This window comes from Hominilimicola fabiformis, assembly GCF_020687385.1.
In the GTDB taxonomy this organism is placed as follows: Bacteria; Bacillota; Clostridia; order UBA1381; family UBA1381; genus Hominilimicola; species Hominilimicola fabiformis.
Genome location: NZ_JAJEQM010000008.1, coordinates 1 through 57,671, shown reverse-complemented (window position 1 = coordinate 57,671; position 57,671 = coordinate 1). Strand labels below are relative to the sequence as shown.

General features: G+C 39.0%; 49 protein-coding genes and 1 pseudogene (1 of these 50 running past the window's edge). 13 read left to right on the top strand and 37 right to left on the bottom strand.

From position 1 onward, the window contains the following. Nucleotides 1–1,000, top strand: partial view of a helicase-exonuclease AddAB subunit AddA gene (addA, locus tag LKE05_RS07045; protein ID WP_308456369.1) — the final stretch only. Its footprint begins 2,702 nt before the window's first position; 1,000 of the gene's 3,702 nt are visible here — the last part of the coding sequence; its start codon lies off the left edge, out of view; its stop codon occupies nt 998–1,000. A gap of 22 nt (nt 1,001–1,022) precedes the next feature. Next, entirely contained in the window at nt 1,023–1,382 is a 360-nt protein-coding gene (locus LKE05_RS07040) for a PilN family protein (protein WP_308456368.1), read from the top strand. 55 nt (nt 1,383–1,437) lie between these two features. Here the strand turns inward: LKE05_RS07040 and LKE05_RS07035 are convergent, their stop codons facing one another. From LKE05_RS07035 to LKE05_RS07020, 4 genes are all read right to left on the bottom strand, one after another. Next, nucleotides 1,438–1,809, bottom strand: a complete 372-nt coding sequence (locus LKE05_RS07035; protein ID WP_022229952.1) for a RidA family protein — start codon at nt 1,807–1,809, stop codon at nt 1,438–1,440. A 28-nt stretch (nt 1,810–1,837) separates the two neighbouring features. Beyond that, nucleotides 1,838–2,758: a hypothetical protein gene (locus LKE05_RS07030; protein WP_308456367.1), complete on the bottom strand. Its 921-nt coding sequence runs from the start codon at nt 2,756–2,758 to the stop codon at nt 1,838–1,840. 119 nt (nt 2,759–2,877) lie between these two features. Further along, nucleotides 2,878–4,524 (bottom strand): glycosyltransferase family protein, encoded by a 1,647-nt coding sequence (locus LKE05_RS07025; RefSeq protein ID WP_308456366.1) that lies wholly within the window; start codon nt 4,522–4,524, stop codon nt 2,878–2,880. Nucleotides 4,525–4,542: 18 nt separating this feature from the next. Further along, entirely contained in the window at nt 4,543–7,650 is a 3,108-nt protein-coding gene (locus LKE05_RS07020) for an SNF2-related protein (protein ID WP_308456365.1), read from the bottom strand. Nucleotides 7,651–7,819: 169 nt separating this feature from the next. Between LKE05_RS07020 and LKE05_RS07015 the strand changes: the two genes are divergently transcribed. Continuing rightward, complete coding sequence (locus LKE05_RS07015) at nt 7,820–8,641, top strand: Cof-type HAD-IIB family hydrolase (RefSeq protein WP_308456364.1); 822 nt, start codon at nt 7,820–7,822, stop codon at nt 8,639–8,641. A gap of 85 nt (nt 8,642–8,726) precedes the next feature. Here the strand turns inward: LKE05_RS07015 and LKE05_RS07010 are convergent, their stop codons facing one another. The 4 genes from LKE05_RS07010 to LKE05_RS06995 all read right to left on the bottom strand — a co-directional run bounded on the left by LKE05_RS07010 (nt 8,727) and on the right by LKE05_RS06995 (nt 11,744). Beyond that, nucleotides 8,727–9,425, bottom strand: a complete 699-nt coding sequence (locus tag LKE05_RS07010) for a pseudouridine synthase (protein ID WP_147514214.1) — start codon at nt 9,423–9,425, stop codon at nt 8,727–8,729. A gap of 62 nt (nt 9,426–9,487) precedes the next feature. Continuing rightward, entirely contained in the window at nt 9,488–10,273 is a 786-nt protein-coding gene (locus LKE05_RS07005) for a basic amino acid ABC transporter substrate-binding protein (RefSeq protein WP_022229034.1), read from the bottom strand. Nucleotides 10,274–10,332: 59 nt separating this feature from the next. After that, on the bottom strand, nt 10,333–11,058 hold the full coding sequence (locus tag LKE05_RS07000) for an amino acid ABC transporter ATP-binding protein (protein WP_022229033.1): 726 nt from the start codon (nt 11,056–11,058) through the stop codon (nt 10,333–10,335). Beyond that, entirely contained in the window at nt 11,055–11,744 is a 690-nt protein-coding gene (locus LKE05_RS06995) for an amino acid ABC transporter permease (protein ID WP_022229032.1), read from the bottom strand. Before LKE05_RS06995 ends, LKE05_RS07000 begins: the two co-directional genes overlap by 4 nt. 177 nt (nt 11,745–11,921) lie before the next feature. Between LKE05_RS06995 and pduB the strand changes: the two genes are divergently transcribed. Next, on the top strand, nt 11,922–12,632 hold the full coding sequence (gene pduB, locus LKE05_RS06990; protein ID WP_308456363.1) for a microcompartment protein PduB: 711 nt from the start codon (nt 11,922–11,924) through the stop codon (nt 12,630–12,632). 50 nt (nt 12,633–12,682) lie between these two features. On the opposite strand, the gene LKE05_RS06985 is transcribed toward pduB, so the two are convergent. From LKE05_RS06985 to glgB, 8 genes and pseudogenes are all read right to left on the bottom strand, one after another. Further along, nucleotides 12,683–14,281, bottom strand: a complete 1,599-nt coding sequence (locus tag LKE05_RS06985) for a potassium/proton antiporter (protein WP_308456362.1) — start codon at nt 14,279–14,281, stop codon at nt 12,683–12,685. A 63-nt stretch (nt 14,282–14,344) separates the two neighbouring features. Next, a complete protein-coding gene (locus tag LKE05_RS06980; protein WP_022229029.1) occupies nt 14,345–15,163 on the bottom strand; it encodes a Cof-type HAD-IIB family hydrolase in 819 nt (272 codons plus the stop codon). Beyond that, nucleotides 15,163–17,097 carry a glycoside hydrolase family 13 protein gene (locus tag LKE05_RS06975; protein ID WP_147514218.1) on the bottom strand — a complete coding sequence of 645 codons (1,935 nt, stop codon included), beginning with the start codon at nt 17,095–17,097 and terminating at the stop codon, nt 15,163–15,165. Before LKE05_RS06975 ends, LKE05_RS06980 begins: the two co-directional genes overlap by 1 nt. A 51-nt stretch (nt 17,098–17,148) precedes the next feature. After that, nucleotides 17,149–19,638 (bottom strand): glycogen/starch/alpha-glucan phosphorylase, encoded by a 2,490-nt coding sequence (locus tag LKE05_RS06970; protein WP_373367874.1) that lies wholly within the window; start codon nt 19,636–19,638, stop codon nt 17,149–17,151. Nucleotides 19,639–20,262: 624 nt separating this feature from the next. Next, a pseudogene (glgA, locus tag LKE05_RS06965) lies at nt 20,263–21,696 on the bottom strand (glycogen synthase GlgA); the annotation flags it as partial. A gap of 145 nt (nt 21,697–21,841) precedes the next feature. Continuing rightward, a complete protein-coding gene (gene glgD / locus LKE05_RS06960; protein WP_308456359.1) occupies nt 21,842–22,960 on the bottom strand; it encodes a glucose-1-phosphate adenylyltransferase subunit GlgD in 1,119 nt (372 codons plus the stop codon). A gap of 17 nt (nt 22,961–22,977) precedes the next feature. Then, on the bottom strand, nt 22,978–24,183 hold the full coding sequence (locus LKE05_RS06955; protein WP_022229024.1) for a glucose-1-phosphate adenylyltransferase: 1,206 nt from the start codon (nt 24,181–24,183) through the stop codon (nt 22,978–22,980). A 48-nt stretch (nt 24,184–24,231) separates the two neighbouring features. Further along, entirely contained in the window at nt 24,232–26,307 is a 2,076-nt protein-coding gene (glgB, locus tag LKE05_RS06950; RefSeq protein ID WP_022229023.1) for a 1,4-alpha-glucan branching protein GlgB, read from the bottom strand. A 480-nt stretch (nt 26,308–26,787) separates the two neighbouring features. Between glgB and rny the strand changes: the two genes are divergently transcribed. From rny to LKE05_RS06935, 3 genes are all read left to right on the top strand, one after another. Beyond that, nucleotides 26,788–28,365, top strand: a complete 1,578-nt coding sequence (gene rny / locus LKE05_RS06945; protein ID WP_308456358.1) for a ribonuclease Y — start codon at nt 26,788–26,790, stop codon at nt 28,363–28,365. Between the two features lie 242 nt (nt 28,366–28,607). Further along, a complete protein-coding gene (locus LKE05_RS06940) occupies nt 28,608–29,402 on the top strand; it encodes a TIGR00282 family metallophosphoesterase (protein ID WP_308456357.1) in 795 nt (264 codons plus the stop codon). 148 nt (nt 29,403–29,550) lie between these two features. Then, nucleotides 29,551–30,909, top strand: coding sequence for a L,D-transpeptidase family protein (locus LKE05_RS06935; protein ID WP_308456356.1), 1,359 nt, complete (start codon nt 29,551–29,553; stop codon nt 30,907–30,909). Nucleotides 30,910–30,946: 37 nt separating this feature from the next. Here LKE05_RS06935 and LKE05_RS06930 read toward each other — a convergent pair whose 3' ends face one another. From LKE05_RS06930 to LKE05_RS06865, 14 genes are all read right to left on the bottom strand, one after another. Next, nucleotides 30,947–31,828, bottom strand: coding sequence for an alpha/beta hydrolase fold domain-containing protein (locus LKE05_RS06930; RefSeq protein WP_147514223.1), 882 nt, complete (start codon nt 31,826–31,828; stop codon nt 30,947–30,949). A 221-nt stretch (nt 31,829–32,049) separates the two neighbouring features. Next, the gene (locus tag LKE05_RS06925; protein ID WP_022229010.1) at nt 32,050–32,547 is read right to left on the bottom strand and encodes a GNAT family N-acetyltransferase; all 498 of its coding nucleotides are present in this window, start codon (nt 32,545–32,547) and stop codon (nt 32,050–32,052) included. A gap of 15 nt (nt 32,548–32,562) precedes the next feature. Continuing rightward, nucleotides 32,563–33,480, bottom strand: a complete 918-nt coding sequence (gene argF / locus LKE05_RS06920) for an ornithine carbamoyltransferase (RefSeq protein ID WP_117968608.1) — start codon at nt 33,478–33,480, stop codon at nt 32,563–32,565. Between the two features lies 1 nt (nt 33,481). Next, the gene (locus tag LKE05_RS06915) at nt 33,482–34,675 is read right to left on the bottom strand and encodes an aspartate aminotransferase family protein (protein ID WP_118446574.1); all 1,194 of its coding nucleotides are present in this window, start codon (nt 34,673–34,675) and stop codon (nt 33,482–33,484) included. A 162-nt stretch (nt 34,676–34,837) separates the two neighbouring features. Then, complete coding sequence (gene trxA, locus LKE05_RS06910; protein WP_117968610.1) at nt 34,838–35,155, bottom strand: thioredoxin; 318 nt, start codon at nt 35,153–35,155, stop codon at nt 34,838–34,840. Between the two features lie 26 nt (nt 35,156–35,181). Further along, a complete protein-coding gene (locus LKE05_RS06905; RefSeq protein WP_147514225.1) occupies nt 35,182–35,799 on the bottom strand; it encodes a hypothetical protein in 618 nt (205 codons plus the stop codon). After that, entirely contained in the window at nt 35,796–36,440 is a 645-nt protein-coding gene (locus tag LKE05_RS06900; protein WP_147514226.1) for a YigZ family protein, read from the bottom strand. Before LKE05_RS06900 ends, LKE05_RS06905 begins: the two co-directional genes overlap by 4 nt. A 1-nt stretch (nt 36,441) precedes the next feature. Continuing rightward, entirely contained in the window at nt 36,442–37,701 is a 1,260-nt protein-coding gene (gene hflX, locus LKE05_RS06895; RefSeq protein ID WP_308456355.1) for a GTPase HflX, read from the bottom strand. A 436-nt stretch (nt 37,702–38,137) separates the two neighbouring features. Further along, nucleotides 38,138–38,722: a TetR/AcrR family transcriptional regulator gene (locus tag LKE05_RS06890; protein WP_022229003.1), complete on the bottom strand. Its 585-nt coding sequence runs from the start codon at nt 38,720–38,722 to the stop codon at nt 38,138–38,140. Further along, nucleotides 38,691–42,104: a hypothetical protein gene (locus tag LKE05_RS06885; protein WP_308456354.1), complete on the bottom strand. Its 3,414-nt coding sequence runs from the start codon at nt 42,102–42,104 to the stop codon at nt 38,691–38,693. Before LKE05_RS06885 ends, LKE05_RS06890 begins: the two co-directional genes overlap by 32 nt. Then, the gene (locus LKE05_RS06880; RefSeq protein WP_308456353.1) at nt 42,079–44,607 is read right to left on the bottom strand and encodes an efflux RND transporter permease subunit; all 2,529 of its coding nucleotides are present in this window, start codon (nt 44,605–44,607) and stop codon (nt 42,079–42,081) included. Before LKE05_RS06880 ends, LKE05_RS06885 begins: the two co-directional genes overlap by 26 nt. A gap of 215 nt (nt 44,608–44,822) precedes the next feature. Beyond that, a complete protein-coding gene (locus LKE05_RS06875) occupies nt 44,823–45,986 on the bottom strand; it encodes an amidohydrolase (RefSeq protein ID WP_308456352.1) in 1,164 nt (387 codons plus the stop codon). 19 nt (nt 45,987–46,005) lie between these two features. Then, nucleotides 46,006–46,941, bottom strand: coding sequence for a thioredoxin-disulfide reductase (gene trxB / locus LKE05_RS06870; RefSeq protein WP_308456351.1), 936 nt, complete (start codon nt 46,939–46,941; stop codon nt 46,006–46,008). After that, nucleotides 46,941–47,915 carry a glycosyltransferase family 2 protein gene (locus LKE05_RS06865; RefSeq protein WP_308456350.1) on the bottom strand — a complete coding sequence of 325 codons (975 nt, stop codon included), beginning with the start codon at nt 47,913–47,915 and terminating at the stop codon, nt 46,941–46,943. The genes trxB and LKE05_RS06865 overlap by 1 nt, the downstream gene beginning before the upstream one ends. A gap of 183 nt (nt 47,916–48,098) precedes the next feature. On the opposite strand from LKE05_RS06865, the gene LKE05_RS06860 reads away from it, so the two are divergent. The 5 genes from LKE05_RS06860 to LKE05_RS06840 all read left to right on the top strand — a co-directional run bounded on the left by LKE05_RS06860 (nt 48,099) and on the right by LKE05_RS06840 (nt 51,460). Then, nucleotides 48,099–48,785: a DUF975 family protein gene (locus tag LKE05_RS06860; RefSeq protein WP_022228997.1), complete on the top strand. Its 687-nt coding sequence runs from the start codon at nt 48,099–48,101 to the stop codon at nt 48,783–48,785. An 11-nt stretch (nt 48,786–48,796) separates the two neighbouring features. Further along, complete coding sequence (locus LKE05_RS06855) at nt 48,797–49,231, top strand: GNAT family N-acetyltransferase (protein WP_022228996.1); 435 nt, start codon at nt 48,797–48,799, stop codon at nt 49,229–49,231. Between the two features lie 155 nt (nt 49,232–49,386). Continuing rightward, the gene (locus LKE05_RS06850) at nt 49,387–50,040 is read left to right on the top strand and encodes a bifunctional 4-hydroxy-2-oxoglutarate aldolase/2-dehydro-3-deoxy-phosphogluconate aldolase (RefSeq protein WP_022228995.1); all 654 of its coding nucleotides are present in this window, start codon (nt 49,387–49,389) and stop codon (nt 50,038–50,040) included. A 25-nt stretch (nt 50,041–50,065) separates the two neighbouring features. After that, nucleotides 50,066–51,097: a sugar kinase gene (locus LKE05_RS06845; protein ID WP_022228994.1), complete on the top strand. Its 1,032-nt coding sequence runs from the start codon at nt 50,066–50,068 to the stop codon at nt 51,095–51,097. Between the two features lie 231 nt (nt 51,098–51,328). Further along, a complete protein-coding gene (locus LKE05_RS06840) occupies nt 51,329–51,460 on the top strand; it encodes a hypothetical protein (RefSeq protein WP_308456349.1) in 132 nt (43 codons plus the stop codon). 94 nt (nt 51,461–51,554) lie between these two features. Here the strand turns inward: LKE05_RS06840 and LKE05_RS06835 are convergent, their stop codons facing one another. From LKE05_RS06835 to LKE05_RS06810, 6 genes are all read right to left on the bottom strand, one after another. Further along, entirely contained in the window at nt 51,555–52,424 is an 870-nt protein-coding gene (locus LKE05_RS06835) for an SPL family radical SAM protein (RefSeq protein ID WP_308456348.1), read from the bottom strand. Between the two features lie 126 nt (nt 52,425–52,550). Further along, complete coding sequence (gene phoU / locus LKE05_RS06830) at nt 52,551–53,189, bottom strand: phosphate signaling complex protein PhoU (RefSeq protein WP_022228992.1); 639 nt, start codon at nt 53,187–53,189, stop codon at nt 52,551–52,553. Beyond that, nucleotides 53,189–53,935 carry a phosphate ABC transporter ATP-binding protein PstB gene (pstB, locus tag LKE05_RS06825; RefSeq protein ID WP_022228991.1) on the bottom strand — a complete coding sequence of 249 codons (747 nt, stop codon included), beginning with the start codon at nt 53,933–53,935 and terminating at the stop codon, nt 53,189–53,191. The genes phoU and pstB overlap by 1 nt, the downstream gene beginning before the upstream one ends. A gap of 27 nt (nt 53,936–53,962) precedes the next feature. Continuing rightward, nucleotides 53,963–54,784 (bottom strand): phosphate ABC transporter permease PstA, encoded by an 822-nt coding sequence (gene pstA, locus LKE05_RS06820; RefSeq protein WP_147514235.1) that lies wholly within the window; start codon nt 54,782–54,784, stop codon nt 53,963–53,965. Then, the gene (gene pstC / locus LKE05_RS06815) at nt 54,781–55,638 is read right to left on the bottom strand and encodes a phosphate ABC transporter permease subunit PstC (RefSeq protein ID WP_308456347.1); all 858 of its coding nucleotides are present in this window, start codon (nt 55,636–55,638) and stop codon (nt 54,781–54,783) included. The genes pstA and pstC overlap by 4 nt, the downstream gene beginning before the upstream one ends. Next, a complete protein-coding gene (locus LKE05_RS06810) occupies nt 55,635–56,546 on the bottom strand; it encodes a substrate-binding domain-containing protein (RefSeq protein ID WP_308456346.1) in 912 nt (303 codons plus the stop codon). Before LKE05_RS06810 ends, pstC begins: the two co-directional genes overlap by 4 nt. A gap of 215 nt (nt 56,547–56,761) precedes the next feature. On the opposite strand from LKE05_RS06810, the gene LKE05_RS06805 reads away from it, so the two are divergent. Further along, nucleotides 56,762–57,169 carry a dipicolinate synthase subunit DpsA gene (locus tag LKE05_RS06805; RefSeq protein WP_308456345.1) on the top strand — a complete coding sequence of 136 codons (408 nt, stop codon included), beginning with the start codon at nt 56,762–56,764 and terminating at the stop codon, nt 57,167–57,169. Between the two features lie 217 nt (nt 57,170–57,386). Here LKE05_RS06805 and LKE05_RS06800 read toward each other — a convergent pair. After that, nucleotides 57,387–57,671 (bottom strand): transposase (locus LKE05_RS06800; RefSeq protein ID WP_308456344.1); only part of this gene is annotated, 285 nt, incomplete at its 5' end.

Genomic DNA, 57,671 nt, shown 5'->3' with positions numbered 1-57,671 from the left:
TATTGTTTCGTCCGACAAATACAAAGATGAAAATGAGTTTAATCAAAAAATCCAAGAAGCAGTATATAATGCAAAGACAATGCCAAAGTACATCATCGCATCAAATGCAAAAAAATATTCCGATTGGCTGATTCCGTCAATAGGCATATCGTTAAATCACTGGAATTTCATACCAAGATTTCTTGCCAAAACCACTGTATCGGACGTCATCAAAGAAAAACAAGAAACGATAAAGGTCAAAAACATTGATGAAATGCGTGAAAAAGTGCAAAAGCTCCTTGAATTTCATTATGAACGTCCGCAATCCGGCAACATTCCGACAAAAACATCCGTAACGGCAATAAAAGAAATGGCGGAAGAAGAACTTACACGAAAAAGCGACGTTGAATACGAGCCTATTTATATGATGCAAAAACCTGACTTTATGCGTACAGAAAAACTCGGTACACAAATCGGTACGGCGCACCATCAGCTTATGGCATTTTTCGATATTGAAAAGATTAAGACGCTTACCGAAAACAATTACGCCGACTTTGTCGCATCCGAGCTTGTCCGCGTCACAAATGACGGTCAGATTGACAGCAATGTTGTTTCGGATAAAAATATAGCCGATATGATATGCAAAAATGTCACAAGCTTTTGGAAAAGCGATATGGGTAAAGAAGTTTTAAGTGCCAAAAAAGTATATCGTGAAAGTCCTTTTGAAATATCAATTCCGGCATATGAATACGACAACACTTTACCGGACGAGTACAGAAACGAACAGATTATTTTACAAGGTATTATTGACTTATACTTTGAGGATAAAAACGGTGATATAATCCTTGTCGATTACAAAACCGACAAATGCACTTCTAAAGCAGAACAACTTGCAGTTGCAAAAAAATACGAAAAGCAATTAATTCTTTATGCACGTGCCATGGAAAAAATCTTAAAAAAATCTGTAAAAGATAAATATTTGTATTTATTTTCTCCGCAAAGTGTGGTAAAATTAGATTAGTAAATATTTTTGAGGTGATATAATGTCAAACTACGGCAATTTGAATATAAACAGAAATAAAAACAGAAAAGGCAAAAAAATTATTATCGCCTTGATTTGTATTGCGGTTTTAATGCTTGCATTTATATTTTATATAGGTATTACAGTTGGAAGTAACAGCGACAAATCCAACCAAATAGCCGACGCGATTCAAGAAAATACGGAATTAAAGTTAAAGGTAAACGAACTTAACGACCAGATTGCACAAATGCAGGAAGAAATAGATTCACTTCACGCAGAACTTGAGGCTATGCCGACGATTGAACCGACACTGCCGTCAGGCTCACCTGCTCCGTCAGTATCTCCTACTTCACCTATTTCACCGAGAATCGGTGTTCAATAAAAATTAATACAAAAGGTCTGTGGCTTTACCACAGACCTTTTAATTTGTTGTTTTATTATAATTCTACAATAGTTTCAACTTCAAGAAGTACGTCCTTCGGAAGTCTTGCGACTTCTACGCATGAACGAGCCGGATAAGGCTCTGTAAAATATTTAGCGTATACTTCGTTAATCTTTGCAAAGTCATTCATATCCTTAATAAATACTGTTGTCTTTACAACATTTTCAATACTTCCGCCGGCAGCTTCGATAAGGTTCTTTACGTTTGTAAGTGCCTGTTCTGCCTGTGCTTCAACACCTTCAGGAATATCGCCTGTTGCAGGGTTAATCGGAATTTGTCCCGATGTGAACAGCATATTTCCGACAGTTATTGCCTGTGAATAAGGTCCGATTGCAGCCGGAGCATTGTTTGTCTTTGTTTCTTTCATTTGTACCATTCCTCTCGTTTTATAAAATTTATATGGTAATTAAATAGCATACAACAGTGAAGAATACGAAATATCCAAGCATCATTGCATACAATACCTGACTTGGTGATTTAGAAATCCATTCTGTGCGCAGTGCCTCATAGGTAAGCACCGCCACGCTGACCGCGCCGCACAAAATCAATATCATAAGCGTTACAGGTGACAACATACTGAGAATTACGCCGATTGCACATATTGCCGTAAACGGTATCCACGTTGACGCAAGACGTATTGAAAATTCCCAATATGCCGTTTTAAGACGCATTACAAATCTATTGATAAGCCAAAATATTCCCGAATACAAGAAAAATAAAATCACTCCGCTTATCGCACCGGATACCATACAAAGTATGATTTGCAATACAAGACTGTAACCTGCACCGCCGTTAAAATTCATAAGTGACGTCAATATTTTAAGCGGTCCTACTCCGCCGCCTCTTAATATAAAGAACATACACAGCCACAATACAACGCCTTGAAGTGCCGCAATAGTCATTATTGCCGCTTTTCCGAGATGTGGCGGATTGGAAATTGTGTCAATCGGTGATTTTATAAATCTCACGATATATCTTCCCAACTCACCGAAAAATCCTTTCGGATTGATATTTGACGTTCTTGTTGCTTTAGCTTTCCTTGCCGCTTTTCTCGCCTTATGCTTTATCTTTGCTCTTTCAAACTTGCTTTCCGTTCCGGCATAGCCTGTTTTGTAAGAAGTTTCGGTTTTATACGGATTACTGTAATTAGCCTGTGTTTTCTCTTGTTTTTTATCCGATTTTTTGTCTTCTGTTTTTGTTTCGTTTTTTCTTTCGGCAGATGATTGCTGTTTCCCCGCTCTGTGTGCAACACTCTGCGGACAATCGCAAACTTCGCCTTTTTCAAGTTCTCTGCCGCAATATATACAGCTTCTCATATATACACCCTTTCATAATTTAAGTATATATAAATTATAAACCTGTAATAAATTGTTGTCAATGTGCCAAGTGTAAACAAAATGTTAATTATTTCAGAATACTTTTGACGGCGCCCGTCTTATTTATACAGTCGTGCCTCAAATGTTTTAATATCCGCCTGATGTTCGTCACGGACACGGTGGAATAATTTTATCGTTATACCGTCTATAACGGTTTCACATTCGGGAACTTCCTCATATGCCGTTGCAATATCCGCATAATTCATAAAACTGTTTACAGCCTCCTCAACAACCGTCTGACTGCCCTCTGCCAAGTGCGTCTGTGCAGGAGATGCGACAAGAACATAATTTACGGTATACAACGGTGTCAAATCCCTGTCACGCGAATCTACCTGCGGCAATGACACGATATAATTATCACGTATCGACTTTACTCCGAGTGACGGTTCTGCATTTATAAGTATATCCTCATTAAGCGTAAACGATGACGCAAGTACGCCGAGCGTATCACCGTCATAAACGGTTGTGTCGATTTTTTTCTTTAACGCAAGAATTTCGTCCGTATCGTCTCTTGATACAGGCAGCATCGAAAAATTCGGTATCAATGCCATATGCTTAATTTCCTGTATATTATGCGGTTGTGTGCGTGGAATATATACATTCACCGAATGTACCAACGCCAAAAGCGATATTCCGACCAAAGCCCATTCTTTTGTTATATGTCTTATTGATATAAGTGTAAGCATTATAAGTGACGGAATGTATAAAAGCAAATGTTGTTGTCCGTGTGTCTGAGTTGAAAGGAACATAAACAGGCACACTATCATCTGTACCCATATAAACAGCGTTCTTGTTTCTTTCTTTTTAACCGCCATAACCACTGACGAAACAGCAAGCACTCCAACAAATATTATACCGAAATATCTTGTTATAAGTTTCAAATCAGTTCCCACCGAAAACTTATATCCCGAATAAAGATTGCCGTAATCTTTCATCAATTTATACACAAGGAAATCTCTGAAAAATACAACGAGTATCAATCCGACAACTGCGATTGTTACAATCGGTTTGTACCATTTTTTCTTAAACAGTACGCAATCCGCAAGCATTGCGGTTATAAACGATACCGAGAAAAACGCGTACCATCTTCTCCAAAGCATAAGTGCGACAAGCAATACGCCGATTACCGCATACCGCCATATCGCGTCATCATCTTTATCTTTTACAAAATACAAATTAAAGCATACAAGGCACCCTAAAAGCCCTCCTATATCAACAAATCCGTTAAATGTCAAAAACACCATAGACGGACATATCATAAGCGAAATCACCGCTGCAATTTTAGGTGCTTTACTGACTTTTTTCGCCAACACATACACCAGTGCAAATGACGTCACTAAATATAAATTGACAAGTCCCAAAACATAAGCAAGCCGTGACTCACCGAAAATTTTTACAATCAACGCCGACGGAAGTCCAGCTATATAGTTATAGTCCTGTTCAGCAACGGAATTATAGACGTTATGCCAAAAACCGCCTTCACTAAACGCTCCCGACGCAATTTTTCTTGCAATATCCCAATACGTCGAATCGTCCCAAAAATATATATAATTATTTTTTGTAATATAAATAATCGCCAAAATATTAAGCACCGCCCATACAACCGCAAAATAAATCAAAGTTTTATGATGTGGTCTTGCCGATTGTTTGCGTTGTGCAATTTCTTCAAGGTCATACTTATCGTTTAAAATCGCCCTGAATTTCACCTGACTCAGCCCTCCTGTTTAGCTAAATAATGAAAGTATTTCTTCGTTAGAAAGACTTTTAAATGTGTCCGTATTAACACGGACTATATCGTCTGCAAGATTTTTCTTGTTTTCCTGCAATTTAAGTATTTTTTCTTCTATTGTACCCTTTGCGGCAAGACGTATAACCTGTACCGCTTTTGTTTGTCCTATTCTGTATGCACGGTCGGAAGCCTGTTCCATAACCGCAGGATTCCACCATGGGTCATAGTGAATTACGGTATCCGCACCCGTCAGGTTAAGACCTACACCGCCTGCTTTAAGCGATATAAGGAACACGTTGTTTTCACCGCCGTTAAATCTGTCGGAAAGCTCCGCTCTCTCGTAAGACGGAGTTTTTCCGTCAAGGTAGAACGAATCTATCCCCACATTTTTCAGACTCTCTCTTATAATTGAAAGCATTGACGTAAACTGTGAAAATACAAGTATTCTGTGTCCCGACTCAACCGCATTCGTGACAAGTTCCATAAGCAAATCAAGTTTACCGCTGTCCTTATCATAGTTTTCGTCAAACAATGTAGGGTGACAACAAATCTGTCTTAGTCGCATAAGCAGTGTCAAAATACGCATTTTACCTTGACCGCCCTCACCAAGCAACGCAAGCGTCTGATTTTTCGCAAGTGCAAGATACGATGTGTACATTTTCTTTTGTTCACCCGTAAGCTCCGCATACATTGTGTTCTCGATTTTTTCCGGTAACTCGTTTAAAACATCGTTTTTCATACGTCTTAGCATAAACGGCTTTATCCTCGCTCTGAAACTGTCCGCCGTCATTTTATCACCGTCTTTTACAAGCGGCATTTCATATCTGTTTCTGAATTCGTGTGCCGAATACAAATATCCCGGCATTACAAAATCAAATATTGACCACAATTCAAGCAACGAATTTTCTATCGGTGTACCGGTAAGGGCAAATTTATGCTCCGCATTTATTTTCTTGACGCTTCTTGCATTCATAGTTTTCGGATTTTTAATATGCTGTGCCTCGTCTATAAAGCAATACGAAAATTCAAATTCTTTATAATGTGCAATATCGCGTCTTAAAAGCGGATATGACGTGATTACAAATTCATACTCGCCGATAGTCTGTATAAGTTTTTCTCTGTCCTCTTTTGCACCGTCAACTATTATGGTTTTGGCATTCGGTGTAAATTTATTTATTTCGCTGAGCCAGTTATAAGTAAGTGCACTCGGTGCAACGATAAGCGTCGGTTTTTCGGGTTTTATTCCGTGAATATACGCAATAACCTGCAGCGTTTTACCAAGACCCATATCGTCCGCCAATATACCGCCGAAGCCAAGATAAGAAAGCTGGCTGAGCCATGCCATTCCATCTTTTTGATAGCCACGCAAAATGTCGCTGACTTCACTCGGAATTACAGGCTCTATATTTTTTATTTCCTCAATATATTTTTTAAATTCTTCATTCTTTTCAACAGATGAAAGAGAATTTAAGTAAAGTGCATGATACTTCGGAATTACTTTTTTACCGTTTTTAATATCCTCAAAAGAAAAATCAAGTTGATCAAGCAAATTGAAAATATCCTTTTGTTTACTGTTTTCAAGGTCGATAAAACTGCCGTTTGATAATCTGTAAAATCTTTTCTTCAGTTTAACCGCACTTAAAATTCCGCTGATCTGTTCATATGACAGATTACTTTCAAAGTCAGCCTCAAGCAAATCAACACCGCTGTTATATATTACAGATGCACTTATATCCACTCGGTCCATAATCTTCAAACCGGCAAATCTGTCGGAATAATAGAGCTTTGCTTTTTCTTTAAGTACAGGAATTTCGTCCGATAGGAATAAATATATTTCTCTGTCCGATTTCAACATGAATGTACCATCTTGTAAATTGAACATCTTAAATGACGAAAGCAAATCGTTTTCAATCTCATAGTCACGCACAACGATTTTGCCGTTACCGTTTACATCGTTCGGCAAACGTAATCCTATACTTCCGTAATTCGCCTTAACAACGGCAGTTATACCGCCTTGTGTCGCGTCAAAATACACTTCAAATGTCGGTTTCGCATCGACAATCATATCTTCGATACCGCGTGTTATAACGCCGTGCTTACTGCGTATATCAGGTAAAACGTGAGTGGCAAACAAAATTGTATTGTCACCTTTAAAACTGATTTGCGTTCTGCCCTCCGTCGCAAGTGCATGGTATATCGGCATAAAATACTCACGCCATTCTTCGCTTGTGTGGTATATCGTGTTCTCGTAAAAGAACCACTCACCGTCATGCGTCAGTGCAAAGCCTCTGTCACTGACAGACATATCAACTTCGCCGTCACCTGCGTCAACATCAATTATTATATCTGGATTGTCTTCTTCTATTCTTACATTGCCCAGAGAAAGCCCATCAAATACAACAGAAAAATCAACATACTGCAGCAGTGGAAATATTCTCTTTGCCGCAAGTGAGCCGAAAGCAGTTTGATATGCCGCTTTCATATACATCTGAACATCTGCCGCACGATTTTCGTATGTTTCCGCAAGTATTGCTATTATCTCGTCTTGATGTTTCGGAAATTCCGTTACTGCGGGATTATATGACGTGTATCTGTCAAATTTAAACTCCTTGCCTTTCAAATAACATTCCAAAAAATTTTCAATACCGTGTACTTTATTACCGCCGATTTCAACAGACATTGCATACGATACACCGTTTGTATTGTGCTTATTTATGTGCAGTGTAAACTTTGCATATAGTGGCTGTTTTTCGTATTTTCTTGATGCAAATTCACCGCATAGCGTTTTTGCAATCTTATCGTTTTCATCAACATAATCCGCGCCCTCGTCAAGTTCCTTTTGACGTTGCTTTAATGTTGAAACAATATGTTTGCAAACAGAATTCATCGTTTCAAAATAAGGACAGGTACAAAAACAATCCTCTACACCTTTTTCAGACAGTCTTACCTGCACATTGTAGAGTTCTTCCCCGTCAACTACGGCTGTTATTAAATTATCCTCACGTTTTCTTAAATGAACTCTGCCCTCTTTAAAGTATTCCAAGCCACGCTTGTAAATAGTCGCCGAGCAGGATTTTTTTATCATTGAATCTGTTATTTTCATACCTTACAGCCTTCCCGTTTTGAATATTGTACACCCATTCTGTATCTTATAATTATAGCACATTTTAACTTATGATACAATATTATTTTTATATAAAATACAAATGGATTAAATTCATATAATATGCTAAAATTATGCGTGTAGAAAAAAACACGAAAGGACGAACAGTATGGGAAAATTTGACGGAATACTTTTATGCACCGACCTTGACGATACACTTCTTACAACCGATAAACGTGTATCGGACGAAAACAGTAAAGCTATTGAATATTTCAAGTCAGAGGGCGGACTTTTCACATTTGCAACGGGACGTGTGCCGCAAGGTGCAAAGTTGATGCTAAACTACGTTCACCCAAATGCACCTATGGTTTGCTTTAACGGTGCGGCAATATATGATTTTAACGATGAAAAACTTTTATGGGCAAGCACACTTGATAAAGGTGCTTTGAAATGCGTTGAATATATGGATAAAATGTTTGACTTTGCGGGAATTGAAGTTTGTACTTCGGATAAAATTTATTTCTGTAAAGTTAATCAAAAAGTAAGAGAACATCAGGTTCTTGAAGATTTACCCGATAATTTTCTTGATTATCACGATATAAAGGAAGATTGGGTAAAAGTATTGTTTATGGTTGAAGAAAATGAAATTCAGCAGATAAGAGATGCGATTGCAAATTCACCGTTTGTTAATGATTATGAATTTGTGCAGTCCAGTCCTTGGTACTATGAACTTTTGCCTAAAAACGCAAGTAAGGGTGAGGGGCTTATGCACCTTGCCGATTTGATGAATGTTGACAGAAGTAATACAATCGGTATCGGCGATAACGAAAACGACCTTGCACTTGTTAAAATGGCAAATGTCGGTGTTGCGGTCAGTAACGCCGTTGATGAAGTAAAAGAAGTCGCTGATTTTATAACGGTTGATAATAATTCCAGTGCCGTTGCGGCTGTGATTTATGCACTTGATGACGAGGAAATTAAATTTGAATAACGTAATAAGGGCGACCAATGGTCGCCCCTACTATTATAGGCTCCCATCAAGGGGAGCTGGCGACATCGTCGCCTGAGGGGTGGCTTTATTTCTTATACAGCATATCAAGTTCATCTTTTGTCAATTCACGGACTTCGCCTTTTTCGAGTGATTTATCAAGTTTCAAATTACCGATTGCGACACGTTTCAGATACGTCACCGTTTTACCGACTCTTTCGCACATACGTTTCACCTGATGAAATTTACCCTCTGCAATTTCGATATAAACCTCGTTCGGATTTTCCGTTATTTCAAGCTTTGCGCTTTTTGCGGTAAACTCTTTAAATTCCATACCGCCTGCGAATATTTCAACATCTTTTTCTTCCATAGGTTTATCAAGCACCGCGAAATATCTTTTATACACATCTTTTTTCGGTGATGTCATTTCATGAGCGAATTGACCGTCATTTGTGAGGATCAAAAGGCCCTCCGTATCTATATCAAGTCTGCCTACGGGATATACCTCAAAATGTGCGTATTCCTCCGGAACAAATTCGGTTACAACGGGATACTTCTTATCATAAACAGCACTTACGCAACCTTGCGGTTTATTTAGCATTAAATACACAAATTCACGATAAATCAATCTTTCGCCGTCAACCTCAACAATACTGTTTTCATCAGTCTGTTCCTCCGGCTTTTTACACACTTCACCGTCTATAAACACAAGACCTTGTTTTATTAGTTTTTTCACATCTTTTCTGCTTGCATATCCGCAGCCGGAAATATATTTATCTATACGCATATATAACTCCTTAAGCAAAAAGGACGGCATAATAAAGCCGTCCTTTAATTTTCAATTATCAATTACTGATTGTTTTCAGCAAGCTTTTCGTCGTATTCCATTGCAAGCTGTTCAATTTCGCCTGAAGCTTTCATTTCTGAAAGTGTTTCGTTAATCTTGTCAAGAAGTTCTGTGTTACCCTTCTTAACTGCGATTGCATATTCTTCTGTTTCAAATGCCTGTGGGTCTTCAACAATCTTTAGACCGTTCTTTTCAGCAAGAGCCTTACCTGTTGCAGAGTCGATAACTACTGCGTCAAGCTTACCGTTCTTAACGTCTTGAACTATATCAATACCTCTGTTTGCTCTTGTAACCTTGTCTTCTGCAAGCTGTAAATCGTTTGTTACGATATTGTCGCCTGTGTAACCAAGAACAACTCCGACTGTCTTGTCATTCTTCAAATCTTCTGCACTTGTAATATCTGTGTTGTCAGGTGCAACAACGATAACCTGTGATGCAACATAGTATGGATCAGAGAAATCAACGCTTTGCTTTCTTTCGTCTGTAGCAGTCATACCTGCAACAACCATATCAACCTTACCTGTGCTTACAGATGCAACAAGTCCGTCAAATTCCATATCTTCAATTTGAAGTTCCTTACCTACATTTTCGGCAATCTTATTTGCAATAGCAACGTCAATACCGTCAAATTCGCCTACAAGACCTTGTGATGTTGTGTATTCAAACGGTGGGAATGCTGCGTTTGTACCCATAATCAACTTATCACTGCTTCCGCAACCTGCAAGTGCTGCCACTGCCATAACTGATGCAGCTGCCAAAGCTACTACTTTCATTAAACCCTTTTTCATTTTTTGTATCCTCCTAAAAAATCACTTATTTTATATTTAACACATTCTGTGTTAGATAACTACTTTAAAACTTTGCTCAAAAATTCTTTTGTTCTTTCGTTTTTCGGATTGCTGAACACTTCGTCAGGAGTGCCTTCTTCAAGCACATATCCGCCGTCCATAAACAAAACTCTTGATGCAACTTCGCGTGCAAATCCCATTTCGTGAGTTACAACAACCATTGTCATACCACCGTCCGCAAGGTCTTTCATAACAGAAAGAACTTCACCGACCATTTCAGGGTCAAGTGCCGATGTAGGTTCATCGAACAACATTATATCCGGCTGCATTGCAAGTGCACGTGCTATTGCAATTCTCTGCTGTTGACCGCCCGAAAGCTGTGCGGGATATGAGTCCTCTTTGTCCGCAAGACCTACTTTATTCAAAAGTTCACGTGCAAGCTTTTCAGCCTCTGCTTTCGGCATTTTCTTAACCTTAATCGGTGCAAGAGTTATATTGTCAAGCACTGTAAGGTGCGGGAACAAATTAAACTGCTGAAACACCATACCCATTTTTTCACGAATTTTATTTACATTTGTTTTTGGAGCGGTAATGCTTTCACCCTCAATGAGAATTTCACCCTCTGTCGGCACTTCAAGCAAATTAAGACATCTCAAAAATGTTGATTTACCCGAACCCGAAGGACCTATAACAACAACCTTTTCGCCTTGTTTTATGTGCTGGTCAATTCCCTTTAATACTTCTAAATCTCCAAAATGCTTTTTTAAACCGGTAACCTTTATCATCTCTTATCCGCCTTTCTCATACCTTTTTCAACTTTAGAAAGCAACGTACTTATAATCTTTATAACAACATAATATATAACTGCTATTGACAAAAGCGGTATAAGGTAATCATATGTAAGGCTCTGTACCTTTCTTGCCGCTCCGACAAGGTCGATATTCGCAATCATACCGATTACGGCTGTTTCTTTTATCAATACAACAAATTCATTACCAAGCGCCGGCAGAATATTTTTCATAGCCTGCGGCATAACAATGCTTGCCATAGTCTGTTTATGCGTCATACCAAGCGAACGTCCCGCCTCAGTCTGACCGATATTTACGGACAATATACCGCCTCTGACGATTTCCGCAATATATGCGCCGCTGTTTATACCGAATGCAATAAATCCGACTACCCACTTATCAATATGCACATTTGCAAAAATAACAAAATAAATTATAAGCAGCTGCACCATTGTCGGCGTACCGCGGATAATATCAATATAAATTCCCGAAACGGCTCTTAAAATCTTACTTTTTGACAGACGCATAAGTGCCATCAGAATACCGATTACCAAACCCAACAATACCGAGAATAGAGATATTAAAAGCGTATATCCCAATCCACTAACAAACCACTGCCAACGTCCGTCTACCACAAATGTAGAGTTCAAGCGGTTTAACAAATCAACAACCCAAGCAGGCATATCTTCAACTCCTAATGTATTTTTATTTCAATACTCTATATAATATCAAAAATTACCCTAAATATCAATACTTATTTGAAATTTTCTACATTTTGATGTATAACAATTCATTTTAGGATTGCAAAAAGGTTAAAATAATGATATAATATATATAAGATTGGTTTAGGGAGGGATATTATGAATAACGATATGTTCGGAAAATGCGGTATGACACAGTTTGTCGGTGTCGGCGTTTGCGATACAATCGGTCTTTATATCGCCAATATTGATGACGATTTAAGAAAACAAATGAATATCCCGAAAAAGTTCCACGCGGTCGGCCTTATCGGTTCCCGTACAGGTGCGGGAGCACAAATTCAAGCCGTTGACGACGCGGTTAAAGCTACTTCGACAGAGGTTATCTCTATTGAAATTCCGCGTGATACAAAAGGCTGGGGCGGTCACGGAAACTTTATCATAATCGGCGGTGAAACACCTGCCGACGTTAAAAGAGCCGTTGAATTAGCGCTTGAATACATAGACATAAATGCCGGCGAAATATACATAAGTGAAGCAGGTCATATGGAATTCCAGTACAGTGCAAGGTGCGGTGAGGCTATCAACAAGGCATTTGATGTGCCGATAGGCAGACCGTTCGGTTTTGTATGTGCGTCACCTGCTCCGATTGGTATGGTAATCGCAGATATTGCGTTAAAATCTGCCGGTGTCGAATTGATAAAAACACTTCGTCCGGACAGTGGTACAAGCCATTCAAATGAAGTGATTATAATTTTCACAGGTGAGGCGTCAGCGGTTAAAACCGCCGTCACTGACGCACGTTCCGCAGGAATGCAACTTTTGCGTTCACTCGGCTCTGAACCTTTGCCTGTAACAAAACCATATATTTAAGCTAACAAAAAATCACATCATATGATGTGATTTTTTTATTATTATGTTTTTTATTTTGAAACCAGAACAAGCTCATCATTTTTTTCTATTATCGTACTTCCGACAGGAATAACGACATCATCACCGCGTTTTATCATAATCACAAGATAGCCGTCGGGAAATTCAATTTCAGCCATACTTTTTCCACGCCAATTTTTTCTGTCGTTCGCCGAAATCTCCCTAAAACGAACATCACCGTTTATTCCGTGTGACGGTGCACCGAGAATTATCGTATCACCCTCATATATTACCGTTTCACCGTTCGGAATAATCGTTTCGTCATTTCTGTAAATCGCCGCAAAAAGCATTTGCGGAGGAAGGGAAATATCCTTTACCGCACGGTCAATCCATCTGTTACCGCTGTCAATATTCAAGCGAATAAAATTAATTTCCGTTTCGTCCGAATAGTCGTTAAACGTTTTCAGTACAGAACCGGTCTTGTCAATCATATTCGTTTTACTTGCGACAAACGGGAGAAGCGACCCTTGCAGCGTAATTGAAAACAATACAACGCAAAATGCAATATGGAAAATGTCCTGCTCCATTGTCACACCGCCTACCATAGCCATTATTGCGAACACGATTGACGCCGCACCTCTGAGACCTGCCCACGACACAACAAGATATTGTGAAATTTTTGTTTTAAACGGTGCAAGCACAGTCGCAACCGCCAACGGTCTTGCAACGAACGTGATAAACAGTGCTATAAATATTGACGGCAACAAAACAGTTAATATTTTTGACGGGAACGACAAAAGTCCCAAAAGGAAAAATATAAGCATTTGCATAAGTCCGGTCATTCCGTCAAAAAAATGTACAAGTGATTTTTTATTATGTATGTTCTGATTTCCCAAAACGATACCTACTATGTACGCACTGAGATAACCGTTTCCGCCGACCAATGTCGGCAATGCGTACGCAAGCACCGCCACTCCAAGCACAAACGCCGCGTCAAAACCCGATGTATTAAAAGTGAAATGTTTCATAAACCATACTGCACCGAGTGCAATAAGAAAGCCAATCAAAACGCCGAAAACAATTTGTGCGGCGATACTGTAAACCATCTGTCCGACACTGTTTTCACCCTTCATAAACGACAGAACTATAACGGTCAGCATATATGCAAACGGGTCATTACTTCCGCTTTCCATTTCAAGCATTGACGCAGTGTTATACTTCAAGTTAAGATTTTTTGAACGCAGTACCGAAAACACAGACGCCGCGTCAGTAGAACTCATAACCGCACCGATAAGCATACTTTCGAGCAATTTTATTTTTAAAACAAAAAAACAAAACACTGTTGTAAGAGCCGCCGTGAAAATAACTCCCACGCTCGACAACAACAGTGCCTTTACTGCCACAGGTTTAGCCTCGCTTAATTTAGTGCCGAAACCTCCGTAAAACATAATAAATACAAGCGCAACAGAACAAATCTGTTCTGCAAAGCTATAATTTTCAAAAGGAATTTTAAGTATTCCGTCCGAACCGAACACCATACCAAGTGCAATAAACGCAATAAGTACAGGCATTCCGATTTTGTTTGATAACTTATTTGCAAGTACGCAAATTATAATAACAGCCGCCGAAAGCAACAGTGATATGTTAAACATAAATACCTCCTTAAATACTTTTTATAGAGTTATGTTAACATAAAACTGCCGATATTTCAAGCCTTAATTCTGTGTTTTTACAATTTTTTCAAGTCTGTTTATGATATATGCGATAGCACCGCCGTTGTTAGACGGTGCTAAATTGTCCGCAATTTTTTTCACGCTTTCTTCTGCGTTCTCAACTGCATACGAAATTCCCGCTACTTCCAACATTGAAATATCATTCATATTGTCACCGACAGCTATAATTTTGTTCTGCTCAATACCGATTTTTTTCGCCATATCAAGCATTCCCTTACCCTTTGAAACTCCGTTCGCAACAACGTCAAGATACTTGTCACCGCTTCTGACCGCATAGCCGTTATCATATTCGGTTCTGTATATCGGCTCGTACTTGTCAAGCAATTCTCTTTCACCAATCAAAAGCACCTTTATCCAAGGTCTTTGCCAAATTTCATCGGGTAAACTATAAACAACCTCATAGCTGCGTGTCAAAAATCGCTTTGTTTCCTCACATTCTCTGTAAACGTACACAATTTCATCACTGTACACTTCCAAACCTATTTGCGGAAAATCATCATATACACGCTTTATTGCCTGTTTTCTGTTTTCCTCAATAAATCGTTCAAATACCGCACAATCTTTTTCATAGTCATATATCTTCGCACCGTTATGTAATACCGCCGGTGCATTTATGTGCAAATTCGGCATATATGCACGAACTGCCTCAACCATTCTTCCCGTTGCGACAGTAAACCGTCCGCCGTTTTTTATGAAATAATCTATCGCTTGTCTGTTTTCTTCAGATATGGTGTGATTGTCATCAAGCAACGTTGCGTCCATATCCGAAACAAGCAAATAATCCGAAAATTTACCTTGCATTATTTTTCCACCTTGTAAACCTTTATCCATAATCTCGGTATATCAATAAAATGAATACCGTCAGACGATTCAAGCAAGCTGTTATCGTCACTCGTTTGACATTTTAGTTTTCTCATACCGTATCTCGCAACATCTACACGTGCTCTTTCTTCTCTTGTACCCAGATTGGCAACAATAAGATATTTTTCATCATGATAACAACGTACAAAACCGTACACGTGTCCGACTTTATGAACACATTCAAAATCGCCGATTGAGAATGCCTTTGAACTGTTTCTCAATTTAATCATATTCTTATAGCGTTGTCTGATTCTTCCGTCCTTGTCAACTTCGTCAACATTATCCCATGGATATGTCTGACGGCAGAACGGATCGCCATATCCCTGCATACCGATTTCGTCACCGTAATATATACAAGGCACACCAGGAAGCATCATCTGCAGTCCGACTACTAAAGTTGCTTTTTCCTTAGCAAGTTCAAGTGCATAGCCGTCAAGTTTAAAGCTCGCCTGAAAATCTTTTGATATTTCGTGTCTTGACGGTGCATCACCCATACGGGTCATTATTCTTTCGACATCGTGACTTGTTATTATATTCAAAAGCGAATAATAAGCAGGTGCAGGGTAATTTTCTTTAATGCTCATAAGACGTGCGTCAAATTCTTCAACGTCAATTCTTCCGCTTACCGCGTCAATCAACGCTCTGCGCATTGGGTAATTCATAACGGAGTCAAGCTCCTTACCCAAGAAATATTCACGTCTTTCACCGTAAGCGGACTTATTTGACGCGTCTTCCCAAACTTCACCTATAATAACTGCATCTTTATCGGCTTTCTTTACGTTTTCTCTAAGTTCTTTAACGAAAAATCCCGGTAATTCATCGACAACATCAAGTCGCCAACCGGACGCACCGTTCTTTATCCATCTTTTAACGATTGCATCTTTGTCCGAAAGCAAATACTTACGACATTCTTCACTGTGTTCTTCAATCTGCGGAAGTGTCGTCATTCCCCACCATGATTCATACACATCAGGCCAATCCATAAATCTAAACCAAGTGTAATACGGTGATTCTTTCGACTGATAAGCGCCTACGCTGTCATATTCGCCGTATTTATTAAAATAACGGCTGTTACTTCCCGTATGGTTAAATACACCGTCAAGAATTATGCGTATTCCCATTTCTTTTGCTTTTGAGCAAAGCTCTTTAAATGTTTCCTCATCACCAAACATCGGATCGATTGTTTCATAATCGCCCGTATCATATTTATGGTTTGAGTATGCTTTGAATATCGGATTTAAGTAAATTACCGATATTCCCAAATCTTTTAAATACGGCAATTTTTTAATTACACCTTTCAAATTACCGCCGAAAAAGTCATTTGCTTTATACTCACCGCCAAATTGTTCGGCTTTATAAAACGGTTGTTCGCCCCAATTACGCTTTATTATATCTGTACGATTTCCTAAAAATTCTCCGTTTTCGTTGCCGTTGCAAAATCTGTCTACAAAAATTTGATACGCAATACCAGTTTTAAACCAATCCGGAGTTTTGTAATCTTCGTTATAAACAGTTATCTGATACGAATTACTCGGTGAATTAAAACACATTTCACCAATTCCGCCGAGTTGTTTTGAATTGTTGCCGTAATAAACCATACCTCTTTCGGTTTCAAGTTCAAAATAATACCAAACAAGTCCTGCTTTTTCAGGCATTTTCACGTTCACCGAATATATGCAGTGGTCACCGACATCAAAAATATACGGCATATCCTTTCGGACTTCGCCCTTGCCATCCTCCATATAGACAAGACGAACCGCCGACGGAATACCTGCGCCCGACACAGCCAAACGCAATCTGACTTCACCGCCGCAAGTCACCGCTCCGAAAGGAAATCTATAAAATTTTTTTCTGGAATTATGCTCTATATCCATATTTACCCCTTTATCGTAAAAGAAGTGACCTAAGTCACTTCTTTATTTTTATTATTTAATTGGTGTCAAGTGCCAAATGTTCTTATTGTAATCTTCAATAGTTCTGTCACTTGAGAAGAATCCTGCACTTGCAGTATTCAAGATTGCCTTTTCAATCCACTTATCTCTGTCTTGATAATCAGCAGACATCTTTTCTTGAGTCTTCATATATTCTTCAAAATCTCTGATTACCATATATGTGTCAGGGAATCCGTAGTCACCGAACAACAATGTTTGATACAAATCTCTGAACATTTGGTTGCTGCCCGGAACGATTGAACCGTCAACAAGCTGTTCAAGTGCGTGTCTTAGGCTTGCGTTTGATGAGTAGATATTCTTAACTTCATCAGTTCCCGCATACTTAACTCTTGCGGCAACTTCGTCAGCCTTTAGACCGAAGATATATATATTGTCTTCACCGACCTGTTCAAGCATTTCAACGTTTGCGCCGTCAAGTGTACCGATTGTAAGTGCACCGTTAAGCATAAACTTCATGTTACCTGTACCCGAAGCTTCCTTACCAGCTGTTGAAATTTGTTCTGAAATATCAGCCGCAATGATAAGTTTTTCAGCGATTGATACGCTGTAATTTTCAAGGAATACAACTTTAATCTTATCCTTAACTCTCGGATCGTTGTTAATCATATCTCCGACTGAGTTAATAAGCTTGATAATAAGCTTTGCTCTTTTATAACCCGGAGCAGCCTTTGCACCGAATATATATGTCTTTGGATAGTAATTTTCAGCATATACGTTATCTTCAAGAATTCTGTTGTATTCTGCAAGAATATGAAGTACGTTCATCATCTGACGCTTATATTCGTGCAATCTCTTACACTGTACGTCAAAGATAGAATCAGGATTTACAACTATATCGTTGTGTTCCTTAATATATTGTGCAAGTCTAACCTTGTTATTACGCTTAATTTCAGCAAATTGCTTCTTGAATGCAGGATCTTTAGCATATTTCTTTAGCTTTGAAAGTTCTGAAGCGTCCTTGATCCAATTCTTACCTATCTTTGAAGAAATAAGCTCAGTAAGTTCCGGGTTACAGTTAGCAATCCATCTTCTGAATGTAATACCGTTTGTGATTGCATAGAAGTGGTCGTTATTCATATTATAGTAATCAGCAAAAATATCCTGCTTTAGAATATCTGTATGCAACTTTGAAACACCGTTTACTGCGAAACAGCTTGCAAGACACATATTAGCCATAAATATCTGATTATCAGAAATAATTGCCATATACTTATGCTTAGCCGAATCGTTAGGATAAACTTCGTTAAGTCTGATCATAAGACGTCTGTTCATTTCTTCAACGATCATATATACACGCGGAAGAATCTTTCTGAACATATCAAGCGGCCACTTTTCAAGAGCCTCGCTCATTACTGTATGGTTTGTGTATGCGAATACATGAGTTACGATGTCCCATGCCTCATCCCAACCAAGACCTTTTTCGTCCATCAACAAACGCATCATTTCAGGAATAGCCATTGTAGGGTGTGTATCATTGATATGAATAACGACCTTATCAGGCAATTTTGACCAATCTTGACCGTTTCTGTTTTCAAATTCTTTCAAAATCCACTGCAATGTTGCAGAAACAAGGAAATATTGTTGCTTTAATCTAAGTTCCTTACCCTCTGTATGATTATCTTCCGGATAAAGTACCTTTGAAATAACTTCTGCAAGTTCCTTTTCTTCAACGGCACGAACATAGTTACCGCTGTTAAATTCCTGCATATTCATATGGTCAGGAGATTTTGAACTCCACAATCTTAATTTATTTACAATTTTTGAATCATAACCGCAAAGAGGTACATCATAAGGCATAGCCAAAATTGTATGTGAGTTGTTGTAACGGCAAGTAAATTTACCGTCTACCCAATCAGTATAAACTTCACCGCCAAATTTAACTTCAACAGTTTCTTCAGGTCTTGCGATTTCCCACGCATTACCGTTATCAAGCCATGAATCAGGAAGTTCTGTCTGATAACCGTCAACAATCTTTTGTCTGAATAAGCCGTATTCGTAACGGATTGTACAACCGTATGCAGGCAAATCCAATGTTGTAAGTGAGTCGATAAAGCAAGCTGCAAGACGTCCCAAACCGCCGTTACCAAGACCTGCGTCATTTTCAAGTTCGGCAATTTCAGGAAGTGAGTAACCCAAATCATTTAAAACGTGCTGATATTCTTCAGTCTGCATAAGGTTTAAAATGTTTGTGCAAAGAAGTCTGCCCATAAGGAACTCAAATGATAAATAATAAAGTTTTTTTGCACCCATCTTCTTTACAGTCTGATGAGATACGGCCCACTTTTCCATAATTCTGTCACGAACAGTAAGTGCGCATGCAGTATAAACCATATGAGGAGTTGCATCCTCCATAACTTTACCGAAATGTCTGTTTACCTTACCTACAATTTCCTTCTTCAATGCTTCTTCCGACGCCGTCAATTTTGTTGTTGCTGTTGTTTTTGTGTTTTTATTTTGTGCCATACTTTTAGCTTGTGCCATATTTATTTTACACCCCTTTAAAATTCTTCTTATTTCTTGCGAAGATTTCTTATCATTGGTTTATTTTACAGTCTTCTTTTGTGTCGTTTTCTTTGATGCCGTTGTCTTCGCCTTTGCACCTTCCTTAACCGTTTCGGCTTTAGTCGTTGTCTTTGCCGTCGACTTAGCCGATTCAGCCTTTTTAGGCTCTGCTTTAGTTGTTTCGGCTTTTACAGGTTTTGCAGACTCTGTTTTTTCTGTTTTTGCCGTCTTTGCAGGCTCTGCCTTTTCAGCTTTTACAGGTTCAGCCTTTGCAGGTTCTTCTTTTACCGCTTTCTTTGCAGTTGACTTAGCCGTTGTTTTTCTAGTTGTTGTTTTCTTAGCCGCTGTTTTTCTTGTTGTTGTTTTCTTCGTTGTTGTCTTTTTTGCCGCAGGGGCTTTTTTCTCCTCAAAAGGATTTTTAACTTCAACTATTTCAGGCTCTTTTGCACCGTCTGCCGCAGCCTTTGCAGCCACCTCGGCATCTGCCCTTATACTGTCCTCAAAAGTTTCCTTTTTTTCTTGTTTCTTTGTAGTTTTTGCGGCTGTCTTTCTGGCAGGCTTTTTCTTTTCAGGTAAATCATATATACCTGTAAGTTCTTGATACAAGTGAATATATTTATCAGCCGATACATTCCATGAGTAATCTACTGCCATACCGTTATCAACGATTTTCTTCCACTCGTCTTTTCTGTCATAGTAAATCTGCATTGCATACCAAATAATATTTATCATTTCGTCTGCATTGTAGTTTGCGAACGAGAAACCGGTTCCCTCGCCTGTATATTCATTATATGGAATAACAGTGTCTTTAAGTCCGCCTGTTTCACGAACAATCGGAACAGTACCGTATCTCATACTGATAAGTTGTGACAAACCGCAAGGTTCAAATCTTGACGGCATTAAAAATGCGTCACTTGCCGCATAAATTTTACGTGCCATATCATTTGAAAAATAAATTTGTGCCGAGAATCTGTCAGGATACTTCCAAGCATAATGTCTGAAAAGATTTTCATATTTTTCGTCGCCTGTACCAAGTACAACTACTTGACAGCCGCCGTTGCAAAGTTCCTCAATCTTGTAAGCTACAAGGTCAAAACCTTTTTGGTCTGTAAGACGTGATACAATACCAATCATCATCTTATCGGCATTCACTTCAAGACCTAATTCTTCCTGCAGCTTTTTCTTGTTCTCAGCCTTTTTCTTATGAACTGTTTTTGCTGTATAGTTTTGATAAATAGACTGATCTGTATTCGGATCCCAGTCAATATAAGAAATACCGTTTACTATACCCAAAAGGTCGTTCTGTCTTGCACGAAGAAGATTGTGAAGTCCCTCTCCGTATTCTTCTGTTGTGATTTCGTTTGCGTAAGTTGAGCTTACCGTAGAAACCTTGTTTGCATAAACCATACCGCCCTTTAACAAGTTTGCATCCTTGTAGAATTCAAGCTTGTCGGAAGTGAAGTAATAGTCGCTTATACCCATTGCGTCCTTAATCTTGTTGAAATCCCATCTTCCCTGGAACTTCAAGTTATGAATTGTCATAACAGTCTTGATACCCTGATAGAACGGATTATCCTGGAACGTATCAAGGAATACAGGTATCGGTCCTGTCTGCCAGTCGTTACAGTTAATAACGTCCGGTCTGAAATCTATTGTCGGCAAAATTGACAATACAGCCTTTGAAAAGAATATAAACTTTTCACAATCAAGGTGTATAAAGTCATAAGGCTTATCGCCGTTAAAGTAAAACTCATTGTCTATAAAATAGAACTTACAGCCGTTATACTCCAACTCGAAAACACCGACATACTGTTTTCTCCAAGCCATATCGATATAGATATGGTCAATATATTTCATCTTGTCCTTATATTCTTGCGGTATACAGTTGTACAGCGGTAAAATCACTCTTGCGTCAACGCCTTTTTCGTTAAGCGCTGCAGGCAAAGAACCCGCTACATCACCAAGACCTCCTGTTTTAACAAAAGGTGCCGCCTCCGAAGTAGCAAATAAAACTTTCATAACAAATTATTCCTTTCTATATGCTTAAATCTTATCTCTATAAGAATTATTTGTCAATAAATATTCTTAAATTCCGTAAAACTTCAACAGAACTGCTCAAATTTTGAACAGTTCTATTATATATTTGTCATTAAAATCTTTATTATTAAATCTTCGTTCCTTTTGATATTGCAAGAGGATAGCTCTCTTGTCCTATAAGTTTTCTTCCTTTTGTTATATCAACTTCCTTATCAAATACAACATGACTAAGTTCAACGTCCTCTTCAATCACAGAATCCTGCATGATGATTGAATTTTTAATAACCGCACCCTTTGCGACTTTTACACCTCTTGAAAGTACACTGTTAATTACAGTACCCTCAATTACACAACCGTCTGAAATAAAGCTGTTCTGTACAGATGCGTCACTTCCGTATTTAGTCGGCGACTGGTCTTTTGTCTTTGTGTAGATAGGATTTTTAGGATTAAACAATTCACGTCTTATGTCCGAATTTAAGAAATTCATATTATTTCTGTAATATGCTTTAAGTGAATCAATCTTATCAGTATAACCCGTATACTCATATCCGTAAATTCTAAGGCCTGTCATTTTCTTAACAAGTGCATCCTTTACGAAATCTCTGTCGCCTCTTGCACTGCATTCGTCAACAATACTTTCAAGCAAAGCCTTTTCCATAACGTAAACGTCCATACTTGCCATACTCGACTTTGGATAATACGGCTGAACCTCAATATCTGTAATACGTTTTTCCTCATCAAGTTCAAGCGTTGTAAATCTTGAAATTTCTCTTTCAGGCATACCTTTCATATCTTTATAAAGAATTGTAACATCTGCCTGACTTTCGATATGATTTTTTACAACTTCTTCAAAGTCAATATTGTAAATGCTGTTACCGAGTGACAATATTACATATGTCTGCTGACTTCTGTGAATAAAGTCGCTTATACCTGCAAGTATATCTATATTACCCTTTATTGAACCGTATGATACCTTTTCCAGATTCGGAGGAAGTATATTAAGCCCCCAATTCTTTCTGTCAAGGTCCCAAGGCTTACCCGATTTAATGTGGTCCATCAAAGATGAGTAATTTGCCTCTGTTGCAACACCGATATTTGTTATACCCGAGTTTGCCATACACGAAAGTACGAAATCTATTATTCTGTATCTTCCTGCGATAGGAAGTGCTGAATTTGCTCTTATATCTGTAATCGGAGGTATTCTGTCATTACTTGTCAGAATAATACCCATAGTATCTCTTCTCATTGGCTCTGTCCCCTTTCCTATGCTTCTACCATACTGCCCTTGCAAATATCTTCTTCAACGCCGACTTCGGCACCGCTTTCGATAAGAACAAGATCATTGGTACACAATTTTGATGCATATTTGTTATCGTCCGAAGAATTAACTCCGACTTTAGCACCGTCACCTATAACTGCGTCTGCACCTATAACAGCTTTTTCAATTACAACATTCTTTCCGATTTTCGCACCCGGCATAATTACCGAATCACTGACAACGCTGCCTTCTCCGAGTTCAACGCCGCCGAAAATAACCGAATGCTTTATTTCGCCGTCAATAAAGCAGCCCTCTGTTACGGTTGAATTTGTTATCTTAGCATTTTGTCCAACATAATGAGGAGCAAGTGCCATATTTCTTGAATAGATACTCCAACTTCTGTCGTTTAGATCAAACTTAGGTGGTTGGTCAACAAGATCCATATTTGCCTCCCACAAGCTATGAATTGTGCCGACATCTTTCCAATAGCCCTCAAATCTGAATGATACCATCTTTTCGCCGTTTTCAAGCATTGTAGGAATTATATTCTTACCGAAGTCATTTGCAGAACTTGGGTCACGTTCGTCAGCCTCCAAATACTTTTTAAGCACTTCATATGTAAATATGTAAATACCCATTGACGCAAGATTACTCTTAGGCTCTGCCGGTTTTTCTTCAAAGTCTGTGATAGTACCCTCTTCGTCAACGTTCATTATACCAAATCTGCTTGCTTCCTCCCAAGGTACAGGCATTACGGCAATAGTTACAGCCGCACCCGATTCCTTGTGTGCCTTCAGCATTTCGCCATAGTGCATTTTATAGATATGGTCGCCTGAAAGTATAAGAACATTTTCAGGTTTAAAGCTTTCAAGAAAACTTAAGTTTTGATAAATGGCATTTGCCGTACCTTTATACCATTCACCCGCTTTTGCACTTTGGTATGGAGGAAGTACATAAACACCGCCATGACTTCTGTCCAAATCCCAAGGGTTTCCGTTACCGATATATCTATTTAGTTCCAACGGTTGATACTGTGTAAGAACACCTACCGTATTAATTCCTGAATGTACACAATTTGAAAGCGGAAAATCTATGATTCTGTACTTTCCGCCGAAAGGCACTGCCGGCTTAGCAACATTTTTTGTCAACGCACCAAGTCTTGAGCCTTGACCGCCTGCAAGTATCATTGCAACGCAATCCTTTGATACCATAAAATCATCTCCCTATAATTTTTCTGATTAGATTTTTATTAAAACCGACTATTTAGCCGATTTATTTGTCCTTGTTGATGTTTTTTTCGCAGCGGTCTTTGTCGCGGTTGTTTTCTTAACTGCCGCTTTTTTAGCCGTTGCACTTTCGGTTTTGTCTGTTGTTTTTTTAGCAGTTTTTGATGTAGTCGTTTTCTTTTTGCTTGCCGCAGCTTTGTCCGCCGGCTTTTTCTTTAGGAACATAACTGAATTGCCGTCGATAGCAACTTCAATAGTGTACATCATATCTGAGAACTGCATATTCTTTGTCTTGTATACTTTCTTTGTAATACGTTTGTTTCCGCCGTACTTGACAGCACTCGAATGGAATACTACTTCATATTCGCCCGCAAGCGGAACACCGATTTTATATATCGGTCTTTCGACAGGTGTGAAGTTTGCAACCACAACAACATTATCAGCCGCGTGTCTGCCGCGTCTTATATAGGAAAGAACACTGTTTTCACTGTCAGCCTCATTAACCCATCTGAAGCCGTCCCAACTTGTATCAAGTTCCCATAAAGCCTTGTTTTCCATATAGAAATGGTTAAGGTCTTTTACATACTGATGCAATCTCTTATGCTTATCTATTTCAAGTACGTTCCATTCAAGTTGGTCGTCATAACGCCACTCAAGCATTTGACCGAATTCACCGCCCATAAACAACATTTTCTTTCCCGGCATTGTCATATAATAGCCGAGTAATGTTCTGTATGCCGCAAATTTTTCGTCATACTCACCGAACATCTTGTTAAGCATAGAACCCTTGCCGTGTACCACTTCATCATGTGACAAAGGCAAAATATAATTTTCGGAATAAGCATACATCATCATAAATGTAAGCAAACTGTGATTGTCCTTACGGAAATACGGATCCATACCCATATAACGAAGTGTATCGTTCATCCAGCCCATATTCCACTTGTAATTAAAACCAAGTCCGTCATTTTCAGGCGGTGCGGTTACAAGCGGCCAAGCCGTAGATTCTTCCGCAACCATCATAAAGTTAGGGAATTCCGTCCCCATAATCTTGTTAAGCTTTTTAAGAAAATCAACTGCCTCAAGATTACCGTTTCCGCCGTATTCGTTTGGAACCCACTCACCGTCATTTCTCGAATAATCACGGTAAAGCATTGAAGATACCGCATCAACTCTTATTCCGTCAATGTGATACTGTTCTGCCCAAAAATACGCTGATGAAATAAGGAATGAAATAACTTCGCTCTTTGAATAGTCAAAAACCATTGTTCCCCAATCCTTATGCTCACCCAATCGCGGATCGGCATATTCATAAACAGGAGTTCCGTCAAACATTCTCAGTCCGTGTGCGTCACGCGGAAAATGAGCAGGTACCCAGTCCATTATAATTCCGATATGATTTTTGTGACACTTATCTATAAGATATTTCAAATCTTCACTTTCGCCGTATCTTGTCGTAGCTGAGAAAAATCCCGTTACCTGATACCCCCAGGAGCCGTCGAACGGATATTCGGTGATAGGCATAAGCTCTATATGCGTGTAACCCATCTTCTTAACATAAGGAACAAGCTCGTCCGCCAGTTCACGATACGTATAAAAGCTTCCGTCATCATGTATTTTCCATGAGCCGATGTGGATTTCGTATATATTCATAGGCTCCGTCAAAGTGCTGTTTTTACTGCGTGCACTTATCCAAGCCTTATCGCCCCATTTGTAATTATTTGAAATATCCTTTGTTACGGACGCAGTACCCGGTCTCAGTTCACTCTTTACAGCATACGGATCTGCTTTGTAATAAGTTTCTCCGTTCTCAGCCTCAATAGCATACTTATACAGCATTCCTTCTTCTATATCTGTAAAAAAGCCATACCAAACTCCACTTGTTTCTATTCTTTCAAGCATTTTGTCATAGCCGTTCCAATCGTTGAAATCGCCCACGACTCTAACACTTACGGCTTTAGGTGCCCAAACGGCAAATCTCCAACCGTCAACACCGTCTATTTTGACTTTATGTGATCCAAGCATTTCATATGACTTAAAATTGTCACCGGAATTAAATAAGTACGTTTGAAAACGACTTATATTCGCCCAGGTCTTTTCTTCTGTCATATATTTCCCTCCCTTTTCAGTAAATTAAAATATACATATTTCCTTACTGATTTATCTTGTTGTAACTATTATATCACACTTATTTTTGTTAGTAAAGACCATAAGTGAATAATTTTTTCAAATTTTTTTGTGCTATTTTACATAAAATTTACGTTTACGACGTTTTTACGCAATTTCCAATCTTATTTTACAGAAAAAAATACTTTCATATTAATAATACACCTTGACAGAATGCACAAAATAGTATAAAATATAATTGCTTAATATTCTTTAAAAATAAAATTTTTCTGTATACTATACTTTTATATGTAATCCCAATACTTAAAATGGAGCCGTCTTAAGGTAGACTGCTCTTGTATGATTACAAATCACTATGGTACTTTACCTGCATCTGTTTCATAGAGGTTTATGAAGTATTCAGTTGTATAGGACGCAGTCATTTTAAGAAGTCCCCCATTATTAAGCGTTGGTAAACTTTTTATGGGGGTGTTACTGATTAATACAGTATTATTAATTGTAATGATAATCGTTGCAATCGTATTATGTGTTATAGGCGTCATTGTTGGTTTCAACTTAGGCGTTGCACACAGAAAGAAAATTGCTGAGGCCGAATTCGGCAGTGCCGAAGAAAAAGCCAAGTCTATTGTAAAGGATGCCGAAAAGGCTGCCGACGCCAAAAAGCGTGAACTGTTGCTTGAGGCTAAAGAAGAAAATCAAAAACTTCGCGCAGACTTTGACGCAGAGGTTAAGGAACGCAGAAATGAACTTAATCGTCAGGAACGCAGAATTAACCAAAAAGAAGAAAACTTAGACAAGAAAACAGATAATTTAGAGAAAAAAGAACAGACTTTAAGTCAAAAACTAAAGTCACTTGAATCTAAAGAAAAAGAAATAGCAGAAATCAAAGAACAACAAATGGCTCTTATTGAAAAGATTTCAGGTCTTACCGCCGAAGAGGCTAAGACTATCTTATTAAAAGATGTTGAAAATCAAACAAAGCATGAGGCAGCCATGATGGTTAAAGAAATTGAGCAAGAGGCAAAGGAGAACGCGGAAAAGAAAGCAAAGAACATAGTTTCTTTAGCTATTCAAAAAGTTGCCGCCGATCACGTTGCCGAAACCACCGTTTCTGTTGTTAATCTTCCAAGTGATGAAATGAAAGGCCGTATAATCGGTCGTGAAGGACGAAACATCAGAACCATTGAAACTCTTACAGGCGTTGATTTAATCATCGACGATACTCCTGAGGCAGTTATTGTTTCAAGTTTCGATCCTATCAGACGTGAAGTTGCACGTCTTGCACTTGAGAAGCTTATCGTGGACGGACGTATTCATCCGGCACGCATTGAGGAAACAGTTGAAAAATCTCGTAAAGAGGTTGAATCAATCATCAAGCAAGAGGGCGAAAGTGCTACATTTGAAACAGGTGTACACGGTCTTCACCCTGAACTTATCAAATTGCTTGGTAAACTTAAATTCAGAACAAGTTACGGTCAGAACGTCCTAAAGCATAGCATTGAGGTTTCGCATCTTGCGGGCGTTATGGCAGGTGAACTGGGCGTCGATGTCGCACTTGCAAAACGTGCAGGTTTACTTCACGACATCGGTAAAGCAGTTGACCATGAAGTCGAAGGCTCACACGTTACTATCGGCGCAGATATTGCAAAGAAGTATCGTGAAAACAAGGATGTTGTACACGCTATTATGGCTCACCACGGTGACGTCGAGGCACAGACAATCGTTGCCTCTTTAGTACAGGCAGCCGATGCAATATCCGCAGCACGTCCGGGAGCAAGACGTGAAAATCTTGAAACCTACATCAAGCGTTTACAAAACCTTGAAGAAATTGCAAACAGTTTCGACAGCGTTGAAAAGTCATTTGCTATTCAAGCCGGTCGTGAAATCAGAATTATGGTCAAACCTGAAAAGGTCAACGACGAAGGTATGATTCTTGTAGCAAAAGAAATTGTTAAACGTATTGAAAGCGAGCTTGAATATCCGGGTCAGATTAAAGTTAGTATGATTCGTGAAACAAGAGCGGTTGATTACGCTAAATAAGCTTGCATTACTTTGAAAAATTTGGGGTTATTACAGAGCGTAAATATTTATGACTTTGATACTTTGCGATAAAGGCACTGTATAAGCCGTTTATGTTTAGCTTCTACCCGTTCTGTAATACTCCTTTTTTTATTTATTTTGAACGAAAATTTATTTTAATTTTAGATATATTATACAGTTTTACACGTCCTGTCCGCCCACGATAAGACAGTGTTATAAATAAATCTGCGGGCAGAAAGGCTATGGATTTTATTATGAAAATTCTATGTATCGGAGATATTGTCAGCCGTATAGGACGCGATATGCTCTTTAAATATGTTGACGATATGAAATATCAGAAAGGTATTGACTTAGTTATCGCAAACGGTGAAAATGCCACCCACGGCAGAGGTCTTGCCCGCAACGCATATGACGAGCTTATTCGTGCAGGAATTGACGTTATCACTATGGGTAATCACACTTGGGATGCAAAAGAAGTTGTTGATATTATGCGTAACGAGGGAAATGTAATCCGTCCGGCGAATTACAATAAAAAGTGTCCGGGTGAGGGAAGTATCGTTTTTACCGCAAAAAACGGTGTTAAAGTCGGAGTTGTAAATCTTATCGGCAGAACATATCTTGACCCCGCAGACTCCCCTTTCGACGCTGCCGAACGCGAGGTTGCAAAATTAAAGAAATCAACCAATATTATAATAGTAGATTTTCATGCAGAGGCAACAAGCGAAAAACTTGCTATGGCATATTTCCTTGACGGCAAAGTTTCAGCCGTATTCGGAACGCACACACACGTTCAAACAGCCGATGAAGTCATTCTTCCGAAAGGTACGGGAAATATAACCGACCTTGGAATGACAGGTCCTCAAATATCGATACTCGGCAGAGAGAATAATGCAATAATAAAAAAATTTATTACAGGTATGCCTCAAAAGTTTGAAATTGCGAACGGAAAAGGACAATTTTGCGGTTGTATTTTTGACATTGACGAACAAAGCGGTTTGTGTACAGACATTGAAAGAATTTTTATTCGTGAAAAATAAGTCAAGTAAAAAAAGCACATCATTTTAGTTAAAATTTGATGTGTTTTTTTAGTGATTAATCCGAATTTATGTTTAGCTTTTATTGTTTATTGACTTTGATAATTCGGTGTGATATGATTATTTTATAATAGTTTAAGGGGAGATAAGTATGAAAAAAATTTTAGGAATGTTTCTTGCCGTATCAATCGTTTTGAGCGGAATAGTCGCATTCGCCGAAACAGCGTCACCTGCACCGACAGAAACACCGCAAGTAACAGTAGAGCCTACCGTTTCACCGGGAACAACGGTTGAGCCGACAGAAACAGCAGCAACAACACCGGCCGCAGAGCCGACAGTTAAGCCGACTTCAACGCCGACAATATCGGAGAACGAATTATCAACACAATTTGTTCTTAATATTGACATCACATCGCATAAGTACATAATACCTAATGACGTAACTGTCGAACTTTACAGCAGTTCCGATGAATTACTCGGTTCAATTACCGAAAACGTATCTCAGGATACTTCTTCGCTAAATCTTATATTCAACGTTCCGCAATATCGTATGGGCGAAAAATTCAAGGTAAAGCTCGTTTCGGGACTTCGTTCATTGAAATATTACGATAAAAAGATTGAGCCTGACGGCATTCTTGAAGTTCAGACGTACGGATATTTGAACGAAAACGGCGAATATGTACAAAATAACGGTTGTGCAATGAACGGTAATCCGAATTACGATAAAGAACTTTGTATGTATGTAAGCGGTAACTTTCTTCAAGACGTTTCACCGCGTGCAAGAATAGTTGACGGTGTCGCAATGATGCCTGTTCGTGCAATCGGTGAGGCAATGGGATTAAAGGTTACATACGATCCTAAATATGACAGCGTAGTTTGCAGCGTCGGTTCAGACCAAGTTATTTTTAACGCAAACAGTGCATATACAACGATTTTCGGAAACGATACATACGCACCTCACGCAACGGTTTATATCGAGGGTTCTCTATTTGTTCCTGTAAGAACGCTTGCCGAATCGTTTAATTCAAGTCTTGATGTTCTTGATTTCGACGACCACCTTGATATTATCATTGGTGAATCTCCTATAGTTAAAGAATATCGCAACAGAACACCTGTAAACAAGAACGGTATTACAAGCCGTACAAATTATCTTGTATGGGTTTCAAAGCACGAATATAAGGTAAGAGTATATCAAGGCTCACAATATAATTGGGAACTTCAAAAAGAATTTCCTTGTGCATTAGGTGCATGGAATACGCCTACAATCACAGGTCAATTTGAATATATCGAACGCACAGAATGGGATTATCCAAGCTACTATGTAGGTCCTGTACTTCGTTTCTATAACGGTTATGCACTTCATTCAACATTGCTTTACTATAACGGTACAGAATATGACGGACGTGTCGGCGTAAATATTTCTCACGGTTGTGTACGTCTTCACCCAAGCGATATTAACTGGATTGCAAATACAATTCCGTTCTATACAAGAATTTATATTACAGAATAATATCAAAAAAGCAAGCTGAAATCAGCTTGCTTTTTTATTAGCCGTTCACATAAAATTCTCCGACCATTTCAATCGCTTTAAATGCCTCAAGATAAAACGGTGTTGCCAAAATCCAGTCGTGAACCATTTTTTCACCCTCATAAAATTCCAGCTCCGTACCGTATGCCGCCATCAACTTTGTTTTTAACTTTCTGCAATCGGGATTTAAAATTTCATGAGTTCCTGTCAAAAGAAATATTTTACCGAGATTATCCATTCTTCCGAATATAGGTGAAAGCACAGGATTTTTAGCGTCACCGTTTCCAATATATCTCTCCGCCGCATGGTACAGGCAATCCATCGTCAAAAGCGGATCGCGTTCCGCCGCCTCCCCTATTTTCGGATTGCTCATAGTCAAGTCAACCCATGGTGACATTAAAACTGTCTTTTTCGGAAACGGTATTATTTTTTCATCACGCAATATCTGCAAAACTGCCAAAGCCAATCCACCGCCTGCACTGTCACCGAACAAATAAAATTCATCACCGTAATTTTTAATTGTAATCTCTCTGTATGCTTTCATTACGATTTCGTGTGTTTTTTCATATGTATGCTCGGGTGCAAGCGGATAGTCTATAAAAGTCACTTTTAATCCGTACATTTTCACAAGTTCTTCAATAATTCTTCTGTGAGATGCTGTCGCCTCTGCGACATATCCTCCGCCATGCAAAAATATAACGTGTCCCCCGTTTGTTTTTTTGCCGCTTACTGTTATAACATTAAAGCCGTCCACATTCCATTCATCTGTTATAAACCCTTTAAATTTATCTGCCCTCAATTCACCGTTGTTTCTTTCGGGATTGTCGAAATTCTTTTTTATGTTCTCCGACATTTTCATCGTTTCTGCACCGTTTAATATTAAGTCCGCCAATAATTTCATATAATATCTCCATAAGTGTTTTTGTTTAGTATACATTTTATAAGTGATTTTGTCAAGAGAATGTTTAGTGTCCCCATAAAATCAAGGCGACCAATGATCGCCCCTACGAATTTCAATAATTATCGACTAAATATTTGTAGGAGCGGTCATTGGCCGCTCACAAGGTTTATTTATATTTACCGCATATCAAAAGGGACACTAAATTTTAGTGTCCCTTTTACCTAACAATCTTTCTTTTGATATTCCTTAATCAACAATGCACGAACATAACCTCGCGACTTATCTGTCGAATCAATATAAAATCCTCTGCCGTAATAAAAACGAATAAGCGATGTAATCTTTGAGCCTGTATGCAACTGAATTTGAGTTACACCCTTTTTAACCATAATTTTATCAACAAGATTCATTATTGATTTACCGATACCGTTATTTTGACTTGTAACCTTTACCGCAAAACGTGACAAATATGCGGTTTTATCGGGAAATACCTCTACTCTCACACTGCCGACAGGTTCGCCGTCAGACAATGCAAGCAATACAACTTTTGTATCTATATCTTTTTTCACATCATTATACGATTCTTCAAGTGCCGCAAGCTTTTCAACGCCTGACATCTGCTGATATTTAACAAATGCCTCACGCGTGATATTCATAATTGCAGGTATATCATCATAATTAGCCAAACGCACTTGAAATAATGACTGATAATCACTTTCCATTACTATAACCTCCGATTATCCCATCAATGTTGCCATAACTGCTTTTTGAGCATGAAGTCTGTTTTCAGCCTCGTCAAAAATAACAGATTGAGGTCCGTCTATAACTTCTTCTGTAACTTCAAAACCGCGATATGCAGGCAAGCAGTGCATAAATACAGCGTCATCTGCGGCATTCTTGAACAATTCACCGTTTACTTGATACGGCATAAATATCTTTTGTCTTTCTGCCTTTTCAGCCTCTTGTCCCATTGATACCCATGTATCTGTATAAACTACATCTGCATTTTTGATTGCCTCAACCGGATCTGTTGTCAAAATTAATTCTTTTCCCGACTTCTTGAAGTCGTCCTTTGCGTTTGCAACCACTTCCGCGTCACACTGATAATTTTCAGGTGTTGCGATCGCACAGTCCATACCTGCCTTTGCACAGCCGTACATAAGCGAATGTGCCATATTATTACCGTCACCGATATATGCAAGTTTCAAGCCTTCAAGCTTGCCCTTATGCTCATATGTTGTCATAAGGTCTGCAAGCACCTGACATGGGTGAAGCAAGTCTGTAAGTGCGTTGATTACAGGAATATTTGCATATTCTGCAAGGTCCAAAACATCTTGATGTGCGTAAGTACGAATCATAATACCGTCAAGCATTCTTTCCAAAACCTTTGCAGTATCGTAAATTGATTCGCCGCGTCCAAGCTGAATGTCGTTTGACGATAAGAACAACGGATAACCGCCAAGTTGAGTCATACCCACTTCAAATGATACTCTTGTTCTTGTTGATGATTTTGTGAATATCATACCAAGTGTTTTACCCTTTAAAATATGATGTTCAATTCCGCTTTTCTGTTCCTTTTTTAATTTTAAACCAAGCTCCAAAAGTCCTTTTACTTCTTCTGAAGTTAAATCGTGTAAACTGATTAAATCTTTCATTTTATAATTCCTCCAATATACTGCTTAATGTATTAATAAACAAGTCGATGTCTGTTTCTTTTATAATTAACGGCGGTGCAATTCTGATTGTGTTGCCGCCGCAAAGGCTTGTAAGCATTTTATTTTCAAACAACTTATTAAATACAGTCTTGGCTATGCTGTCCTCCAACTGAATACCAATCAAAAGACCTGCATTTCTGACATCTGTAATTTTATCCGAATATTTATTTTGAAGTTCTGTAAGTTTTTCTTTAAAATACTTACCCATCTTACCTGCATTTTCAACAAGATGTTCCTTTTCAAAAATATCAAACACAGCCAATCCAGCTGCCGTTGCGAACGGATTACCGCCGAATGTTGTTCCGTGGTCACCCGGTTCAAATGCAGACGCAACCTTTTTGCCCGCACATACCGCGCCAATCGGAATACCGCCGCCAAGTGCCTTTGCCGAAGTGAAAATATCCGGTTCAACGCCGTACATTTGATGTGCAAAAAGATAACCTGTTCTGCCCATACCGGTCTGTACTTCGTCAAAAATAAGAATAATATCTTTCTCGTCGCATAGCTTTCTAAGCTTTTCAACGTATTCCTTATCCATCGGATGAACTCCGCTTTCACCTTGAATAAGTTCAATCATAATTGCCGCAGTTTTATCAGTAACCGCGTCCTCAATCGCTTTAAAATTATTAGGCTCAACCTGCTTGAAACCCGGTGTCAATGGTCTGTACGGCTTTTGATATTTTTCCTGACCTGTAGCTGCAACGGTTGCAAGAGTTCTGCCGTGGAATGACTTATCAAGCGTGATTATCTCATACTTATCCAAACCTTTTTTATAATAATAAATCTTTGCAAGTTTGAATGCACCCTCATTGGCCTCTGCACCGCTGTTTGCGAAAAACGCTTTTTCCGCACAAGTATTTTCAACAAGCTTTTGTGCAAGCTTTGCTTGATTTTCTATATAATAAAGACTTGATGTATGCACTACTTTATCAAGTTGATTTTTAAGTGCGTTTATAAAATCTTTGTGTCCGTGACCCAACGCATTTACGGCAATTCCGCCAAGAAAATCGTAATATGTATTACCCTTGTCGTCAAACAGTTTCATTCCCTCACCCTTTTCAAAGCATACAGGAAGTCTGTCGCCGAAAGTATTCAAATAATATTTTTTATCTAATTGTATAACTTCATCAAGCATTACTAACCCTCCAAAATTTCAAATACGTTTATGATTATACTCCTTTTTGAATAAAAATGCAAGTCTTTTTGACAAAAAAGTTTAAATCATATAAAAACAGTGCATAAATATTCATTGCGTATGAATATTTATGCACTGTACTGAATAATTAATCAGTTTTAATCATATAAATTCATCTATTGCGTCCTCGTAATCGTCAAGAGAATGTGCGCCGACAATCTTCTTAACAGGTTTGCCGTCTATAAATAAAATTACAGTCGGTATTGAAACAATAGCATTTTGAGCGGCAAGCTCGCCTTGATCGTCAACATTAACCTTGCACACCTTGACTTTACCGTTGTATTCCTCTGCAATTTGAGAGATTATAGGCGCAACCATTTTGCAAGGTCCGCACCAAGAAGCCCAAAAGTCAACAAGCACAGGCATATTTGACTTTATAACTTCACCATCATAGTTTTCCTTTGTCAATTCGATTTCCATTTGTATTTCCTCCTCTATGAACTGTGTTATTTATATGACGGGATTGTTGTAAACACTCTGTTTACAGCACCGGATTCATACACGCTCTTTTCGGAAAATCCCGTTTCTGTGTGTGTATATTGCTTTATTGTTGTTCCCGCACCGGTGAAAACATATACATTTATATTTTTCGTACCGTTGTCGTTTTCGGCAACATCGTAATAAACACTTCCGTTACTTACATTTTGGTCAAACAATGTATAATATCCGCCGTTACCGTCCGATACTTCAAGCACCCACTTTTGACTGTCGTCCCAAATAAATTCATCACCGTCTTTTTGTGCGGAAGTGTATAATGTAAGTGCACCGTTATCGGTTGTGTTGCTCGATGATTCAACTGTACTCCACGTTGAATCAACTGCTGACTCATTCGATTTATTTATTATTCTTACATCCTCTTTCGGTTCAGGCACATCTTCCGACGGCTTACTCTCAGGTTCAGCACTTTCTGAAGGCTCATTGCTCTCTTTCGGCATATCGAGAATATTTTTAGGCAGTGCCGATACGATACTGCTTTGTTTTGCTCTCTGCCCTGCCACATATCCGCCGCCGACAAGTATAACGGCAGCCAATATACAGCATATCGCTTTAATTACTTTCTTCATCCCTCTTCCTCCTTAATATCAACATATTTTTTATCAATCTTTTCACAAACCGCTCCTGCATTCGTCATATTGATTATTTCCGCAATAACTTTATCGGTCGTATCAATCGGACACGATATGATAAAAGTAACCTCATCTTCGTAAATAGTGTCCTCAAGCAAATATCCCTTAGTCATAATCTCATGTTGCATTTTTCCGAGCAAAGAATAATCAACTTTTACAGAAACTATATCGCAAAGCTTTCTTATAACTATTTCCGACTCAATCAGTCCCTGTTTTGCCGATGCTCCGTAAGTATGTACAAGTCCGCCCGTTCCGAGAAGTGTACCGCCGAAATAACGCGTAACCACCACAACCACATCAACTATCCCGGATTTACGGATTGCGTCAAGAACGGGCATTCCTGCCGTCCCCGACGGTTCGCCGTCATCACTGTAACGAAAAATATTATTTTCGTCAATCACATATGCGTAAACATTATGCGTTGCATCCGAATACTTTGAACGCATTTCATTCAAAAACGCAAGTGCGTCATCTTCATTGTCAACAGGTTTTACATTTGCGATAAATTTTGATTTTTTCTCTATAAGCAGTGACTGCGACTGCTTTTTTACCGTTTTGTATACGTCTTTTTTTGACATTTTACAAAATATACTCCCTTATTTTCTCATACATTTTAGCATCTACCATAAGCTCCATTACAGTGCCGTTTTCGCCATATTCTTCTGATATTACTTTTTGATTTTCATGAAGTTCATTCACAAGCGAACCTGCACTGTACGGTATGCAAGCCTTAATTTTCTGCTTTTTACCCGGTGCGGTGTCGGCTATCGCTTCAATCAATTTATCAATATTTGTTCTGTGCTTGGCACTTATATATACGCACTTGTCACTCTTTAAATTAGTTATCGGATAATCTTCAAGTCTGTCACACTTATTAAACACCGCCACAACCGGCTTACCGACCGCACCGATGTCAGACAAAACTTGTTCCACGACTGTGATTTGATTGTCCATTTCTTCCCCCGACGCATCAATGACGTGTAAAAGCACATCTGCCACAACCGCTTCTTCAAGTGTTGATTTAAAAGCCTCAATAAGATGGTGCGGAAGTTTTCTTATAAAACCAACAGTATCGACAAGTAATATTTTTCTGTTATCGTCAAGTGTTATCGCTCTTGATGTAGGGTCAAGCGTTGCGAAAAGTTTATCTTCCGCAAACACCTGTGCGTCTGTAAGCGTGTTTAAAAGCGTTGATTTGCCTGCGTTCGTGTAACCCACAAGTGCCGCAGTTATAACACCGTCTTTCTTGCGTCTGTCCCGAATAAGTCCGCGATGTTTTTTCAGTTCCTTGATTTCTTCTTCAAGTGCCGAAATTCTTCGTCTTATATGACGTCTGTCACTTTCAAGACGCGTTTCACCCGGACCTCTTGTGCCTATTCCCGCACCTGTACGGCTCATTTCCACACCGAAACCGCGAAGTCGCGGCAAGCGGTATTTAAGCTGTGCAAGTTCAACTTGAAGTTTACCCTCGCCGCTTTTTGCACGCATTGCGAAAATATCAAGTATAAGCATAGAACGGTCAAGCACTTTTATTTCAAGAAAATCACTTATATTTCTCATTTGTACAGGCGAAAGCTCATCATCAAACACAACCATATCGGCATTAAGCGTTTCTATGGCAATTTTGAGTTCATCAAGTTTGCCCTCGCCCATATACGTTGCACTTTCCAAATCAGCCTTGTTTTGAATCATTTCACCCACAACAATACCGCCTGCCGTTTTCACCAATTCGCCAAGCTCATGTATTGATTCTTCAGTTGTATCCCAAAGTGCGTCACGCATACCGCGATGTACACCCGCTAAAATTACACGTTCCTGTTTTTGCTCGTTATACTCCATATTTACCTCGCTTTTTGTTTCTATATATTCAGTATAACAAAAAAATCGTTTTTAGTATACCCTTTTGGTGAAAAATTCAAAAAATTTTAATATTATAAATAAAAAATATCGGTATGATTTTTTCCATACCGATATTTTAAGTTATATCGTGTGTTTTATATTTGCCACCCCTCAGTCGGCTACGCCGACAGCTCCCCTCTATGGGAGCCGAAAGTCTCACCTTGAGGAGAGGTGGCACATAGTGCCGGAGTGGTGGTTTTAATTTTATATTTACTCGGGCGACCAATGATCGCCCCTACGGATTTATTGTATACGCAAACAGACGATTTATGCTTTTTCATATTTGCCACCCCTCAGTCGGCTACGCTGACAGCCCCTCTATGGGAGCCGAAAGTCTCTCCTTGAGGAGAGGTGGCACATAGTGCCGGAGGGGTGGCTATCTTTTAACATATTTTTGAATGCAAATTTTAATTGATTCGCTCATAATTTCGGTACACTTTTTAAGTGACATACCAATACTGCCTGCTGCCCAATCCTCAATAACCGAAACATAACCGCCGATAAACAATCTCAAATTCATTTCAAACGATTCTTTATCGCTGATATACGAAGCTTCGGACGCATCACGCATACACTTTTCAATAACTATATCGCGAAGTCTTTTAAGAAACTTATCCGCACCGTCTGTATTCAAGAGCATTTTATACATTTCCTCGTCGTCCTCAATAAATTCACGAACGTGATTCATAATATCATACGGATCTTCAAGAACACTCTTAATTGCGTTTTTATTTATCGAACCGAACAGTTCATTTATAACGTCCGTCTGAATTTTTTCGCGAACATCGTCAGCCGTTTTGAAATGTGCGTAAAATGTACTTCTGTTAAGATCAGCCGTATTGACAATATCGGTAACGGTTATCTTCTTATTCTTTTGCATAAGTTCGACATACGCATGGACAATCGCTTTTTCAGAACGTGTAAAATTCCTATACGTTTTCTTTTTCTTTACTTCTTCCATGTTTTTTTATCCTCCTAAGCACAATGAACACAGCCATCAGCAAAACAGCCGTTCCCCCACAAATCACAATCGGTACAATCGGCGATATTTTCTTATAAAGCAATACATATTTACAAGGTTTTGCCGTTTCAAAAACCGCATAACTGCCGTCAATCGTACAATCAACCATACTCCATTTACCGTCAATCTGTACTGCAATCTTTGCAGCCTTTTTCTTATCATCACGAATATGTACTTTTATAACATCATAAGCATCTTTACTTAATGTAAATGAGTATGTCTTACCGTTTTTGTAGCCGTCAAAAACGTGGTCAACATCTTCCTCTTTGAGCGACAATGTTGTATTATCCGCAAATACGCTTTCGGCAAGCATTAACGGCGGTTCTTCGCCTGATGAAATAGTCGTTGTTGCCTTGTTGTATTCTGCCGAAAATGTAGTGTGACGTATGATAGGACTTTTCACGTCCTTATCCCACATCGGAACTTCACTGCCGTCAGCGGTAAGCTTTGGTATATCGCTGTCATTTAATACAGTACCGTAATCAACTGTCATTGACTTCAATTCTTTATCTTTATCCTTGAATATAACATTGAAATGAAATCTTGAAAGTTCTGTTGACTTTGACTGCAAAATCGCACCTATACTCTCGGCGTCATTTTGAGCCAAACTCTTTATTTGCGGAAGGAATTTATCTCCGTCCGCCATATAGAAATTACCGTTATCCAAAAGCGGCATACGGCTCGGGAAACTGCCGTCAGACGTTGTCATATCGTCAGGCTTGACAGCCTCTGCTCTGCCCTCAAGATTCATTCCGCTTATACCTGAAAGTCCCTCATCAATAAAATAACAACCCGTAACGTCACCGTCAACAAATCCCACTATTGCACCGGCATCATCTTTTTTACCGTCCAATCTCGGAAGCGAATATGACGTATTAATATTTTTAGCCGAGCCGGCAATACCGCCGATATGGTCGTTACCGTCAACATCATTTATCGCAATACAATTATCTATATTTCCGCTTGTATATCCTGCCGTACCACCGCTGTAACTGCCGTCATTTACAGTAATTTCGCCTGTTGTAAGCGAATTTTTTATATCGCCTATATCACTCTTACCGCAAATACCGCCCGCATATTTCGATTCTGCGGTTACATTACCGAAACTTATACAAGAATCAATTACAGCTTTCAAAACAGAATCGGAATTTACTTTAGTGCCGTCAGGCAAAGTAAGGTTTTCACCGGAACGAACTATCGACTCAAAGCCGACACATCCGACTACACCGCCTGTCGATTCGGTTCCGTCTACGGTACCGTTATTTATACAATATTTCACAAGTGCCGTATCGGCATTTTCATCACCGATAAGTCTTGGCAATGAAATATCCGTACTCTTCAAATCACTTATTGCAGTTTTTTCATCATCTGTTTCCGCCGCTTTAGCCGTTGTGAACAACATATCCTTTAGCATACCGACAACAGACGGTTCAACGTCATAACTGCTGTCAAGCTCACCGTCAGGTGTTACGTTGTAGCCCGGATCAATATCGTCCTCAGATTTTACACTTTCCGAAGAAGTATCATTATTGCTGTTGCTTCCACCGCTGTTACCGCCACTACCGCCATTGCTTGGCGTTTCCGTAGGTCTTGTCATAGGACCTAATGTAGGCAACGGCTTTAATGTAGGAAGTGTTGAGCCCAACTTATCAAGTACGTCTTTAAATGATTTAATTGTATCTTTTAAGCCTTTCAATTCCTTGCTCATATTCAAAACAAGGTTGTCAAGATTCTCCATTGTATCACTGACCGAATCACCGACATCACCCGATACATATTTAAGCTGTCTTAAAAGTTTCTTCAATTCTTCATTTGTATCGTCAAGATTATCAATTACATCATCAATATCTTTTTCCATCTTGTCAAGACGATTTGAAAGTTTGTCTTTTGAATCGTCAACATCATCTTTGCCCTTATCAAGCGAATCGTTCAAATTGTCGATAAGGTCTGACAATTCATCACCCTTGCCGTCAAATTCGTCAAGGAAATCATCAAGCGATTCAAGAGAAGTATTAAGCGAATCACTCACATCTCTGATTGACTGCTTTGATTCGTCTGTGAACGAAGATATATCTCCTCTTGCTTGGTCAAGCGTATCTTTCAGCGAACCTGTCACATTACTGTCAGACGCTGAATTTACCGCATTTGTTATACTGTCCATCATATTGACGGCTGAATCCGTAAGAACGTCAAGCCTTGAACGTGTATTATTTTTCGCGTCACCCAAGCCTAAAAGCGACATAAGTCCCGATACATCATTTGAACCTGTCAACAGTTTCAAACCGTATTCAATCAACTTTGTTCTTGCACTTGAAATATCGTTTTGGAATGTATCTATATCTTTTTCTATTGCCGCTTTTGCACTCTGATAAGACAAGTCAATATCTGTATACGGTTCAAATCGACCGACTACACCGCCGACACTTCTTCTTCCCTGAACAGCGGCATTATTGATACATTCTCTTACTTCACCGCTTTGTGTACCGACTATACCGCCGATATTGTCGCCGAAACTTTCGCCGCCGACAGCGCCGTTATTTGTACAAATAACAACCGCACCCTCGTTATTACCGCAGATACCGCCGGCGTTTACCGTATTTTCGTTTGCGTCCGGACACACTTTTCCGTCATTTCTACTCAGCTTTATTCTGCCCTCATTGTAACCGACTATACCGCCTGTTTCACTGTCACCAACAACTGTAGCCAAATTTGCGGAAGAATCGACAACACCTGTCATTGCATTGTAGCCGACAAGTCCTCCGACCTGTTTCTGACCTTTGACATTTCCGCCGTATGAACAGTTTACGATTTTACCCTCGTTATAGCCGACAAGTCCGCCTGCACCTTTTGAGCCTTTATCAAAATTTTGAGTATTTATATCAGTCTTACTCAAAATCGAGGTGGCTTTTTGTCTAAAAATCGATTCCGTATCTGTTCCGACTGTAACCTTTATATCTCCTGTTATGTTCAAATCTCTGATCTGACCTTCTTTTGTCACTGAACAGAAAAGTCCTTTATTTGAACCCTCAAATGAAAGCTTGACATTCTTTATACTGTGACCGCCTCCCTCGAAAGTTCCGCAGAATACCTCCGCACTTTTTATTTCCACACCGTTTAAATCAATATCATTTTGTAATACGAACTTCTTATTTTTTGAATACTCGTCATATACGCACTTTTCAAAAAATTCTTTAAGGTCGTTCACTGTCGATATTGCAACAGTGTCGTCTGCCTGTACAATGCACATAGGTAATATGTTTAGCATTATAACAAGTGCAGTCAGAAAAGATATGATTTTATTGTTCTTCTTCGTTGTTCTCATTATCCTCATCCTCCTGCTTTTCATCTATTTTTATATTATCTTCCTTACTCTCTGTAAGCAACAAATCCTGTTGATTTCCAAGTTCGACTTTCGCGTCTATATCACCCTTTACCAAGCCGTAGAACACACCGTCCATAAAGCCTGAAACGTGACCTCTGACACGACCGTTGACGAACATAATGCCCGACATTTCTCTCTTTGCCGCCTTGTCTTTATCAGTCGCTTTTTTACCGAATGCGGTCTTTTCAATAAACTTATCGCACAGCAGTACAATTTGCGGAAGTACCATCATTACTATAACTATTGATATTAACGTTCCGCGTCCAAGTACCGTACCGAGTGCCGATATAATAGCATTTGTCGAAATCATACCTATTAGAAATCCCGCAAGTGTAAGGATTGAACCTGATGTAAGAATTGTCGGGAACGATTGGTTAAGCGCGGTTGCCGCCGCCTGTTTATTATCCATTGTTTCCTTTAATTCAAGGTATCTGTTCGTAAATACGATAGCATAGTCAATCGTAGCACCCATCTGAATTGAACTTACAACCAAGTATGCAAGGAAGTACAATCTCTGCCCTGTAAGGAACGGAATTGAGAAGTTAATCCACACACTTCCCTGTATCGCAAGTACCAAAAGTACAGGAACACCTGCCGAACGGAATGTGAACATCAGTATCAAAAGCAATGCCAAGATTGTGATAAGATTAATCTTATTATTGTCTCCGCCGAACGAATCACCCAAGTCACGGCTGTTTACGCTGTCGCTGACAAGCAAACATTCGTCATAATACTTTTCAACATCACTTCTGACGTCTTTAAGCATTTGATATGCCTCGTCACTTTCAATATCACATTTATATGTAAAGATTATTCTTGAATAATTATCGCTTTCAAGCTGGTCTTTCGCGTCTGTCAGCTTGTCGTAAAGGTCGTTAATATCATTCGTTTGATCCTCGTCAAGATTGATTACACCCAAATCCATCTTCTCGTGTACATACATAAACAAGTCGATTATAGGCACTTCATAATCATTTACGTCACCGAATATTGCACTGTATTCATCGTGTTCCGCGCCGTATGCCTGGAACAGAAGACAACACAAATCATAATCGATATTCATAAGCTTTGAAGTTTCTCTTGCGTTGATTTTTTCGGTAAGTATGTGGTCATCATCAAGCTCCGTATTTGCAAGACCCAAAGCCGAATTTATGCTCGGATTTTCCTCGACAAGCGATATAACTTTTGCCTCTCGGTCATAGTCACCTGACGGAACAATTACAGCAAGCTGATGATCCGTACCGAAAATTTCGTCAACCTTTCGTTTTGCGATTGAGTTTTCGGTAGGCTTTTTAAGCTGTTCGGCTGTGGCGTCAAAAGCATAGTTACTCATTGACGAAAGCACCGCACCGACTGCTATAATCGCAATAAATATGTAAGGCACAATGTTCTTTAATTTAATAACAACCTTACACCATTTCTCGATACTCGGCACAAAAGAACGGTGAGTTGTTTTATCAATCTTATCCGAAAATGCCAAAAGTAAACCGGGCATAATAAAGAACACCGTAACAAGACTGCATATGATACCTTTACAAAGTACCAAACCCATATCCATACCGATTCTAAGCTGCATTACCATAAGTGCGGCAAGACCTGCAAGTGTTGTAAGACTTGATGAACTGATTTCAAGGATAGCCTTTGAAAGTGCGGTTACTATCGCGTCATACGCATTCTTTGTCTGCTTTTCCTCCGCAAATCTGTGCGAAAGGATAATCGCATAGTCAATCGCCAGTGCCAACTGCAACACCACCGCAACCGACTTTGTAATAAACGAAATTTCACCGAGCAGATAGTTCGTACCCATATTCAAAAGTGCCGCCACACCGAATACTATAAGGAATATCGGCACTTCCATAAAGCTCTTTGACGTGAACAGCAAAACCGCTATAATTATCACAAGTGCTATACCCAAAATAACGGTCATTTCTTTTTCAAGCTGTTTAGAACTGTCGTCTATACTGTCGGAATAAGCATAGAAGTCATATCCGTCAAGCTGTGCTTTCAGATCATTGACAATTTCAAGTTCCCTGTCCAAATCGTCACGCACGCTAAGCGTAACCGTAAACAATGCCGCAGAATCTTTATAGTGGTCGTCGTCATTTTCAAACTCAACCTCTTTTACTCCGTCAACCTTTTCGAGTTTATCTTTCAGTTTTTCCGCTGTTTCGGTCGTTATGGTCGTAACCATTATTTTTTCCGTATCGTATGTAATAAACTCATCGTCCATTAAAGTAAGTCCGCGTCTTGTTTCCGTTTCTTCGGGAAGATATGAACTTATGTCGTTGTTTACCTGCACTTTCGGTATTGATATTACGCACAATACAAGTGCAAGTGCAAATATTAAATAGAATGCACGTCTTTTATCAACAATAAAAGTTGCTATTTTTACCATTAAATTATTGTCTTTTCGACTATCATTTTTCACATCATTTTTCTTCATATATTTACATCTCCGAAAACATTAATCTCATCAATACATATTATAAATTCCGTCACTTTGTACGTCAACAGTCAATTTTCATATCGGTGTTTATTTTCCGACACTTACAAATAACTTTGTATCTATTTCTACAATTTTTGTCACTTTGCCCAAAACAAATTAATTTAAAACAATGTTTTTGTATAAAAGAAAAAGGACGTTTTATCGTCCCATTCTTACTTTATGTCTGTTACACATTTTCCGTCTATAAACGTCATAACACATTCAGACTCAAATCTTGTCGGCAAATCTGTAAACACTGCAATATCGGCGTCTTTACCGACTTCAAGCGTACCCACTCTGTCGTCAATCCAACAGTTTTTTGCCGCTGTGGAGGTTATCGCTTTCAGTGCTTTTTCTTCGTCCATACCGTGCTTAACCGCCATAACCGCACAAAGCGACAGATTTTCAATCGTAATTTCGGGGTGGTCTGTTATTATCGCAACGTCAATACCTCTGTCCGAAAGATTTTTATATGTATCAAAGGTTAAGTTTTTAAGCTCCGGTTTACTTCTGTCCGAAAGTGTCGGACCAAGCATTACAGGTAATTTTTCACGTTCCAAAATCGGTGCTATTCTGTCACCGTCCGAGCAATGTTCAAGCGTAACGCAAATATCAAATTCTTTGCCCAATCTGATTGCACTGCAAATATCGTCTGCCCTGTGTGCATGAATTTTAACAGGTATCTGTTTTTTGAGTACAGGTATCATTGCGTCAAGCTTTATGTCGAATTCAGGCTTGTCGTGCTCTTCGCTGTTTTCATTATATGCGTCAAGCTGATTCATATAATCTCTTGATTTTATAAGCAATTCGCGTATCAATGCCATTGTTCCCATACGCGTAACAGGTGCCTCGTCCTTTTCATTGTACACGCATTTTGGGTTTTCACCAAGTGCAAATTTCATTGCAACAGGTGTTTTAATAATCATATCATCTACGCATATTCCGTACGTCTTAACCGCCGCAAACTGTCCGCCCACAGGGTTTGCACTGCCCGGTCCTGTTACAACGGTTGTAACACCTGCGTTATACGCGTCTTTAAACCCACGGTCAAACGGATTTATTCCGTCAATCGCACGAAGGTGCGGCATTATCGGGTCGCTGTCCTCGTTACCGTCATCACCCTCAAATCCAAGCGAATCTTCAAACATTCCGACATGACAATGTGCGTCAATCAGTCCTGGCATAACGATTTTACCCTCTGCATCAATAATCTTATCCGCCTCAAATGCTTTATCTTCACCTACATACTGTATTTTTTCATCAAACAATATACAGCCGTTCTTGTACTTTTTGCCCGTCATTGTTACTATTTCGGCATTTTTTATAAGTGTCTTCATAGTTTTATCCTTTTACCTTTTATATGCTTTTAATCCCGAGTTCATTCACATAATTAACCGCACTTGTCGCGGCGATTGCACCGTCTGCCGCCGCTGTTATAACCTGTCTTAACGGTGATACTCTTACGTCACCTGCGACAAATATACCTTTTATGTTAGTCGCAAGGTACATATCCGTCTTGACAAATCCGTGCTGACAACATTCAACCCCGCAATCTTTTGCAAGATCGGACGACGGCTTTACGCCTATTGCAACAATCGCACCCGATACGTTCAAAATACTCTTTTCGTCTGTTACAGTGTTTCTAATATCAACACCTTCAAGCATATTCGAGCCTACGAATTTATCAACTACGGTATCTGTAAGCACGGTTATTTTGCCGTTTCTTTTTACGTTTTCAACCATTGTAGCCGCCGCTCTGAACTTCTTGCTTCTGTTTATGACATAGACTTTACGGCAAAATCCCGCAAGATACAATGCGTCCTCCATAGCCGTATTTCCGCCGCCTACAACGCACACGTCCTTATCCTTAAAAAACGCACCGTCACAAGTCGCACAATACGAAACACCTGCACCGGTAAACTGTTCTTCACCGTCCGCACCGAGCGTTTTTGGTACTGCACCTGTTGCAAAAATTATTGACTTTACCATATAAGTATTTCTTCTTGTGTGAATAACCTTTATGCCGTATTCGGCATTTTCGATTGACTTAACATTTTCCGAAACAAATGTTGCGCCAAATTTTCTTGCGTGTTCTTCGATTGCTTTTGAAAGTTCTTCACCTGTCGGATTGTTTGCAAATCCCGGATAATTGTCTATTTCATATGTTTTTATTGCTTGACCGCCGTATGCGATTTTTTCGATTACAAGCGTTTTCATACCGCCTCTTGCGGCGTATATGGCAGCTGACATTCCGGCAGGACCTCCGCCGATTATTGCAACATCATATATCATTATTTATCGTCCTCTTTCTCTTTTTCATTTACATATGCTTCAATAATATATCTTGGACGGCGTTTAACTTCTTTATACAATTTACCGATATACTCGCCTATAAGTCCGACAGACAAAAGCTGTACACCGCCTATAAACCATATCGAAACCATAAGTGACGCCCAGCCTGCACCTGTGTGACCTATAATTTTCTGCACAAGTGCGTATATCGCCATAATGAACGCAAACACGCACACAATCGCACCGAATGCCGAAATCATTCTGATTGGGCTTATGCTGAATGAAGTTATACCGTCAAACGCAAATGAAAGCATTTTCTTTAACGGATATTTTGACTCGCCCGCAAAGCGTTCGTTTCTGTCGTAATACACATTCGTTGAGCGATAGCCGACAAGCGGAACCATTCCTCTTAGGAACAGATTTCTCTCAGGGAATTGTGCCAATCCGTCAAGCGCACGTTTGCTCATCAATCTGTAATCCGCGTGATTGAATACAATATTAACGCCCATAAACTGCATTAATTTATAAAATCCTACCGCCGTTGTGCGTTTAAAGAATGTATCGGTATCACGTTTGTTTCTTACACCGTAAACAACGTCATATCCGTCAATGAAGTTTCTCACCATATCAGGTATTACGTGTATATCGTCCTGCAAGTCCGCATCAATGGATATTGCACAGTCGCAGTCATCTTTAACTGTCATAAGACCGCCGAAAAGTGCATTTTGATGTCCAGCATTCTTGGCAAGCTTTATTCCCGATATTTCTGTATGAGCCTTAGTCAGTTCATCTATTATGCTCCATGTTTTATCTTTAGAACCGTCATCTACAAAAACGATTCTGCTGTTGTCATTTATAAGTCCGTCATTTTTCATTTCACCGAATAATTCAAGCATTTGCTTGGATGTTTCGTGCAAAACAGCTTCTTCATTATAGCACGGTACCACTACATACAAATTGACACTCTTACTCATCGCTATATCTCCTTTGTAAATTACAATAATATATATACGCCTTTATTATATAACATTTTCTTTGTATAAACAAGTATATTTTATTAAGTTTACTTTACATTATGAATTTCCTACTACAAAAATTATTTTGCATATGATATACTTTATGCGATATATCTTAAATATAAAGGAGGTCTTGGCAATATGTATAAAACTACTTTTGCAGAACTAAAAACAAGAGCTAAAGACGTTTTAAAGTCAAACTACTGGTATTCATTCGGAGTATGTATATTGGTTTCACTTATCACATCACTCGGAACTTCGGTTGCTACGGTGACTAATATGGTTAATTCGGACGCCGGTTCGGCAGGTACATCAATATCAGCCGTACTTCAAATATTAATCACTCTTTTTGTCACATTTCCTCTAAGCGTGGGATCGTGCAGATTTTTCATAAAGGCAACTGTCAACGCACCTAATGTATACGATTTGTTTTTCCCTTATAAAAACAATCTCGGCAACGTAATCGGTATTAATGTGTTTGTTGCGATTTATACATTTTTATGGTCGCTGTTGTTCATCATACCGGGAATTATCAAATCATTCCAATACTCAATGATTCCTTATATCCTTGCCGAAAATCCGGCTATGGACAGACGCAGAGCATTTGAAGTTACAAAATCGCTTACCGACGGAAACAAAGGCAGAATATTTTTATTCTCACTTTCGTTTTTCGGTTGGATAATTCTAAGCTGTATTACATTCGGTATAGGATTTTTGTTCCTTGAGCCGTATATATCGGCATCATTTACTCAGCTTTACTTTGATTTAAAAGCTGAGGCAATCGCAAAAGGCACTGTAACGCCTGAAGAATTTACTTATAATATTTAGGACTTGATAATATGGAAAATATAGAACGAATGAAACCTTCTCAAACGTATGAAGTAATGGATTTATGGCTGCGAACAACAATTCATTCAAATTCATTTGTTGAAGAAAACTTTTGGGAAACACATTACGATTTTGTAAAAGAAAAATACATAAACGGCAAAGAAAATTTTGTTTACATCATTGACGGCAAGATTGTCGCTTTTACCGGTGTGACGGAGGATAACAGAATAACGGGGCTTTTCGTCGATCCAGAATATCAAAACAAAGGTATCGGAACGGCACTTATAAATTTCCTGAAATCGGAGTACAATATGCTCCACATACCTATTTACGCAAGAAACAGAAAGGCTCTTGCATTCGCAACCCGTACCGGCTTTATCATTGACGGTGCACTTCGCCACGAACATAACGGAGAAGTGATGTACACTATGCTGTGGAATATGTAAGAAAAATCGACTCAAAGTCAAAAAGTCTAAATCAATTTGCACTGTATCGGCAAAATTATCCGTTACAGTGTATTTTTTTATGTTGAGATATTGCAAATCGTAAAGGTTTGTGATAAAATTATATACAGTAAAATATTTTAGGAGGTTTTTTTCCAATGTTAAAAGAAGATGTGCTTAAAAAGCTAACTGACTGCGGTCTTGTTGCAGTTGTAAGAGCTAACAATGCTGAAGAAGCAATTAAAATTTCAGACGCTTGCCTTGCAGGCGGTTGTACAGGTATCGAACTTACATTTACAGTTCCGGGTGCCGACAAGGTTATTGCTGCTTTGGCTGAAAAATATTCAAACGGCGAAATGATGCTTGGTGCAGGTACTGTTCTTGATCCTGAAACAGCAAGAATGGCTATCTTGGCAGGTGCAAACTTTATCGTAAGCCCTGCTTTCAATGCAGAAACAGCTAAGCTTTGTAACCGTTACAGAGTACCTTATATGCCTGGTTGTGCTACAATTACAGAAGTTATCACAGCTATGGAGGCAGGTGCTGACATCGTTAAGATATTCCCTGCAGATCTATACGGTCCTAAGATTATAAAGGATATTAAGGGTCCTCTTCCTCAGGCTCAAATGATGCCTACAGGCGGCGTTGACAAGGATAACGTTGCTGATTGGATTAAGGCAGGCGTTGTTGCAGTAGGTGCAGGTTCATCACTTACAAAGGGTGCTAAGACAGGCGACTACAACGCAATTACCGAAACAGCTAAAGAATTTATTGCAAATATCAAGGCTGCAAGAGCAGAACTTAACAAGTAATTTATAATTAAAGGAGATTTATATAATGGCAAAAGTTGTTACAATGGGTGAAATCATGCTTAGACTTTCAACCCCTGGAAATCAAAAATATATTCAAGCTACACAGTTTGACATAAACTACGGCGGCGGCGAAGCAAACGTTGCAGTTTCACTTGCAAACTACGGTCACGACGCTGAATTTGTTACAAAAGTTCCTGAAAACCCAATCGGCGCTTGCGCAGTTGCGGCACTAAGAAAATACGGTGTTGAAACAAAGCACATTGCTAAGGGCGGCGACAGACTTGGTATCTACTTCCTTGAAACAGGTGCGTCAATGAGACCTTCAAACGTTACATATGACAGAGCTAACTCATCAATCGCAACAGCAAGCATTTCTGATTTCGATTTTGACGAAATCTTTGAAGGTGCTGACTGGTTCCACTTCACAGGTATTACACCTGCTGTTTCAGACGCTGCCGCTGAACTTACAGAGGCTGCTTGTAAAGCTGCTAAGGCTCACGGTGTAACAGTTTCTTGTGACCTTAACTTCAGAAAGAAGCTTTGGACAAGCGAAAAGGCTCAAAAGGTTATGTCAAACCTTATGCAATATGTTGATGTTTGTATCGGTAACGAAGAAGATGCAGATAAAGTTCTTGGTTTCAAGCCTGAAAACACAGACGTAACAAGCGGTGAACTTAACCTTGCAGGTTACGAAAGCATTTTCAAGCAGATGGTTGCTAAGTTCGGATTTAAGTATGTTATTTCATCACTTAGAGTTTCTAAGTCAGCTTCTGATAACGGTTGGTCAGCTTGCATTTACTCAAGTGAAGATGATGAATTCTATCATTCAAGAGAATACAGAATTCGTCCAATCGTTGACCGTGTAGGCGGCGGCGATAGCTTTGCCGGCGGTACAATCTGCGGTTTTGTTGACGGTAAGAACTTCAAGGACGCTCTTGAATTCGGTGTTGCGGCATCAGCTCTTAAGCACACAATCCCTGGTGACTTTAACCTTGTTACAAGAGAAGAAGTTGAAACTCTTGCAGGCGGCGACGGCTCAGGTCGTGTACAAAGATAAGTTTTTAAGTATACAAAAAACGGCATTCGATAATGCCGTTTTTTTGTGCGCTCATTTACATTTGTATTTCGTTTTGTATACTTTGTGGAATTTTGTATTTCTTTGTTATATAATATCACTGTCGGATCATTCCGATATAGGTAAGACCTCTTAACGGTGTTTTCACCGGCGGTTATACTCTCTTTTATATTCACAGGCTGTTATGCTGAGTTTATGAAAGGAGGAATGCTTATGAAAAGTAAGCATATTGCTACATATGGCGAAGAAATTGCTCACAGCAATTTTAGAAATTATCATATTTTTGATAATTTTCTCTATAAAAGCACAATAACCGCCCTCCTACCAAGATTGCGGTTATTGTAATAACTAATTTCAGGGTATAACCGTTTGAGGTCTTACCTTTTTTCTATATTTATTATATATCTATTCATTCATTTTGTCAACACTGCAAACAACTTTATATCAAGCTGATTTGTTCGCCACCATATTTATCTTCATACTTATTCAAATACTCAAAGCATTCATTCACATCACACATAATACCGTTTTTAATACATTCGCTTTTATAAATCATATTAAGTTGTCTGCTGTTCGGAGATGAAAGCTGATAGCTGTTTCCGTACATTCTGATATATTTTTCTTTCAGTCCCGGAAAATGTTCATCGAGTTTTTTATAGAAATACTCTCTATTACCGTCACGCAACGTAACACCCATATCAAAATTAATAATCCCCTTCACTTTTGCTCTGACACAATAATCAAGTATTCCCCTAATATTTTCTTCGGTATCATTTATAAAAGGCAATATCGGGCAAAGCCACACAACAGTCGGTATACCGTTATCATGCAATATTTCAAGTGCACGAAATCTCTCATATGTAGTTTCAACATTCGGCTCAACAATGCGGCACAAATCCTCATCATATGTGGTAAGCGTCATCTGTACGACACATTTTGATTTTTCATTTATCTTCTTTAACAAATCAAGATCACGAAGAACTTTTGTCGATTTAGTAATCATTGTCACACCGAAACCATACCTTTCAATCACTTCAAGACACTTTCGCATATTACCGAGTTTTTCTTCTATTGGCATATACGGATCAGACATTGCACCTGTTCCAATCATACACTTGTTTCTCTTTCTTCTGAGTGTATTTTCCAACAATCCCACCGCATTAGCCTTAACTTCAATATCTTCAAATTTATGATTCATCTGATAACACAAACTTCTTGAATCACAATAAATACACCCATGCAAGCAACCTCTGTATATATTCATTCCGTTTTTCGCCGATAAAATCCCTTTAACATTTACTTTGTGCATACATTCCACCCTTTAGCATTATTATACTATTATATCACTTTTAATATTTCCGCACAAGAAAAAAAGTCGGTTACCCGACTTTATATATAAACTGTAATCGGCGAGAATGGGAAAACCGAAAACAGATTATAATCTTTTATGTTCGCCTGTAATAGAGAACTGCACCCACTCGGCGATATTAACCGCATGGTCGCCGATTCTTTCAAAATACTTTGCAACCATAAGCATATCAAGTACTTCGGAAGTCCCCTCATCTTTTTTAATAATATCCACAAGGTCGTTGACGATTTCTTCAAACAATGCGTCAACAACATCATCATTATGAGAAACTTCTTCTGCAATAAGCAAATCCTTTTTAATAAACGCCTCAACGCTCTTATTGACCATATCAATAGTTGCCGCCGCCATACGTTGAATATGCTTTGATTTTTTCAACATCTTCTTTTTCGCGGTTGCCGCGATTTCGGCTATATCCTCCGCCTGATCGCCGATACGTTCCATATCTGTTATCATTTTAAGTGCGGCTGAAATAAGTCTTAAATCACTTGCAACAGGCTGTTGAGTCAAAAGCAATTTCAAAGAAAGACTTTCAATCTCACGTTCTTTATTATCTATCGACTTTTCATAGTCATACGCTTTATTTATCGAATGTTCGTCACCGTCAAGTGCCTTTACCGCATTTGCGATTGCACTTTCAATAAGTCCGCCCATTGTAGTAAGTTCTTCATTGAGAAGCGCCAACTGTCTTTCAAATTCATCTCTCATTATCCAAACCTCCCTGTTATGTAATCTTCGGTTCTTTTATCTTTTGGTTTTGAGAAAATCTTTTGTGTATCGTCAAATTCCACTGCCTCACCAAGCAAGAAAAATGCTGTTTTATCCGAAACTCTTGCGGCTTGCTGCATATTGTGCGTAACCATAATTATAGTGTACTTATCCTTAAGTTCCCACACCAAGTCCTCAATTTTAGATGTGGATATAGGGTCAAGTGCCGAAGTCGGTTCATCCATAAGCAATACTTCCGGCTCTACCGCAAGCGCTCTTGCAATACAAAGTCTTTGTTGCTGACCGCCCGACATACCAAGCGCACTTTTCTTTAATCTATCCTTTGTTTCGTCCCATATAGCCGCCTGTTTTAACGAACGCTCAACTATTTCATCAAGCTTGCTTTTCGCCTTAATTCCGTGCGTTCTCGGACCGTATGCGATATTATCATATATACTCATAGGAAACGGATTAGGCTTTTGAAACACCATACCTACACGTCTGCGAAGTTCATTCACTTCAATATCTCCGTAAACATTTTTACCGTCAAGCAAAACCGTTCCGTCAATCTTACAACCCTCTACAAGGTCATTCATTCTGTTTAGCGTTTTTAAAAACGTAGACTTACCACAACCCGACGGGCCTATAAATGCCGTAACTTTATTTTCGGGAATCTGCATATCAATCCCTTTTAAAGCGTGGAAATCACCGTAATGCAGATGTAAATTCTTTATATCAAATTTCACTTTAAAATTCCATTCCTTTCTATATCATCAATCCTTTGCCGCAAACTTCTTTGCAACAAGTGATGACATAAAGTTAATTATCAACACAAATATCAACAGCACAACCGCCGTTGCATATGCTTGATTTGTGTACAAGCCCTCGCTTGACAGTACATACATATGTATTGCAAGTGTACGTCCCGATGACAGAAGTCCTTTTGAAACCTCCGCAACAGTACCTGCCGTATAAATAAGTGCCGCCGTTTCACCGACAATTCTTCCTATTGCAAGGATAACTCCTGACAATATACCCGGCATTGCCGCCGGAAGAACAATTTTAAACACAGTTCTAAGCTTGCCTGCACCGACTCCGAAGCTTGCCTCACGATATGAATCGGATACTGCAAGAAGTGCCTCTTCTGTTGTTCTCATAATAAGCGGAAGTACCATTATTGCCAACGTTGCCGCACCGGCAAGTATTGAATATCCCCACTTTAAATACGTTACAAAGAACAACATTCCGAACAAACCATATACGATCGACGGTATTCCCGAAAGCGTTTCGGCTGTAAGCCTTATAATACCTACAACCTTGTTGCCCTTTTTCGCATATTCGACAAGGTATATAGCAGTACATATTCCGAGCGGTACTGCAACTATAAGCGAACAGAGCGTCATTTCAATCGTGTTTACTATTGCCGGTAACATTGATACGTTTTCGGTTGTGTAATGTAAGCTGAACAATTTAGGGCTTAAATTAGGCAAACCCTTTATCAATATGTACGCAATCAAAAACAGTAATACACCAAATGTCAAACAGCTTGCAAGGATTACTGTTCCCTTTAATATTTTTGAGCCTAAATGTTTCATTGCTTGTTCCTTCCCTTTACGATACTAAATGATATGTTGATAAGAAGTATAAACACAAACAATACAACACCCGTTGCAATAAGCACTTCACGGTGTAAATCTGCCGCATAACCCATTTCGATTACGATATTTGAAGTCAAAGTTCTGACACCTTTTAAAATGCTTGACGGAATTCTCGCCTGATTACCGGCAACCATAATTACCGCCATTGTTTCACCAATCGCACGGCCTATACCAAGAATAACTCCTGCAAGTATTCCCGATTTTGCCGCAGGTAATATAACTGTAAATATACTTCTTTCCTTTGTTGCACCGAGTGCCAACGCACCCTCATAATAGCTTTCGGGTACACTTCTTATCGCACTTTCCGATACACCGATAATTGTCGGCAAAATCATTATTCCAAGCAAAATCGAGGCTGTAAGCATACTGTTTCCGTTTCCGCCGAAAACCGTTTTTACGAACGGAACAAGTACCACAAGTCCGAAAAAGCCGTAAACTATCGAAGGAATACCTGCTAAAAGCTCCGTAGCAGGTTTGAGGATTTTATATAAGGGTTTTGGACAATATCTCGACATAAATATTGATGTCAGGATACCTACCGGTACACCAATGACGATTGCACCGGCGGTCACATATATACTTCCCAAAATCATCGGGAAGATTCCGAATGACGCAGGACTATCTGTCGGAGCCCAGTTAGTACCCGCAAGGAATTTGAAAAGTCCTACCTTACCCATTGCAGGTATTCCGTTTGCAAAAAGGAATACGCATATCAGCAATACGGCAAGTATTGAAGTAAGGGCAGCGGTGAAAAATACGCCGCCCATTATCTTCTCTTTGTATTTTCTCATGCTATTTCACTCCACATTGTCTTTGTACCTGTAAAGATGTCCTTTATATCCTCTGTTGACATATCGTCTGTCGGATTTTGAGGGTTTACGATTACCGCAATACCGTCAAGTGCAATCGGTGTTGCTGTCAATGCAGCGCTTTCACTGTCTTTTAATTCTCTTGAAGCCATACCGATGTCACAAGTTCCTTCCATTGCACCTGTCATACCGGCAGTTGAGTCACTTGTTTGAAGTTCTATTTCTGCATTTGTATTGACTTTTAGATAAGACTCTTTAAGCTTTTCCATTACAGGTGATACCGAAGATGAACCTGCTACAACGATTTTGCCTGCCGGCTTTGAACCTGCATACGGTTGAGCATCATCATTGATTTTAATATATCCGTCTGAAACTATTTCCTGTCCCTCACTTGATAGGATATAGTCGATAAAGTCTTGTGCAACATCTGAAATATCAGATTTTGTTGCTATATTAAAAGGTCTTGCAACCTTGTATGTACCGTTCTTTACGTTTTCGGCTGTTGCCTCTACTCCGTCAACTTTGACTGCCTTGACGCTTGATGAAAGTGAGCCAAGTGATACATAACCGATACCGTATTCGTCACCGGCAACGTTTGTAAGCATAACGTCAGTCTTGTTTGCGATTACTGCCTCATTTGTTGTCTTGTCAGTCTTTGTGCCGTCTGCACCTTTTTCCTCTATTCCCATAAGCTCTATGAATGCGCCTCTTGTACCACTGCCGTTTTCTCTTGATACAACTGTGATGTCACTGTCTGCTTTAAAATCAGATGACGATGATGTTGTCGAAGTTGATGACTGCGGTGATTGTGTTGTTTCTCCGCAACCTGCAAGGGCTGTCATAGCCATAACGCCTACTAATATTCCTGCCAATAAATTTCTCTTTTTCATTTTTCTTATCTCCTTTTCACTTTATGAGTTTATTATAGACCTCTTATGTAAAATCCACTATCTAAATATGCTTAAATAAATGTAAAATAAAAAGTCGGTTTGTAAAATCCAACTTAAATGTGTAAGATAATTTTTAAATAGCACGCGTTAATAACAAAACAACTTCAACTTACATATTATATACAGCAGAGAAAACTATATAAGGAGGATACACTATGTTTGAAAATGTTTCTGTTATAGGCGGTGATTTAAGACAGCTTACTGTTGCAAAGCTTTTGAAAGCTGAAGGGTATCACGTTTTTCTATACGGCTTTGATAAAGATATACAGCTTGAAACACTTGAATGTGAAACAGATAAAGATTTGGTTTTGAGTGCAGATATAGTAATTTTGCCTGTACCCGTAACCTTTGACGGCAATACAATTAACTCGCCTTACGCAAAAGAACCGATGATTATTGATGATTTTCTGAGTGAAATAAACCCGTCCGCTTTGGTGTTCGGCGGACAAATACAACCTAATTTTCAAAAAGCACTTGAAGATAACCATATCGCATATCGCGACTACCTTAAACGCGAAGAACTTTCAATAAAAAATGCCGTCCCTACGGCATTGGTGATATAGGTATTGATTTTGGGGATATAAAAACAGAGAGTGTGAGATTATTTCTGTAAAATTAATTTTTCTATGATAAAATACTTAGTTTTATTTGGGCAGATAAGCAAAATTCAGCTTATCTGCCTTTTTGTAATATAGCACGGATTTCCTCCCGCGTCAAGAGCGGTCTTGTAAAAGACCGTATTTTTTACACTATATATCTGTATATCTGTAAAAATATATGCTAAACAAGTCGTCCGTCATACATGATTGACAATTCTCCGTAAACTCTGCCCCAATTTCTAAGTGGCATTGTCCACTTCTTTGTTGCTTCAAATGTTGCCAAATACAGTGCCTTTAGAAGGGCTGTATCGCTCGGGAATACGCTCCTTTGGCTATTCAATCGACGTAGTACACTATTAAGGCTTTCTATTGCATTTGTTGTATACATGACTTTTCTGACTTCTGCTGAAAATTTGAACATCGGTGATAAAACATCCCAATTTTCTTCCCATCTTCTCATCGCATT

Excerpts from the sequence above, each read along its gene's own strand:
- LKE05_RS06840 (WP_308456349.1), top strand. The coding sequence starts at position 51,329 with ATGAAAAGTAAGCATATTGCTACATATGGCGAAGAAATTGCTCACAGC.
- LKE05_RS06915 (WP_118446574.1), bottom strand. The coding sequence starts at position 34,675 with ATGCTTGATGAAGTTATACAATTAGATAAAAAATATTATTTGAATACT.
- LKE05_RS07015 (WP_308456364.1), top strand. The coding sequence starts at position 7,820 with ATGGGAAAATTTGACGGAATACTTTTATGCACCGACCTTGACGATACA.
- LKE05_RS07040 (WP_308456368.1), top strand. The coding sequence starts at position 1,023 with ATGTCAAACTACGGCAATTTGAATATAAACAGAAATAAAAACAGAAAA.
- trxA (WP_117968610.1), bottom strand. The coding sequence starts at position 35,155 with ATGGAAATCGAATTGACAAAGGAAAACTATGATGGTGAAGTTATAAAG.
- LKE05_RS07010 (WP_147514214.1), bottom strand. The coding sequence starts at position 9,425 with ATGCGTATAGATAAATATATTTCCGGCTGCGGATATGCAAGCAGAAAA.
- LKE05_RS07020 (WP_308456365.1), bottom strand. The coding sequence starts at position 7,650 with ATGAAAATAACAGATTCAATGATAAAAAAATCCTGCTCGGCGACTATT.
- LKE05_RS06865 (WP_308456350.1), bottom strand. The coding sequence starts at position 47,915 with ATGAGTAAGAGTGTCAATTTGTATGTAGTGGTACCGTGCTATAATGAA.
- LKE05_RS06935 (WP_308456356.1), top strand. The coding sequence starts at position 29,551 with ATGAAAAAAATTTTAGGAATGTTTCTTGCCGTATCAATCGTTTTGAGC.
- LKE05_RS06885 (WP_308456354.1), bottom strand. The coding sequence starts at position 42,104 with ATGAGAACAACGAAGAAGAACAATAAAATCATATCTTTTCTGACTGCA.
- LKE05_RS07030 (WP_308456367.1), bottom strand. The coding sequence starts at position 2,758 with ATGAGAAGCTGTATATATTGCGGCAGAGAACTTGAAAAAGGCGAAGTT.
- LKE05_RS06900 (WP_147514226.1), bottom strand. The coding sequence starts at position 36,440 with ATGTCAAAAAAAGACGTATACAAAACGGTAAAAAAGCAGTCGCAGTCA.
- LKE05_RS06930 (WP_147514223.1), bottom strand. The coding sequence starts at position 31,828 with ATGAAATTATTGGCGGACTTAATATTAAACGGTGCAGAAACGATGAAA.
- LKE05_RS06970 (WP_373367874.1), bottom strand. The coding sequence starts at position 19,638 with ATGGCACAAAATAAAAACACAAAAACAACAGCAACAACAAAATTGACG.
- trxB (WP_308456351.1), bottom strand. The coding sequence starts at position 46,941 with ATGATATATGATGTTGCAATAATCGGCGGAGGTCCTGCCGGAATGTCA.
- LKE05_RS06955 (WP_022229024.1), bottom strand. The coding sequence starts at position 24,183 with ATGGTATCAAAGGATTGCGTTGCAATGATACTTGCAGGCGGTCAAGGC.
- LKE05_RS06845 (WP_022228994.1), top strand. The coding sequence starts at position 50,066 with ATGGCAAAAGTTGTTACAATGGGTGAAATCATGCTTAGACTTTCAACC.
- LKE05_RS07035 (WP_022229952.1), bottom strand. The coding sequence starts at position 1,809 with ATGAAAGAAACAAAGACAAACAATGCTCCGGCTGCAATCGGACCTTAT.
- LKE05_RS06805 (WP_308456345.1), top strand. The coding sequence starts at position 56,762 with ATGTTTGAAAATGTTTCTGTTATAGGCGGTGATTTAAGACAGCTTACT.
- LKE05_RS06880 (WP_308456353.1), bottom strand. The coding sequence starts at position 44,607 with ATGAAGAAAAATGATGTGAAAAATGATAGTCGAAAAGACAATAATTTA.
- pduB (WP_308456363.1), top strand. The coding sequence starts at position 11,922 with ATGAATAACGATATGTTCGGAAAATGCGGTATGACACAGTTTGTCGGT.
- LKE05_RS06980 (WP_022229029.1), bottom strand. The coding sequence starts at position 15,163 with ATGCAAGGTAAATTTTCGGATTATTTGCTTGTTTCGGATATGGACGCA.
- glgD (WP_308456359.1), bottom strand. The coding sequence starts at position 22,960 with ATGAGAAGAGATACTATGGGTATTATTCTGACAAGTAATGACAGAATA.
- hflX (WP_308456355.1), bottom strand. The coding sequence starts at position 37,701 with ATGGAGTATAACGAGCAAAAACAGGAACGTGTAATTTTAGCGGGTGTA.
- LKE05_RS06985 (WP_308456362.1), bottom strand. The coding sequence starts at position 14,281 with ATGTTTAACATATCACTGTTGCTTTCGGCGGCTGTTATTATAATTTGC.
- LKE05_RS06995 (WP_022229032.1), bottom strand. The coding sequence starts at position 11,744 with ATGCCTGCTTGGGTTGTTGATTTGTTAAACCGCTTGAACTCTACATTT.
- argF (WP_117968608.1), bottom strand. The coding sequence starts at position 33,480 with ATGAAAGATTTAATCAGTTTACACGATTTAACTTCAGAAGAAGTAAAA.
- pstA (WP_147514235.1), bottom strand. The coding sequence starts at position 54,784 with ATGAAACATTTAGGCTCAAAAATATTAAAGGGAACAGTAATCCTTGCA.
- phoU (WP_022228992.1), bottom strand. The coding sequence starts at position 53,189 with ATGAGAGATGAATTTGAAAGACAGTTGGCGCTTCTCAATGAAGAACTT.
- LKE05_RS06810 (WP_308456346.1), bottom strand. The coding sequence starts at position 56,546 with ATGAAAAAGAGAAATTTATTGGCAGGAATATTAGTAGGCGTTATGGCT.
- LKE05_RS06855 (WP_022228996.1), top strand. The coding sequence starts at position 48,797 with ATGGAAAATATAGAACGAATGAAACCTTCTCAAACGTATGAAGTAATG.
- LKE05_RS06860 (WP_022228997.1), top strand. The coding sequence starts at position 48,099 with ATGTATAAAACTACTTTTGCAGAACTAAAAACAAGAGCTAAAGACGTT.
- glgB (WP_022229023.1), bottom strand. The coding sequence starts at position 26,307 with ATGACAGAAGAAAAGACCTGGGCGAATATAAGTCGTTTTCAAACGTAC.
- LKE05_RS06835 (WP_308456348.1), bottom strand. The coding sequence starts at position 52,424 with ATGCACAAAGTAAATGTTAAAGGGATTTTATCGGCGAAAAACGGAATG.
- LKE05_RS06905 (WP_147514225.1), bottom strand. The coding sequence starts at position 35,799 with ATGAAGAAAGTAATTAAAGCGATATGCTGTATATTGGCTGCCGTTATA.
- LKE05_RS06925 (WP_022229010.1), bottom strand. The coding sequence starts at position 32,547 with ATGGAAAGTGATTATCAGTCATTATTTCAAGTGCGTTTGGCTAATTAT.
- LKE05_RS07005 (WP_022229034.1), bottom strand. The coding sequence starts at position 10,273 with ATGAAAAAGGGTTTAATGAAAGTAGTAGCTTTGGCAGCTGCATCAGTT.
- LKE05_RS06975 (WP_147514218.1), bottom strand. The coding sequence starts at position 17,097 with ATGGATATAGAGCATAATTCCAGAAAAAAATTTTATAGATTTCCTTTC.
- LKE05_RS06940 (WP_308456357.1), top strand. The coding sequence starts at position 28,608 with ATGGATTTTATTATGAAAATTCTATGTATCGGAGATATTGTCAGCCGT.
- LKE05_RS07000 (WP_022229033.1), bottom strand. The coding sequence starts at position 11,058 with ATGATAAAGGTTACCGGTTTAAAAAAGCATTTTGGAGATTTAGAAGTA.
- LKE05_RS06875 (WP_308456352.1), bottom strand. The coding sequence starts at position 45,986 with ATGAAGACACTTATAAAAAATGCCGAAATAGTAACAATGACGGGCAAA.
- LKE05_RS06850 (WP_022228995.1), top strand. The coding sequence starts at position 49,387 with ATGTTAAAAGAAGATGTGCTTAAAAAGCTAACTGACTGCGGTCTTGTT.
- LKE05_RS06890 (WP_022229003.1), bottom strand. The coding sequence starts at position 38,722 with ATGGAAGAAGTAAAGAAAAAGAAAACGTATAGGAATTTTACACGTTCT.
- rny (WP_308456358.1), top strand. The coding sequence starts at position 26,788 with ATGGGGGTGTTACTGATTAATACAGTATTATTAATTGTAATGATAATC.
- pstC (WP_308456347.1), bottom strand. The coding sequence starts at position 55,638 with ATGAGAAAATACAAAGAGAAGATAATGGGCGGCGTATTTTTCACCGCT.